36 protein-coding genes (1 of these 36 cut by a window edge) are annotated in these 41065 nt (G+C 71.2%); 19 read left to right on the forward strand and 17 right to left on the reverse strand.

Translation table 11 applies throughout. From position 1 onward, the window contains the following. From EW117_RS21720 to EW117_RS21735, 4 genes are all read right to left on the reverse strand, one after another. Window positions 1–1628, reverse strand: partial view of a pectate lyase family protein gene (locus EW117_RS21720; RefSeq protein ID WP_129788779.1) — the 5' portion only. 4 nt of this gene lie to the left of the window's left edge; only the first 1628 of its 1632 coding nucleotides appear in the window; its start codon is at window positions 1626–1628; the stop codon falls past the left edge of the window. A 118-nt stretch (window positions 1629–1746) separates the two neighbouring features. Then, complete coding sequence (locus tag EW117_RS21725) at window positions 1747–2817, reverse strand: AEC family transporter (protein WP_129788780.1); 1071 nt, start codon at window positions 2815–2817, stop codon at window positions 1747–1749. A gap of 36 nt (window positions 2818–2853) precedes the next feature. Beyond that, window positions 2854–4134: a Gfo/Idh/MocA family protein gene (locus EW117_RS21730; RefSeq protein WP_129788781.1), complete on the reverse strand. Its 1281-nt coding sequence runs from the start codon at window positions 4132–4134 to the stop codon at window positions 2854–2856. Next, entirely contained in the window at window positions 4131–6188 is a 2058-nt protein-coding gene (locus EW117_RS21735; RefSeq protein ID WP_129788782.1) for a DUF6807 family protein, read from the reverse strand. Before EW117_RS21735 ends, EW117_RS21730 begins: the two co-directional genes overlap by 4 nt. 265 nt (window positions 6189–6453) lie before the next feature. On the opposite strand from EW117_RS21735, the gene EW117_RS21740 reads away from it, so the two are divergent. From EW117_RS21740 to EW117_RS21755, 4 genes are all read left to right on the forward strand, one after another. Beyond that, a complete protein-coding gene (locus tag EW117_RS21740) occupies window positions 6454–7377 on the forward strand; it encodes a carbohydrate ABC transporter permease (RefSeq protein ID WP_129788783.1) in 924 nt (307 codons plus the stop codon). After that, window positions 7370–8320: a carbohydrate ABC transporter permease gene (locus EW117_RS21745; protein WP_207211986.1), complete on the forward strand. Its 951-nt coding sequence runs from the start codon at window positions 7370–7372 to the stop codon at window positions 8318–8320. The genes EW117_RS21740 and EW117_RS21745 overlap by 8 nt, the downstream gene beginning before the upstream one ends. A gap of 60 nt (window positions 8321–8380) precedes the next feature. Next, the gene (locus EW117_RS21750; RefSeq protein WP_129788784.1) at window positions 8381–9730 is read left to right on the forward strand and encodes an ABC transporter substrate-binding protein; all 1350 of its coding nucleotides are present in this window, start codon (window positions 8381–8383) and stop codon (window positions 9728–9730) included. 143 nt (window positions 9731–9873) lie between these two features. Further along, window positions 9874–11472, forward strand: coding sequence for a UxaA family hydrolase (locus EW117_RS21755; RefSeq protein WP_422891409.1), 1599 nt, complete (start codon window positions 9874–9876; stop codon window positions 11470–11472). A 112-nt stretch (window positions 11473–11584) separates the two neighbouring features. On the opposite strand, the gene EW117_RS21760 is transcribed toward EW117_RS21755, so the two are convergent. Next, a complete protein-coding gene (locus EW117_RS21760; RefSeq protein WP_129788786.1) occupies window positions 11585–11830 on the reverse strand; it encodes a GyrI-like domain-containing protein in 246 nt (81 codons plus the stop codon). Between the two features lie 190 nt (window positions 11831–12020). Here EW117_RS21760 and EW117_RS21765 point away from each other — a divergent pair, with 190 nt between their 5' ends. From EW117_RS21765 to EW117_RS21775, 3 genes are all read left to right on the forward strand, one after another. Next, on the forward strand, window positions 12021–12935 hold the full coding sequence (locus tag EW117_RS21765; protein WP_129788787.1) for a glycoside hydrolase family 19 protein: 915 nt from the start codon (window positions 12021–12023) through the stop codon (window positions 12933–12935). A gap of 134 nt (window positions 12936–13069) precedes the next feature. Next, window positions 13070–14125, forward strand: a complete 1056-nt coding sequence (locus EW117_RS21770) for an aldo/keto reductase (RefSeq protein ID WP_129788788.1) — start codon at window positions 13070–13072, stop codon at window positions 14123–14125. Window positions 14126–14276: 151 nt separating this feature from the next. Continuing rightward, complete coding sequence (locus tag EW117_RS21775; protein WP_129788789.1) at window positions 14277–15512, forward strand: NAD(P)/FAD-dependent oxidoreductase; 1236 nt, start codon at window positions 14277–14279, stop codon at window positions 15510–15512. A 9-nt stretch (window positions 15513–15521) separates the two neighbouring features. On the opposite strand, the gene EW117_RS21780 is transcribed toward EW117_RS21775, so the two are convergent. Next, on the reverse strand, window positions 15522–16274 hold the full coding sequence (locus tag EW117_RS21780; protein ID WP_165362809.1) for a TetR/AcrR family transcriptional regulator: 753 nt from the start codon (window positions 16272–16274) through the stop codon (window positions 15522–15524). 105 nt (window positions 16275–16379) lie between these two features. Between EW117_RS21780 and EW117_RS21785 the strand changes: the two genes are divergently transcribed. From EW117_RS21785 to EW117_RS21800, 4 genes are read left to right on the forward strand one after another with little or no spacing between them, the layout of a single operon-like run. Continuing rightward, window positions 16380–16874, forward strand: coding sequence for a nitroreductase family deazaflavin-dependent oxidoreductase (locus tag EW117_RS21785; RefSeq protein WP_129788790.1), 495 nt, complete (start codon window positions 16380–16382; stop codon window positions 16872–16874). Next, window positions 16871–17842, forward strand: coding sequence for an NAD(P)-dependent alcohol dehydrogenase (locus tag EW117_RS21790; RefSeq protein ID WP_129788791.1), 972 nt, complete (start codon window positions 16871–16873; stop codon window positions 17840–17842). The genes EW117_RS21785 and EW117_RS21790 overlap by 4 nt, the downstream gene beginning before the upstream one ends. Before the next feature lie 26 nt (window positions 17843–17868). Then, entirely contained in the window at window positions 17869–18537 is a 669-nt protein-coding gene (locus EW117_RS21795; RefSeq protein WP_129788792.1) for a ThuA domain-containing protein, read from the forward strand. Between the two features lie 57 nt (window positions 18538–18594). After that, a complete protein-coding gene (locus tag EW117_RS21800; protein WP_129788793.1) occupies window positions 18595–19338 on the forward strand; it encodes a VOC family protein in 744 nt (247 codons plus the stop codon). Between the two features lie 166 nt (window positions 19339–19504). Here the strand turns inward: EW117_RS21800 and EW117_RS21805 are convergent, their stop codons facing one another. The 3 genes from EW117_RS21805 to EW117_RS21815 form a co-directional block, all read right to left on the reverse strand. Then, the gene (locus tag EW117_RS21805; RefSeq protein WP_129788794.1) at window positions 19505–20764 is read right to left on the reverse strand and encodes an ATP-binding protein; all 1260 of its coding nucleotides are present in this window, start codon (window positions 20762–20764) and stop codon (window positions 19505–19507) included. Between the two features lie 174 nt (window positions 20765–20938). After that, on the reverse strand, window positions 20939–21418 hold the full coding sequence (locus EW117_RS21810) for a tRNA (cytidine(34)-2'-O)-methyltransferase (protein ID WP_242504440.1): 480 nt from the start codon (window positions 21416–21418) through the stop codon (window positions 20939–20941). A 105-nt stretch (window positions 21419–21523) separates the two neighbouring features. Continuing rightward, window positions 21524–22207, reverse strand: coding sequence for a zinc-binding dehydrogenase (locus tag EW117_RS21815; protein ID WP_129788796.1), 684 nt, complete (start codon window positions 22205–22207; stop codon window positions 21524–21526). A 221-nt stretch (window positions 22208–22428) separates the two neighbouring features. Between EW117_RS21815 and trpS the strand changes: the two genes are divergently transcribed. Then, the gene (gene trpS / locus EW117_RS21820; protein ID WP_129788797.1) at window positions 22429–23562 is read left to right on the forward strand and encodes a tryptophan--tRNA ligase; all 1134 of its coding nucleotides are present in this window, start codon (window positions 22429–22431) and stop codon (window positions 23560–23562) included. Between the two features lie 106 nt (window positions 23563–23668). Further along, entirely contained in the window at window positions 23669–24151 is a 483-nt protein-coding gene (locus tag EW117_RS29830) for a hypothetical protein (protein WP_207211987.1), read from the forward strand. 123 nt (window positions 24152–24274) lie between these two features. On the opposite strand, the gene EW117_RS21830 is transcribed toward EW117_RS29830, so the two are convergent. Next, the gene (locus EW117_RS21830) at window positions 24275–26137 is read right to left on the reverse strand and encodes a phosphoenolpyruvate carboxykinase (GTP) (protein ID WP_422891421.1); all 1863 of its coding nucleotides are present in this window, start codon (window positions 26135–26137) and stop codon (window positions 24275–24277) included. Between the two features lie 250 nt (window positions 26138–26387). Between EW117_RS21830 and EW117_RS21835 the strand changes: the two genes are divergently transcribed. Both EW117_RS21835 and EW117_RS21840 read left to right on the forward strand, forming a co-directional pair. After that, window positions 26388–27875, forward strand: coding sequence for an XRE family transcriptional regulator (locus EW117_RS21835; RefSeq protein WP_129788798.1), 1488 nt, complete (start codon window positions 26388–26390; stop codon window positions 27873–27875). A gap of 115 nt (window positions 27876–27990) precedes the next feature. Continuing rightward, window positions 27991–28608 carry a hypothetical protein gene (locus EW117_RS21840; protein WP_129788799.1) on the forward strand — a complete coding sequence of 206 codons (618 nt, stop codon included), beginning with the start codon at window positions 27991–27993 and terminating at the stop codon, window positions 28606–28608. Window positions 28609–28639: 31 nt separating this feature from the next. On the opposite strand, the gene EW117_RS21845 is transcribed toward EW117_RS21840, so the two are convergent. Next, window positions 28640–29938, reverse strand: a complete 1299-nt coding sequence (locus tag EW117_RS21845; protein WP_129788800.1) for an alpha/beta fold hydrolase — start codon at window positions 29936–29938, stop codon at window positions 28640–28642. A gap of 76 nt (window positions 29939–30014) precedes the next feature. On the opposite strand from EW117_RS21845, the gene EW117_RS21850 reads away from it, so the two are divergent. Beyond that, entirely contained in the window at window positions 30015–30725 is a 711-nt protein-coding gene (locus EW117_RS21850) for a YqeB family protein (RefSeq protein WP_129788801.1), read from the forward strand. After that, entirely contained in the window at window positions 30709–31302 is a 594-nt protein-coding gene (locus EW117_RS21855; protein WP_242504435.1) for a TetR/AcrR family transcriptional regulator, read from the forward strand. Before EW117_RS21850 ends, EW117_RS21855 begins: the two co-directional genes overlap by 17 nt. A 53-nt stretch (window positions 31303–31355) precedes the next feature. Here the strand turns inward: EW117_RS21855 and glpK are convergent, their stop codons facing one another. The 3 genes from glpK to EW117_RS21870 form a co-directional block, all read right to left on the reverse strand. Beyond that, complete coding sequence (glpK, locus tag EW117_RS21860; RefSeq protein WP_129788802.1) at window positions 31356–32870, reverse strand: glycerol kinase GlpK; 1515 nt, start codon at window positions 32868–32870, stop codon at window positions 31356–31358. Window positions 32871–32944: 74 nt separating this feature from the next. Beyond that, window positions 32945–33676, reverse strand: a complete 732-nt coding sequence (locus EW117_RS21865) for an MIP/aquaporin family protein (RefSeq protein ID WP_129788803.1) — start codon at window positions 33674–33676, stop codon at window positions 32945–32947. A 105-nt stretch (window positions 33677–33781) separates the two neighbouring features. Further along, complete coding sequence (locus EW117_RS21870; protein ID WP_129788804.1) at window positions 33782–35527, reverse strand: glycerol-3-phosphate dehydrogenase/oxidase; 1746 nt, start codon at window positions 35525–35527, stop codon at window positions 33782–33784. 222 nt (window positions 35528–35749) lie between these two features. Here EW117_RS21870 and EW117_RS21875 point away from each other — a divergent pair, with 222 nt between their 5' ends. Next, window positions 35750–36280, forward strand: a complete 531-nt coding sequence (locus tag EW117_RS21875; protein ID WP_242504436.1) for an amino-acid N-acetyltransferase — start codon at window positions 35750–35752, stop codon at window positions 36278–36280. 73 nt (window positions 36281–36353) lie between these two features. Here EW117_RS21875 and EW117_RS21880 read toward each other — a convergent pair whose 3' ends face one another. Then, window positions 36354–37250 (reverse strand): HhH-GPD family protein, encoded by an 897-nt coding sequence (locus tag EW117_RS21880; protein WP_277986484.1) that lies wholly within the window; start codon window positions 37248–37250, stop codon window positions 36354–36356. A 196-nt stretch (window positions 37251–37446) separates the two neighbouring features. On the opposite strand from EW117_RS21880, the gene EW117_RS21885 reads away from it, so the two are divergent. After that, a complete protein-coding gene (locus EW117_RS21885) occupies window positions 37447–38247 on the forward strand; it encodes a hypothetical protein (RefSeq protein WP_129788805.1) in 801 nt (266 codons plus the stop codon). A gap of 61 nt (window positions 38248–38308) precedes the next feature. On the opposite strand, the gene disA is transcribed toward EW117_RS21885, so the two are convergent. Together disA and radA are read right to left on the reverse strand one after the other, a co-directional pair. After that, window positions 38309–39385 (reverse strand): DNA integrity scanning diadenylate cyclase DisA, encoded by a 1077-nt coding sequence (disA, locus tag EW117_RS21890; RefSeq protein WP_165362813.1) that lies wholly within the window; start codon window positions 39383–39385, stop codon window positions 38309–38311. Window positions 39386–39444: 59 nt separating this feature from the next. Further along, window positions 39445–40878 (reverse strand): DNA repair protein RadA, encoded by a 1434-nt coding sequence (radA, locus tag EW117_RS21895; protein ID WP_129788807.1) that lies wholly within the window; start codon window positions 40876–40878, stop codon window positions 39445–39447. Window positions 40879–41065 lie beyond the last annotated feature (187 nt).

Genomic DNA, 41065 nt, shown 5'->3' on the forward strand with positions numbered 1-41065 from the left:
CTCGGCGGAGTGGAGGGGAGGATGCCTGCGCCCGCGTGGGTGGCGACCACCCACGGGACCGCGATCGTCGGGAGCAGGCGATAGCGGTACGCCTCGGACGGCGTCCAGCGGGCCTCGTCCGCGAGCGGGGTCGACGCCGTGGCGTTGAACGCCGCCAGCAGGTCCGCGCGGCGGCCGTTCAGCGTCGTGCCGGATTCGCTGAGCATCGTGCCGCCGTATGCGCCGACCACGCGGGCCGGATCGGTCCCGCGGGCCAGCGAGACCGCGTTGTTCTCGACCACGAGGCTCGACTCCTTGCCGGCGCCCCAGTAGTACTGGAACGCACCAGCGGCCTGCCGGCGAGTCTGCCGGTAGTAGTTGTTGTACGCGTGCACGTCGCCGAACCGGACCCGGGGTGCGCGCTGGCCGATGTCCTGCCAGTAGTTGTGGTGCAGGGTCACGCGGTGCTGCCCGCGGTCCTGAAGACGCGAGTCGGACGAGCCGATCAGCATCGTCTTGTCGTGGCTCAGGAACCTGTTGTACGACACCGTCACCAGGTCCGAGCCGTGCGTGATGTCGAGCAGGCCGTCGTGCACCTCGAACGGCCGCCCGAAGACGACGGGGAGCGACTCGGTGGGGTGCTCACCGTCGTCGAACGTGGAGTGGTCCACCCACACGCTGGTGGACGTCCACAGCGAGACGTTGTCGTAGGCGGAGTTCCAGTTCCCGGTGGCGCTGTCGCCCGGGTCCCACTGCGGGAAGCAGTCGTAGCCGTCGGAGAACCGCAGGTTCCGGAGGATGACGTTGTGCGCGTCCCGGACCCGGATGTTGGCGCCGGAGATCCGGGCGTCGTCGCCCACGCCGACGATCGTCACGTTCGAGCCGACGTGCTGCTGGGTCTGGGCGGCCTGCAGGCGTGCCGCCGCGACGCGCGCCTCCTCCAGCGGACCGGCCGGATCGGCCCAGCCCCACGGGCCGGACGGGTCGTAGTGCGCGATGTAGTCGTCCATCGAGAACGGCTCGCCCGTGTCGCCGACCGTGACCTGAGCGGCGAAGTCTTCGCAGGTCAGCTGGGTTCCGTCCGCCGCGGTGAAGGCGTCGATGGCGTCCGTGACGTACACGATCCGCGGCGTCTCGTTGTACCGGGCGTCGTTCTGGCTGCCGCCCTCCCGCCCCGCGAGCGCGTCCCGCAGCTCCTGCCACGTGTCGACCTCGTAGATCTCGCCGCGTCCGGCCGCCGCGCCGCCCGTGGTGGGCCCGGCCTGCCGCTCCACGCCCTCCGGGAAGGTGGGGCCTGACCAGGCGGCCCACCCGTCGCCGGGCGCGATGGTCTCGCGGCCAAGGTCCTCGCGGTACCCGCCGTGACCCGACCCGCCCTGACCCGACCCGCCCTTGCCCGAGCCGCCCTGAGCGAACCCGCCCAGAGCTGACCCGCCCTGGGCCGGCTCGACGGCGGCGGTCGCCGCCCCGTCCGCCGCACTCGCCGAGGCCGGCTGCCCGACGGCGGCCAGCGCGCCGGCCGTGCCGATCGCCAGCGCCAGGGGCAGGGCCAGCCGGCGGTTCAGGGGACCGGCGGCCGGCAAAGTGCGGGCGCGTGCCGGCGTCGGGCCGATGGTGCGGCGCAGTCGCGGAGATAGTGGTGTTCGCATGTGACTCCTTCGTCCATGACCCCGGTCCTCCCGATGCTGGGAAACCGGTTTCTCGTACGTACGATGGCAGCCCGGACGCTCCACCACAAGACCCAGCGCGGGGTGACTTACGGGCGGGTCACGCCAGGAGTGCGCCGACCGCCACCAGGACCGGCACGCACAGCGCCGTCGTCCAGACGGTGGCGCGTGCGGCGACGCCGTCGAACACGCCGTAGCGCGTCGCGTACGTGGTGACGTTCACCGCCGTCGGCAGGGCCGCCATCGTGACGACGATCGCAAGGGCCGGCCCGTCGAGGCCCAGTGCGAGCCCCAACCCCCACGCCGCCAGGGGGTGCAGGACGTTGCGCACCAGGACGGAGACCGCGATCACCGAACGCACCAGCGTGCGGCCCTTGCCCTTGCCTGTGCGCGCGCCTTGGCCGCCGTCAACGCCCTCGTCACCGTCGACGCCGCCCGCCGGCGGCAGCGGCACCGCGAGCGTCATGCCGAACGCCAGCAGCCCGAGCGGCGGCGCGGCGGCGCCGATCAGGTCGAAGGGCATCAGGACGACGTCGGGCAGTCGGACGCCGGTCAGCTCGCCCAGCACCGCGACCAGCAGGCCCGCGACCGTGCCGAGCGTGATCGGGTTCCGGAACGCGGCGAGGAACACGTGCCCCATCGAACGCCAGGCCGACGTCGTCGTCGCTCGCCCGTCGGCCGCAACCGACCGGTCGAGCACGGAGAGCGCCAGCGGCGCCAGCACGAGCAGCTGGAAGAGCAGGGTCGGCACCACGGCGAGAGCGTCGTCGAACAGGTAGACCGCGAGCGGGATGCCGATGTTCCCGCCGTTGACGTAGACCGCGGCGAGCGTCGTCACGGCGGCCGGTCCGGACGGCAGCCGGAGGAGCCACCGCGCCACCGCGGCGGTGACCAGGCCGAGCCCAGCGGTCGTGGCCCAGGTGACGGCCGCGCCGCGCGAGAGGACGTGCGCCAGGTCGGTCGAGGCGAGCGTGCTGAACATCAGGGCGGGCGCGCAGATCGTGAAGGACAGCGTCGCGAGGGTCCGCCGTGCGCCCGCACCGCCGTCGGCGTCCCCGGAGCCGCCCCGCGCGACACCGCGCGGGAGGCTACGGCCCGACAGCAGCCCGGTCCGCTGGATCACCCAGCCGAGTGCGACCACGCAGGCCATGGAACCGATGGCAGTCAGCACGGGTAGCACATGTGCACCCTCCCACGGGCCGGCGGGTCAGGTCAGAGCTGTCCACGGAGCGCCCAGCTCCGTGAACGTGCGCTGCTCGCGCGCGGCCCGCTCGCACCACTCGGCGACGTCGCGCACGACCGGGTGCCGGGCGTCGCCCTCGGGATTGCCCTGCGCACCGCTCAAGCCGCCGCCTGGCCTGCCGCCGGCACCGGGACCGGCCCCGCCGCCGGCACCAGGACCCGGCCCCGGACCCCCGTCGACCCACTCCACGAACGCGTCCCGGATCGGCGCCGGGTCCGCCGCCGTCCGCACTGCCTCGAGCACCTGCATGAACGCGCCGGTGTCCCGCACGTCGCACAGCAGCCGCTCCCCGGCGCGGCCCGACGGCGCCCCGTTCGCCGCGCCGGATTCCGGACCGGCCCCCGCATCAACGGCGGCACGCGCCAGCAGCAGGTTCTCCAGCAGCCCTGTCCGTCCGTACTGCTTCTCTGCGACGACCCGCCCGGTGCGCAGCCGGACCAGGTCGCGCTCGTACTCCAGCTCGATCTCGCCGGCGGTGCCCTGCACGATCACGCGCGCGGGGGTGCGCTCCGGCGCGCAGAGCGTGAGCCCGAACCCGTACCGCGTCCCGTCGGTGCCGACGGCCCGCAGCGACGACGTGTCGTCCGCCTCGATCGGGTTGGCGCGCCACAGGTCGGTGTTCACGTAGGCGATGTCGGTGCTGGCCCGGGCGCCGCCCACCCACAGCGCCGTCGCGACGGCGTGTGCGAGCGGGTTGGTGACCACGCCGTCGACCACCGCACGGTCGCCCATCCGGCGGCGTCCCGCCCAGGGCGAGCGCGCCCAGTACGCGGCGGTCCGGACCCAGGTCCCGACGGCGCCGATGCCGGTCACCTGCCCCACCTCCCCGCGCGCGATCATGTCGGCGACGGCGGGCAGCGCGTGCGACCCGAAGGTCTGGAACCCGACCTGGCACAGCCGCCCCGTCCGCTCGGCGACGGCGACGAGCTCGGCGTGCTCCGCGAGGGACGCCGTGGTCGGCTTCTCCAGCAGGACGTCGATGCCCGCCTCCATCGCGGCGCGGGCGAGCGGCAGGTGGGTGTGGATGGGTGTCGCGAGGGCCACGACGTCGGGCAGCGCGTCGGCGTCGGCCGAGAGCAGGTCACCGAGGCTCGCGAACCAGGGCGCCGGGGCGTCCTCGGGCTCCCGGGGGTCGACGACGGCGCTCAGCCGCGCCAGCCCTCTCTCCTCCAGGTCTGCGACGGTCCGCAGGTGGGAGCCGCCGTGGCCGTGGATGCCGACGACCGCAACCTTCACCAGGCTCACCGCCGGCCGCCGTCGGTGAGGTCGGCGGCCAGCGCGGCGGCCGCCGTACCGGTGAGCGCGCTGTCGAGCAGCACGGCGACGAGGTCGAGCTGCACGGAACCGCCGTCGGGCACGAGCAGGGGTGAGTCCCAGGCGAGCGCGGGGCCCGCGCCCGGATACTCGGCACTCCGCAGGAACCACGGCCGGACCTGGCTCGGCTGCACCAGCAGGAGGGTCGTCGACCGGCCGCCCTGCTGCTGCACGAACGCCACCCACGGCGACGTGCTGCCGTGTGCCCGGGTCTCGCCCGTGCCCGCCGCCGACAGGACCTTGGTGCTCTCCGCGATCGGCAGGCGCCAGAACAGGCCGCCGTAGCCGGCGCCCGGGCGGCCGTTGGTGGCGGGCGACCGGATCTCCAGGGGGCCGTGGTCGGCGTGCAGCGTGGAGCGCCAGTCGAGGACCCAGCCGGGTGCGGCCGCTGACCCCGGGATCTGGGGGAGCAGGCGGCCGGTGATGCGGCGCTCCTCGCGGAGCTGCGGGTCGCCGTGCTCGTCGGACCACAGCACGTCCTCGACCAGGGCCTCGTCGGCTCCGGCTCCGGACCGTGGGCTGGCGGGCGTGGCCTCGACGCGGATACCCCGAGAGGTCTGCCGGCCGTGGTTCTTCAGCAGCGTCGGGCCGACGTCCTCGATGAAGGTGCGGCCGCCCCAGTAGCTGGTGCCGTTCACGTCCGGCACGGCGATGCCGACACCGTAGTGGTGCCGATGGTCCACCGGGCTGACGTCGGTGAGCGGCACGCCGCCCAGGGTGTGCACGGGGTGCAGGTAAGGGCGCCGGGCGTGCACCTTCGGCATGCGGTCGCCCGCGTCGCGGCGCACCAGCTCCAGCCCGTCGCCGACGGTCAGCACCACGGCGTCGGCCTCGGGGTCCGCGGGGAGTGACCAGATGGGCGGGGCGGTGGGCGGCACGGTCGGGATCTCCTCCCGCTGGACGACGACGGCGCCGTCGTCGTCCGTGATGTGCACACGTTCCGGCCCCTGCGGTACGGGCCCGGTGCTGCCGCGCACCTCCAGGCTCGGCGTGAATCGGGCAGAGCTTGCGGGGTGGGCGTCGTCGTCGATCACGGCGTGCAGCTCCCTCCAGGCGTGTCGGCCGAGCTCGGCCTGCGGCACCGCGACCGTCGTCAGCGCGGGTGTGGCGTAGCGGGACAGTTCGATGTCGTCGAAACCGGCCACCGAGATGTCGGCGGGCACGGCGACGCCGGCCTCGTTCAGGCCTGCGAGCAGGCCGAACGCGACCAGGTCGTTGAAGGCCACCGCAGCGGTGGCACGAGTCGCCAGGACGGCGGGGGCGGCGGCGTGGCCGGCCTGGATGTCCGGCCCGGCGGGCAGGTCGAGGATCTCCAGGTCCGTGTGCTGCCGCCGGGAGCGGGCGAGGCCTGCGCGGCGCAGCTCGTCGGAGGCGCTGCGCACGGGTCCGCCGAGGTAGACGATGCGGCGGTGGCCGAGGGCGACGAGGTGCTCCACGACCTGCAGCGCGGCGTCCTCGTAGTCCACGACGAGGCTGGGCGCCGCGCCACCGGTCTCCCGGTTGACCAGGACCACGGGCTCGACGTCGGCGATCAGCGCGCTGAGCTCGGCGTCGCCGATGCGCGGGGACACGAGCACGAGGGCGTCGCAGCGCATGCGCGCCTCGAGGGCGATGGCGCCCTCCTGCTGATCGTCCTCGACCGTGTCAGCGACGAGCACGCGGTAGCCGTCCTCGGCGGCGCCGTCCATGACGCCGCGCAGGATCTGCTGGAACACGGGATTTCCCAGGTCGGGTACCACGAGGGCCACCGTCTGGGTGCGGCCGAGCGCCAGGCTGCGCGCGGCGTTGCTGGGCCGGTAGCTCAGTGACGCCGCGGCGTCGCGCACGCGCTCGGCGATCGCGGCGTCGACCGTGCTGCGCCCGTTCATGACGCGGGAGACGGTTGCCCGCGAGACCCCGGCCGCCGTCGCGACATCTCCGATCGTGGCCGTGACACGTCGCTGACCTGCGCGCTGACCTGTGCCCCCTGCGCTGCCGCTGACCATCTGCTCTCCGTCCGTCACATGACCGGCTTGCCTCGGCGATCTCCCGCGTCCTGGCGCGGGCTGGGCCGGTACCGGTTTCCCGATGCGACCGTACACCATGGGAAACCGGTTCCTCGTGTGGTACGTTCCTCCACCAGAGACCGGTTTCTCACCGAGATGACCGGGGATCGACGACGATCCGGAGGACAAACGCGATGCGCCACCCGAACCGCGAGCCCGGACCTTGGCGGTCCGAGCCCCCGCCCGCCACCGCGGGGGTGAACCCATGTCAGTGATCCAAGAGCTCTCCCGCAGCAGACGGAGCGCCAGCCCACGCAAGAAGGGCGACGGGCGCTGGGCGCTGTTCTTCCTCGCGCCGTGGTTCGCGGGGCTCGCGCTCATCACGGCCGGACCCATGGGCGCTTCGCTGTACCTTTCCTTCACGGACTACGACCTGCTCTCGGCGCCCCAGTGGGTGGGCCTCGAGAACTACACGCGGATGTTCGAGGACCCGCGGCTCCTCAAGTCCCTGGGCGTCACGTTCACCTACGTGTTCGTGTCCGTGCCGCTGCAGCTCGCCGCGGCCCTGGGCCTGGCGTTGCTGCTCGACAAGGGCATGCGCGGGCTCGCCCTGTACCGCTCGGTGTACTACCTGCCCTCGCTGCTCGGCGGCTCGGTGGCCATCGCGATCCTGTGGCGTCAGATCTTCGGCGCGGACGGCCTGGTCAACCAGGTCTTGGCGCTCTTCGGCGTACAGGGCCAGGGCTGGGTGTCGCACCCGGACTACGCGCTCGACACCCTCATGGCGCTCAACGTCTGGACGTTCGGCGCGCCGATGGTGATCTTCCTGGCGGGCCTCCGGCAGATCCCGCAGATGTACTACGAGGCGGCCTCGATCGACGGCGCCTCCCGGTGGCGGCAGTTCCGGAGCATCACGGTGCCGCTGCTGACGCCGATCATCTTCTTCAACCTCGTCCTGCAGCTCATCGAGGCGTTCCAGTCCTTCACCAGGGCGTTCGTCGTGAGCGGCGGTAACGGCGGCCCGTCCGACTCGACGCTGCTCTACACGCTGTACCTCTACCTCAAGGGGTTCGGCTCGCTCGACATGGGCTACGCGTCGGCGATGGCCTGGTTCCTGCTGCTGATCATCGGCGGCATGACGGTAGTCAACTTCCTCGCCTCCAAGTACTGGGTCTTCTACGATGACTGACGCCTCCACGCCCACCCGGACCGCGACGTCGACCGCGGTGCTGCCGCCGTCCGGCAGCGACCGGCCGCCGCCCGAGGACCGCCGTCCGATCGTCCGGCCACGCGGCCGGCACCTGCGAGCACGGATCGGCAGCGTGCTGAAGCACGCGGGCCTGATCGCCTTCGGGTTCGTGATGCTGTACCCGCTGCTCTGGATGCTGGCGAGCTCGTTCAAGCCGAACGCGCTGATCTTCCGCGAGCCCGGGCTCATCCCCACCGACATCGACCTGTCCAACTACACGGACGGGTGGAACGCCCTGCTGCACCCGTTCAGCCACTACCTGATCAACTCCGCGCTCGTGGTGCTCGGGTCGCTGCTCGGCAACCTGCTGTCCTGCTCCCTGGCGGCCTACGCGTTCGCGCGGCTGGAGTTCAAGGGCAAGCGGCTGTGGTTCGCGGTCATGCTGATGTCGATCATGCTGCCGATCCACGTGGTGATCGTGCCGCAGTACGTGCTGTTCTCCCAGCTCGAGTGGATCAACACGTTCCTGCCGCTGATCGTGCCGAAGCTGCTGGCCACGGACGCGTTCTTCATCTTCCTGATGGTCCAGTTCTTCCGGGGGATCCCGCGCGAGCTGGACGAGGCCGCGACCCTCGACGGCGCCAACCACCTGCGCATCTACCTGCAGATCATGTTGCCGCTGTCGATGCCGGCCCTCGCCACCACGGCGATCTTCACGTTCATCTGGACGTGGAACGACTTCTTCAGCCAGCTGATCTTCCTCACCCGGCCCGAGATGTACACCGTGCCGATTGCCCTGCGCACGTTCGTCGACTCCACGGGGAACAGCTCGTGGGGATCGCTGTTCGCGATGTCGATCGTGTCGCTGATACCCGTCTTCATCGCCTTCCTGTTCGGACAGAAGTACCTGGTCAAGGGCATTGCGACCACCGGAATCAAGTAGCAGTCCCGGAGCTCTGCCCGAGATGCGACAACGACGTCAACGTCACCGAAGGAGAAACACATGAGCACCACCGGCAACGGAATACCCAGGAGGCGCGGCAAGCGCCTCGCCGCCTCGGCCGCGGGTATCGCGGCCGTGGCGCTGACCCTCGCAGCGTGCGGGGGCGGCGACTCAGGCATCGGCGGGGGTGGCGACGAGCCGCCCCCCGCCGCGGAGGAGTGCCCCTGCGAGATCCGCTTCTCGTGGTGGGGCTCCGACACCCGCCACGCGTCGACGCAGGAGATCATCGAGGCGTTCGAGGCGGAGAACCCGGACATCACCGTGGTCCCCGACTTCACCGACTGGGACGGCTACTGGGACAAGCTCGCGACCTCGGTGGCCGCCGGCGACACCCCCGACGTCATCACCATGGAGGAGCGCTACATCTCCGACTACGCGACCAAGAGCGTGCTCGCCGACCTGGGTTCGCTGGAGATCGACACGTCGAAGGTGGACGACGGCGTCCTGGCCGGTGGCCAGATCGACGGGACGCAGTACGGCATCCCGACCGGCATCAACGCCTACGCGCTCGTCGCCGACCCGGAGCTCTTCGCCGACGCCGGCGTCGACGTGCCGGACGACACCACCTGGACGTGGGAGGACTACGTCGCCACGGCGAACGCCGTCTCGGAGGGTGCGGGCGACGACGTCTGGGGCACGCAGGACTACGGCTTCAACGAGGCCGGCCTCAACGTGATGGCGCGGCAGCGTGGCGAGTCCCTGTTCACGCCCGAGGGTGAGCTCGGGGTCTCCGAGGAGACCATCGCCGACTTCTTCCAGGTCTCGCTCGACCTGATGGAGGGCGGCGGGCAGCCCGACGCCGCACGCACTGTCGAGTACCAGGCGGCCGGTCCCGAGGGCGGTCTGCTCGGCACCAACCAGGGCGCGATGGGCGTCTGGTGGACCAACCAGCTCGGTGCGCTGAGCGAGTCATCCGGCCACGAGCTGGAGCTGCTGCGCCTGCCCGGCGAGACCGAGGGCGAGCGCACCGGCATGTACTACAAGCCGGCCATGTTCTACTCGGCCTCCGCGGACACCGAGTACCCGCAGGCTGCCGCGAAGTTCGTCGACTTCATGCTGAACTCGCAGGAGGCAGCGGAGATCATGCTGACCGACCGCGGTCTGCCGGCGAACACCGAGGTGCGTGAGGCGGTCCTGGGCGACCTGCCGCCCACGGAACAGAAGGTGGCCGAGTTCATGGCGGACATCGAGGACGAGATCGTCGACACGCCGCCGGTCCCGCCGCACGGCTCGGCCGAGCTCGCCGACATCATGGAGCGCATCAACACCGAGGTGCTCTTCGAGCGGATCACACCGGAAGAGGCGGCGACCCAGCTCATCGAAGAGGTCAACGCGGCCATAGCCGGCTGACCCCCCTCAGGTTGCCGAGGTAGAACTGTGGCGAGGTAGAACTGTAGCGAGGTAGAACTCCAGTTCCGCTGGGGTTCTACCTCGCCACAGTTCTACCTCGGCAGATCGGTAGGATGAAACGGTTCATACAGAGAGGTGTCGACGTGTCCCAGGTCGATCTGCTCGTCCTGCGCGAGGGGGACGACGTCGCCGTCGCGACCCGCGACCTGAGCCCGGGCGACGAGGTCTCCGCCTCCGGGACGGCCCCGGTCGCCGTCGGGCAGCCGGTGCCGCGGGGGCACAAGATCGCGCTCAAGGACGTGCCCGCAGGCGCGGAGGTGCACAAGTACGGGCAGGTCATCGGGGTTGCGACCGCGGACATCGCCCGGGGCGATCACGTGCACGCGCACAACCTCGGGTTCGAGGAGGGCGCGCGCGAGGCGCCGCTGGGCGGCACCCACACGGAGCTCCCGGTGCCCGACGGTGCCCGCCCCACGTTTCGTGGTTATCGCCGGGCCGATGGCAGGGTCGGCACCCGCAACTTCGTGGCGATCTTGACCAGCGTGAACTGCTCGGCCTCGACGGCCAAGATGATCGCCGACCAGTTCCGCGGCGCCGTCCTGGACGAGTTCGAGAATGTCGACGGCGTCATCGCGCTCACCCACACCTCGGGCTGCGGCTTGGTCCCGGACTCCGAGGGCGGGCAGATCCTGCTGCGCACTCTGCGCGGGTACGCCGCCCACCCGAACGTGGCCGGCCTTCTGGTGCTGGGGCTGGGCTGCGAGATGGTTCCGGGCGCGGCGTTGTCGGCCCGTTCGGGCCAGGTCGCCGACCTGGGCATGCCCGGGATCGGCGCCCCCGACGACGCGAAGCAAGGGCTGCTGGCCGCCATCCCCGACGACACGGTCGTGCGCTCGCTGACGATCCAGGAGGCCGGCGGCGTACGGGCCTCGGTGCGCGCGGGCGTGGCCGCCGTCCGCGAGATGCTGCCGCTGGTGAACGCCCGCGAGCGGGTCGAGTGCGACGTGTCGGAGCTGGTGCTCGCGCTGAACTGCGGCGGTTCGGACGGCTACTCCGGCATCACGGCCAATCCCGCGCTGGGCTGGGCCTCGGACCGCCTGGTCGCCTACGGCGCGACCTCCGTGCTGGCCGAGACGCCCGAGGTGTACGGCGCGGAGCACCTGCTCACCGCCCGGGCGACGTCGCCGGGCGTCGCCAAGAAACTGCTGGACCGTATCGACTGGTGGCGCGGCTACGTCGCGGCGGGCGGCGGCACGCTGGACAACAACCCGTCGCCGGGCAACAAGGCCGGCGGGCTCACGACCATCCTGGAGAAGTCGCTCGGGGCGGTCGCCAAGGGCGGGCAGGCCGACCTCGGCGCCGTCTACGAGTACGCCGAGGCGATCACGGAGCGCGGGTTCGCCTTCATGGACACCCCGGGCTACGACCCGGTGTCCGTGACGGGCCTGGTCGCGGGCGGCGCGAACGTCGTCGTGTTCACCACCGGGCGCGGCTCGGTCTTCGGGTGCCGCCCGACGCCGTCCATCAAGGTGGCGACCAACACCCCGATGTACTCGGTGATGTCCGAGGACATGGACATCAACGCGGGCGTCGTCGTGGACGGCACCGCCACGGTCGCCGAGGTGGGCCTGCAGATCTTCGACCGGATCCTCGCGGTCGCATCGGGGGAGCAGACGGTGAGCGAGGAGCTGGAGATCGGTGCCGAGGAGTTCATCCCCTGGCACATGGGCGCTGTCACCTGACTCCTTGGTTGTGAGCGCGATCGTTGCGCCTAAACCGGGCACGTAGTCGCAACGATCACGGCCACAACCAAGGGGTTACGCGCGGGTGACCGGCTGCTGGAGCTCGGTGGCCCTAGTCGGCCTGGTCCTCTCGTTCGGCCCGGACATACAGCTCGCGGCCGGCGCCCGACGGCGTGAGCCCGCGCTCCGTCGCCTCGGTCATCAGGGCCATCCAGCTCCGTGAGATGCCCTCCATGGGTCCCAGGTGGACGGCGCATGCGGCGAGCGGCTCGGCGGGCAGCCCGACGATCTCGATACCAGGCAGCGGCTCGCCGTCGTACGCGAATCCGTAGGTGACGGTGACGCCGTCCTCGCCCATGTCGTCTGGGCGATCGGGACCTCCAGCATCCCCCGAAGGCGGCGGGGATCTTCTCCGTGGCGCGACAGGTGACCTGTACGGGTTGTTCGTGTGGGAATCCCTCACTCCCGCTCGGCGACCGCTTGCTAGGTTCCTGAACAAATCGGCCGTCGACCGCGACGGCCAAGGACCCGAAGCGAGGTGGTTCCCCGTGAGATCTCGTCGCGCACCGCTACTGATCGCGGCTCTCGTGGCCGCGCTCCTGACCACAGGCGCCGCCGTCGTCGTGCCCGCGGCCCAGGCCGCGGTGGCCAGCTGCAGCGCGCCCGCCTGGAGCAGCAGCGCCGTCTACGTCGGCGGCAACCAGGTCACCCATGCCGGCGCCGCCTGGCGCGCCAAGTGGTGGACCCAGGGTGAGACGCCCGGCACCACCGGCGAGTGGGGCGTGTGGGAGCGCACCGGCACCTGCGACGGCGGCGATCCGCCGACCGATCCGCCCGGCACCGACGACTTCCCGGTCAGCCAGGCGCAGTTCAACCAGTTCTTCCCGAACCGGAACTCGTTCTACACCTACTCCGGGCTCGTCGCCGCGCTCAGCGCGTACCCCGGCTTCGCCAACAGCGGCAGCGAGACCGTCCAGAAGCGCGAGGCCGCGGCGTTCCTCGCCAACGTCTCGCACGAGACCGGCGGTCTGGTCCACATCGTCGAGCAGAACACCGCGAACTACCCGCACTACTGCGACACGTCCCAGCCCTACGGCTGCCCGGCGGGCAACGACCAGTACTACGGCCGCGGCCCCATCCAGCTCAGCTGGAACTTCAACTACAAGGCCGCGGGGGACGCCCTCGGCATCGACCTGCTGCGCAACCCGCGCCTCGTGCAGACCGACTCGGCGATCGCCTGGAAGACCGGGCTCTGGTACTGGAACACCCAGAACGGGCCGGGCACCATGACGCCGCACGCGGCGATCGTGAACGGCCGCGGCTTCGGCGAGACGATCCGCTCCATCAACGGCAGCATCGAGTGCAACGGCGGCAACCCCGCCCAGGTACAGAGCCGCATCGACACCTACCTCCGCTTCACCAGCGCGCTGAGCGTAGACCCGGGCGGCAACCTCAGCTGCTGACCCACCCCACCGACGTGGGCTGACGTCATCGAGCACAGCACTTGCTGCCAGAGGGCGGCCGATCTGGCAGCAAGTGCTGCGCTCGAATATGGGCTCGGGCGAGGTGAGGGCCGGCGCCGTGCCACCATGGCCGCATGCCTCTCGCACCCCGGTATCTCGCAGCTGAGGACCGCTACGACACCATGACCTACCGCCGCACCGGCCGTTCCGGCCTGGACCTCCCCGCGCTGTCGCTGGGGCTCTGGCACAACTTCGGCGACACCAGCCCGTTCGAGACGCAGCGCGCCATCTTGCGCCGGGCGCTCGACCTGGGTGTGACGCACTTCGACCTGGCGAACAACTACGGCCCGCCGTACGGCTCCGCGGAGGAGAACTTCGGCCGGCACCTCGCGGCCGACCTGAAGCCGTACCGCGACGAGCTGATCCTCTCGACCAAGGCCGGCTACGACATGTGGCCCGGCCCGTACGGCGACCACGGTTCGCGCAAGTACCTCATGGCGTCCCTGAACCAGTCGCTCACCCGGATGGGGGTCGACTACGTCGACGTCTTCTACCACCACCGGCCGGACCCCTCGACGCCGCTCGAGGAGACCATGGGCGCACTCGCGTCGGCGGTCCAGCAGGGCAAGGCCCTGTACGTCGGCGTCTCCAACTACTCGCCCGTGCGCACGCGCCAGGCCGCCATGATTCTCGCCGACCTGGGCGTCCCGCTGCTCATCCACCAGCCGTCCTACTCCATGCTCAACCGGCACATCGAGAACCCGGCTCACGAGGACGCGTACGACGGCGCGCAGACCGAGTCGCTGCTCGACGTCGTCGGTGAGCTCGGTGTGGGGACCATCGTGTTCTCCCCGCTGCAGCAGGGCCTGCTGACCAGCAAGTACCTCACGGGCGCTGCGCCCGAGGGCTCCCGGGCCGCGCGCCCCGACTCGCCGTTCCTCTCGTCCGGCGCGCTCACCGAGGACTACCTCGGCCGCGCCAAGGCGCTGAACGAGATCGCCGTCGGCCGCGGCCAGACGCTCGCGCAGCTCGCGCTCGCCTGGGTGCTGCGGGACGAGCGGGTGACGTCGGCCCTGATCGGTGCGTCGTCGGTGGCGCAGCTCGAGGACAACGTCGCGGCGCTCGCGGCGGGTCCGCTGAGCGACGACGAGGTCGCCGCGATCGAGCCGTTCGCGCAGCCGCTCGGCTGAGCCGGACAACCAGGAAATCCACACCACACGTTCCACCGCACTTCACGGAGCCGTTGCGCCGAATCGACCCGGCGGGCGGACGATAGGAGCATCCACCGCTCGACGGGGAGGGGTACTGGGAGGTACAGCCCTGACGAGAAGGAGCACGAGCGTGCGCGAGACGAAGACCACGATCGTCGTGGGGGCCGGCATGGTCGGCCTCGCGACCGCCTGGCACCTGCAAGAACGTGGCGTGGAAGTGACGGTCCTCGACCGGGACGGCGTCGCGGCCGGCGCGTCCTGGGGCAACGCCGGCTGGCTCACCCCGGGCATGGCGATGCCGCTGGCCGATCCGTCGCTCTGGACCTATGGCCCGAAGGCGATGCTCGATCCCGACGCCACCCTCAGCGTCCCGTTCCGGTTCGACCGGGCGCTCTGGGGCTTCGTCGCCCGGTTCATGACGCACGCGACTCCGGGCGCGTGGCGGCGCGCGATGGCCGACCTCACGCCGATCGACCGGATGGCGCTCGAGGCGTACGACGAGCTCGAGGCCGGCGGCGTGCACGCGACGTCGCACCCCAGCCGTTGGGTGATCGGGTTCGAGCGGGAGCGCGAGTCGGTCCCGTTCGTGCACGAGCTGCGCGGTGTGGCCAAGGCGGGCCAGGAGGTCCGCCTCTCACGGGTGCCCGACGGCGTCCGCGTGCCGCACCTCTCCCACGCCGTCCGGTCGACCTGGACGCTGGAGGGGCAGCGGTACATCGAGCCGGGCCCGTACGTGCAGGCGCTCGCGACGTCGGTCAGCGCGCGCGGTGCGAAGCTGCTGACGGACGCCCGGGTCACGGAGATCCGGCCTGTGCCGGCCGGCGTCGAGGTCACCGTCCATGGCCACGACACGATGACCGCCGACGCCGTGGTGATCGCCACCGGCGCGTGGCTCCCGGGCCTGGCGCGTCAGTTCGGTGTGCGGACCCGGGTGCAGGCGGGGCGGGGCTACTCGTTCAGCGTGCCCGTCCAGGGTCCGCCGATCGACCACCCCGTCTACTTCCCGGCCCGCCGCGTGGCCTGCACGCCCTACCAGGGTCGGCTGCGCGTCGCCGGGACCATGGAGTTCCGCGGGCCGGACGAGCCGTTCCAGCCCGGCCGCATCCGGGCGATCGTGAACTCCGTCCGGGACCTCTTCGAGGACGTTGACCTGGATTCCCGGGAGGACGAGTGGGTAGGCTCCCGGCCGGTGACGCCGGACGGGCTGCCGCTCGTGGGCCGGACCACCGCCCCCGGCGTCTACGTGGCCGGTGGCCACGGCATGTGGGGCATGGTGCTCGGCCCGGCGACCGGCCGCGCGCTGGCGGGCCTGGTCACGACGGGGCTGACGCCGTCGGAGATCCGGCCCTTCGACCCGTTGCGCTGATCCGGGCGATCAGCGCTTCTCTCGCTCGGCCAACCGGTCGAGCCCGTCGAGGAGGATGTCGAGGCCGAACTCGAACTCGGTCTGGTCGTCGCACCAGCCGAGGGTTGATCCCGGTTCCTCGTGGCTGATCTCGGCCAGCATCTCGACCATGTGGGGTACCTCGTCGGCCATCTGCGTGAGCATCGCGGTGGCGGCGTCGTCGGCGCCCTCCTGGGCGGCGCCGCCGGCCGCCGAGCCTGCCGCCGCGCCGTCGGGCTCGAAGAGCTCCTGCGAGAAGCCGAGCGCACGGCTGCCCAGGGCGTGCATGGCGTGGTGGACCAGGTCGTACGAGAGGCCGCCGTGCCGCATCAGCCCGAGGAGCGAGTCGTAGTACCGAACGATGTGCAGGCTGAACGAGGTGCGGGACTCCAGGACGGTCGTCGCCCAGGGATGGCGGAGCAGCACGGAGCGGGCCGTGAGGATCTGCCGGCGCATGGCGGGCTTCCAGGCGGACGGGGGCGCGTCGTCGGCCAGGGGCTCCAGCTCGCCGACGGCCTCCTGGATCTCTGCCGCGACCACGTCGACCACGCCGTCCAGCAGGTCTTCCTTGTTGGCGACGTGGTGGTAGAGCGACATCGCCTCGATTCCGAGCTCGCGGGCCAGGCTGCGCATCGTGAGTGCGCCGAGGCCGTCTCGGTCGGCCAGTGCGACCGCCGATTCGAGCACCCGGGCGCGCGTCAGGGCTGTTCGTGGCGCCGTGCCTGCCGTCCGGGGTGAAGTCATGATGTCGCGATCTTACGTCGGCCAATCGCTTGACGGGTCGAAGCCTCGGCCCTACCTTACGTCGTAAGACTTACGTCGTAAGTCTCCATCGGAAGGCAGGACGTCATGTGGGTCTGGATTCTGTGGGTCGTCGCGGGGCTCTTGGCTCTGGGACTCGTCTGGTTCGTAGCGCTCGTGGTGACCATGCGCACCAAGAACCAGCGCGGGCTTGCCATCATCCGTCGCCTCAACCGGGTCACCAATCGCGCGGCGATGCGTGACGCCGGAGAATCCGGCTCGTCCACTGCGGTGATCAGGCACGTCGGGCGCAGGTCGGGGACGCCGTACGCGACCCCGGTCGGGGTCTATCCGAAGGGCGACGACTTCCTCGTCTACCTCCCGTACGGACCCGGTGTGGACTGGCTGCGGAACGTGCGTGCGGCGGGTTCAGCCGAGTTGCGGGTCGACGGGCGGACGCACCGCGTTGTCCCGCAGATCGTGGGCCCCGACGAGGCGCTGCCCGACCTTTCCGCGCGGGACCGCCTGGTAGCGCGTCTCTTCGGTGTCACCGACTTCCTCGTGCTGGAGCGTGCACCGGTCGTCTCGGGCGGCGCCTCGTGAGGGCTGTCGTGCGGGACGCGTACGGTCCGGTGGACATCCTGCGGGTTGCCACGGTCGAACCGCCGGTTCCTGGTCCGGGCGAGGTGATCGTCCGGGTCAGAGCCGCCTCGCTGAACATGGCGGACCTCGATCACCTGCTGGGCCGCCCCCGCGCCTCCCGCGTCTTTACAGGCTTGTTCCGGCCTACCAACCGTGGGGTCGGGGTCGACGTCGCCGGGACTGTCGAGGCGCTCGGCCCGGACGCGACCGGGTTCCAGCCGGGCGACCGGGTGTGGGCCGACCTGTTCGACTCCGGGCACGGTGCGCTCGCGGACCAGGTGCGCGTCGCGGCGTCGGCCCTGACGCCGCTCCCCGACCGCGTCTCGTTCGACGACGCCGCTACCGCACCGCACTCCGGGACGCTCGCCCTGCAGGGCCTGGGCGCCGTCGGGCCGATCCGGCCGGGCGAGCGCGTACTGATCAACGGGGCGGGCGGCTGCGTGGGGCCGTTCGCGGTGCAGATCGCGAAGGCCCGAGGCGCTGAGGTCACGGCCGTCGACCACGGCGACAAGCTCGACTTCCTCCGGGAGCTGGGCGCGGACCACGTCATCGACTACACCCGCGAGGACGTCACACGACGTGACCGCAGGTTCGACGCCGTCGTCGACATCGCCGACACCCGGTCCGTGCTGGCGTTCCGCCGCTGCCTGGCTCCGGGCGGCCGGTACGTGCCGATCGTGCGGGGGATCGGCTCCCTGGCGGAAAAGGCGCTGCTCGGCCCGCTGATCGGCGGGCTGACCGGGACGAGGATGCGCGCCTTCTTATGGACCCCGAACCAGCGGCGCGACCTGGACGAGCTGGGCGGGTTGATCGTCTCCGGCGCGGTCCGTCCGCGGATCGACCGGCGTTACGGGCTCGGCGACGCGGTAGAGGCGTTCCGCCGGTTGGAGTCCGGTGCGGCCCGCGGAAAGGTGCTGGTGATTCCGTAGCGCGACCGCCGTGGCAGGATCGCACCGTGACGACGACGCGCATCCTCATCCTTGCCGGCCGCGGGCGTTACGAGGACCCCTGGCACGACCACGCGGCGACGTCGCATGTGGTCGCAGGCATCCTTGGTGACCTGGGCGAAGTCGAAGTGCGCGGGCTCTTCCGTGACGCGCTCGACGACCTCGACTCGGTCGGCCTCCTGGTGGTCAACGGCGGCTCGGGCCGCCGCGACCCTGACTTCGATGGTTCCGACGACGACTGGCTCGGCTTCCACGCCCGGCTGGCGGACTGGGCGCGGGCCGGGGGCGCGGTGCTCGGCCTGCACCAGGCCGCGAACACGTTCTACGACGCACCTGACTGGTCCGAGGTGCTCGGCGGCCGCTGGGTGCCGGGCGAGTCCATGCACCCACCGATCGGCCCGGCGCGGTTCGAGCTGGCGCAGAGCCACCCGGTCACGGAGGGCCTCGACGCGGTCGACACCTTCGACGAGAGGTACTGCCGACTGCGGGTGGCGCCCGGCGCGCGGGTCCTCGGCACCACCCTGGACGACGACGGCGCCGCGCAGCCTGTCCTGTGGGTCAACGACGCCCACGGTGGCCGCAGCGTGTACTCGGCGCTGGGCCACGACGTCCGCTCGTTCGCCTCGGAGGGGCACCAGGAGCTGCTGCGTCGATCGGCGTCCTGGCTGCTGTCGTAACGCGTCGTCAACGCCGGTCTTGACCTCAACTGTCGTTGAGGTTGTTGGCTGGGCCGCATGGAGATCATGAGCGTCGACACCGTGACCCGCTCGACGGCGGAGACCGCCGCGTACTACGAGACCGTCCTCGGGCTCTCGGTGCGCAAGGAGATCGGGGCCGTCGAGGTCACGGTCGGCCGGTCGGTCATCCGATTCCGGGAGGACCCGGACACGACGGGCGACCAGCACTGCGCCTTCCTCATCGACGACGACCGGTTCGACGCCGCTCGCGCCTTTCTCGAGGCGGGCCCCGGACTGCTGGGCGACGGCGACCGCACCGAGTTCGAGGCGCAGGCCGCCTGGAACGCCCGGTCGCTGTACTTCCCGGGGCCGGACCGATCGGTCCTGGAAGTGATCGCGCGCCGTGATCTCCCCCGAAACCTGGGTGCCGGGCACGTGACGGGGGCGAAGGCCTCAAGCCCGCACGTGCCCGGCACCCAGCTCGTCCCGTTCGGTCCTGGCGACCTGCTCTCCGTGAGCGAGGTCGGCATCGCGGTGCCCGACGTCGTCGCCACCGCCGACCGCCTCACCGAAGCCGGCATCGGCCGCTATCCGGCCGGGTCCGCGACGTTCAGCCCGACCGGGCACATCGACGGCATGCTCATCCTGGTCAGCCCGGGCCGCACGTGGTTCCCGACGTCGGACCGTGTGGTGGGCGAGCCGCCCGTCACGGTGATCGCGCAGGCTGGCGCGGCGAGCCGCGGCGTCGTGCCCGGGCAATACGAGCTCGCGCCGGGCCGCATAATCGTCGTCCGGCCGTAGTTCACACCGGTAGGAATATGGTTGTGACCATGTCGGTGACACAAGAGGCGGAACAGGCGATCGCTGAGTGGTGCGACTCAGGAGACGCCGAAGTCTGGGACCTCGCCGAGGCTGTTGGGCTTGAGGCTGACGAGGCTCTGTCGACGTAACTCGGGGCGGACTCCTGTCAGGCTGCGCCGAGATGACCGAGAGCTACCACGTGGATGCCGTCGGGGCGGGTGTAGCTGGTGTTGCCGGCAGTGAGGATGTTAAGTGAGGCGAGTTGGTCCGCGCGCTTCTCGGAGACCTTGGCTGCGAGAGCGGTCAGATTGTGAGCGGCGAGCTCGATGTTCTTGGAGCCGCCCATCTTCACCTCGAATGCGGCCCAGCGACCGTCGTCGAGCTCGACTATCGCGTCGACCTCCAGACCAACCTCGTCGCGGTAGTGGTACACGGAGCCATCGAGCTGCTGCGCGTAGACCCGCAGGTCGCGGATGCAAAGGGATTCGAACAACAAGCCCAGAGTATTGAGGTCGTTGAGGAGCGCTCCTCGGCTCGCCCTCATAGCGGCGGCCGCGAGCGACGGGTCGACAAAGTGCCACTTGGGGTGGGTGCGTAGCCGAACTTTGGAGCGCAGGTGTGTTGCCCAAGCTGGTTGTTCCTCGACGACGAAGACCCTCGTCAGGGCGTCGAGGTACTTGCGGACCGTCGGGGCAGAGACCTCCGTGTCCGGCTCTCCGATCTCGGACTCCTTGCTGAGTTTCGCCGCGGATATCTCTGTTGAAACGTTGCGCGCCAATGCGCGGATGAGGGCCCGCATGCGCATCGGATCGGCTCGAAGATCGGCATTGGGCAGGTCGACACGAGCGACATCGTCCAGATAACTTCTGAGGTACTCCTGGGCCGAACGATTGGGCTGTGCAACGAGGGCGGGCCAGCCGCCGCGCACCAGAAGGTCGGTGTAGTCCTCGACGGTGGGGCCGCCGATCCCGCCGATCGTTGTGCTACTGAACAGGTCCGCGAGAGTGAGGGTTTCCGTGCTCTCGCCGCTCTCAGCCAACGTCATGGGGCGGAGAGTTACACGGCGGAATCGACCGGCGCCGCTGTGGCGCGTGATGTCATCGGCTGGCGTAGCAGAGCCGGTCAGGATGAACTGACCCGGGATTGCGCGCTCGTCGACCTCGTGGCGGACGGCGTTCCAGAGCGTTGGTGCGAGCTGCCACTCGTCAAGCAGCCGTGGGGTCTTGCCCGTGAGGACAGTGCTAGGTGACGTCTCGGCCAGAGCGGCAAGCTCAGGAGTCGAGTCTAGGCGGATGCTGCTGGCGGACATCTGCAGACCCGTCGTGGTCTTGCCTGCTGCACGTGGGCCCTGGATGATGACGGCGCCAAAGGTGTCCAGGGCGCCTTGGACGATCTGGTCGACGATTCGCCCTCTGTAGCCGTTCACCGGACCACGTTATCACTTTTGCGAGAATCTCAACATCACTTTTGCGATCGTTTCGACAGCACTTTTGCGATGATCTCAGTGTCGCTTCTGCGAGCGAACCACGTCACTGGGCGGCTGTGGCTCTCGACTGGCGTCGGTCGATCTGATCGGCCTGGCAGCGACACGAGCGTCGCGTCACGCCCCCTCGGCAAACCCCGCCTGGCGCCACACCTCGTACACCGCTATCGACGCCGCGTTCGTCAGGTTGAGCGACCGGCGCCCGGGCAGCATCGGGATTCGCAGCTCGTCGGTGACCCTCGGGTGCGCGAGCGCCTCTGGCGGCAGGCCGGTGGGCTCGGGCCCGAACAGCAGGATGTCGCCCGGCCGGTACGCGACGTCGGTGTAGCGGGTGGTGGCCCGGGTGGTGAACGCGAAGACGCGGGCCTCCGGCAGGGCGTCGAGGACCGCGTCGAGCGAGGGGTGCACGTCCATCACGGCGAGGTCGTGGTAGTCGAGGCCCGCGCGCTTGAGCTTGGCCTCCGACAGGTCGAAGCCCAGCGGCTCCACCAGGTGCAGCCGCGCGCCCGTGACGGCCGCGAGCCGGATCGCAGAGCCGGTGTTCCCGGGGATGCGGGGCTCGAAGTACACGACGTGGGCGAGCGGGGAATCGGGCAGCGTGGGGACGTCAGGCTGGTGCGGCACGGGTCCATTCTCGCTGCCCGACGGCGGAGCGTGGTCCCGCCGTCGGGCAGCCGGCATCGGCCTGCGGCGGAGCCGCCGTCAGACCAGCAGCAGCGACTTGCCCACGGTGGCGCGCTCGGCGAGCGAGGCGTGGGCAGCCGCGGCGTCGGCCAGAGGGAACGTCGCCCCGATCGCCGGGCGGATCCGCCCCGCCGCCCCGAGGCCCAGCACCCGTTCGAGCAGCGTCCGGACGAGCTCGGGGTCGGGTGTCCCGTCTGCCAGCTCGTTGATCACCTCGATCTGCCGCTGCTCGGCGACCTCCGGGTCGATCTCGGTGAACCGCCCGCCCGAGGTGCCGTAGGTGACGAAGCGCCCGCCGTCGGCCACCGTCTCGAAGACCTGTTCCCCCAGCGCGGCGCCCGCCCCGTCCAGCGCCAGCTCGACGCCGTTCCCGCCGGTGGCCTCGCGTACCCGGTCGACCCAGCCCTCCTCGGAATAGTCGACGGCGACCTCCGCACCCAGCTCGCGTACGAGGCGCAGCTTGGGCTCGCCTCGGGCGGCCGCGATGACGCGAGCGCCGGCGTCGCGCAGGATCTGGACCGCCAATGACCCGGCTCCGCCCGCGGCGGCCGCCACCAGGACCCACGGCCGCCCATCGCCCGCTGGCGCGTGCCGGGCCGGCCGCAGTGCGGTGACGCCGTCGGTCACGAGTGCCGCGGCCTCGCGCAGGCCCAGTCCGTCCGGCACCGGGACCGGCCCATGCGGCCGGCGTCCTTCGGCCACGTTAGAACCTCAACCAAAGTTGAGGGCAAGACGTCTTGCCCACCACCGTGCGTCCGCATAGCCTGGGCGCCATGACACACGGGCTGAACTGGTGGCGGCTGCACTCGCAGCCGTGACCTGACGCGCCCACCCGCACAGAAGTCCCGAGCTGCTCGCCGCAGCCCGGGACTTCTTTGTGCCCGACGTCGTGCGCGGGCGGCTCCCTGACCAAGGAGACCCACATGTCCGTCACCACCACGCCCGAGGCGACCACCCCGCCGTCGTCCACCCCTCGGCAGGTGCGCAGCACCACCCGCTCCGTCGCCGCGGCCCGCGAACGCACCGCGGTCCTGGAGGACCTGATCGCCCGGAACCCGGGGGAGTACCGCGTCCTGACCGGAGACCGCCCCACGGGGGCGCTGCACCTCGGCCACCTGCTCGGGACGGTCGCCAACCGCGTGCGCCTGCAGGACCTGGGCGTCGAGGTGTTCCTGATCGTCGCCGACTACCAGGTCATCACCGACCGGGACGACACCGGCGACCTGCCCGCCACCGTCCGCGAGGTGCTGCTCGACTACCTCGCGGCCGGCCTGGACCCCGAGCGCAGCACCGTGTTCACGCACTCGGCGGTGCCCGCGCTGAACCAGCTCCTGCTGCCGTTCCTCTCGCTGGTCACCGTCGCCGAGCTGGAGCGCAACCCGACCGTGAAGGCCGAGGCGGAGGCTGCCCTGCTGCGGCAGGAGCGCGGCATCTCCGGCCTCCTGTTCACCTACCCGGTGCACCAGGCCGCCGACATCCTGTTCTGCCACGGCAACCTCGTGCCGGTGGGCGTGGACCAGCTGCCGCACCTGGAGATCACCCGCACCGTGGCCCGGCGGTTCAACCAGCGGTACGCGGCCGCGCAGCCGTACTTCCCCGAGCCGGACGCGCTCATCGCGCCCTCGACCACCGTCCTCGGCGACGACGGCCGCCGGATGTCCAAGTCGCGGGGCAACGCGCTCGAGCTGCGCGCCTCCGAGGACGAGACCGCGGCGTTCTTCAAGCGGGCCAGGACCGACGCCGACCGCGTGATCACCTACGAGCCCGAACGGCGGCCCGAGATCGCGAACCTGCTCCAGATCGGCGCGTACTTCACCGGGACGTCGCCGGAGGCGCTCGCCGACGAGGTGGGCGCCGCCGGCGCGGGCCGGCTCAAGGCGGTGGTTACCGAGGCGGTCGTGGAGGGCCTGCGCCCCCTCCGTGCCCGACGGCGGGAGCTCGCCTCCGCCGGGCCCCAGCACCTCGCGGAGGTGCTCGCCCGGGGCAACGCCCGGGCGAACGAGATAGCGGACCGCACCCTGGACGACGTCCGCGGGCTGATGGGGATGCGGTACTGAGCGCTCGGAAGGTGCCGGGTGGCCGTACCCGGGAGGGGTCCCGGGTGGCCGTACCTACCGTGAGCCCGCGTGCAGACGGCACGCGTGTCGATCGAGGAGGCCAGACATGATCACCGCACTTCGGAGGCCCTGGGGCAAGCGCGCCATGGCGTTGGTCACGGCAGTCACCCTGGCGCTGCCCGTCGCCGGTGCCGCGGCGGTTCCGGCGACCGCGGCACCGGCGCCGACCGTGGCGGCCGCGCCGGAAGCGCCAGCCGCGCCGACGGGAATCGGCTGTGGCGAGCGCATAGTCCACAAGGGCATCCACGCGGGCGGCCGCAGGGTCGCCTGGCTGGACGTCTACTACAACCGCAGCACCGACGCCAAGTGCGCGGTGACGGTGCACACCGGCCCGAGCTGGGGAGTGACTGCCAACACGGCGGTGCGCATGACAAGCGGCCGCCTCATGTCCGGGACGAGCGGTACCTATGCCTACCGGACTGACAGGGTGGTGTTCAGCAACGTCGACGGAGTGTGTGTCGCGGCGCAGGGCGGCATCTACTGGCGGGGTGACTGGCGCACGACCACTGTCCGGGGCCTCTGCGGCTGATCGGGCAAGGAGAATCCCCGGCCGGGATGCCTCAATAACCCGGCCGGGGAAGGAAACCTGTTCGGACGGCCGACGGCGCGACGGGTAGCCACCCGATTCAGTCGCGCCGTCCGCCGCCCGAAGTCAGCGGGCCAGGCGCTCCTTGAGAGCGTCCAGCTGGGCGCGCAGCGCGGCCGGCGTGTGGTCACCGAACCGCGCGAAGAACTCCTCGGTCAGTTCTGCCTCGGCCAGCCACGGCTTGGCAGGGACGTCGAAGAGGGCCGCCAGGTCGGCGTCCGACACCTCGATGCCGTCCAGGTTGAGGCTGCCCGGCGCGGGCAGGCTGCCCACCGGGGAGACCACGGAGGCGTCGGGCCGCAGGCCGCGCCCGGCCTCGACCTGGCCGACGATCCACTCGATGACGCGCGAGTTCTCGCCGAAGCCCGGCCACAGGAAGCGGCCGTCCTCACCCTTGCGGAACCAGTTGACCTGGAAGATCCGCGGGCGCTTCGACTCCTCGATGCCCGCGCCGACCTCCAGCCAGTGCGCCCAGTGGTCGGCCATGTTGTAGCCGCAGAACGGGAGCATCGCGAACGGGTCGCGGCGCAGCTCGCCGAGCGCGCCCTCGGCGGCGGCCGTGCGCTCCGAGGAGATGGTGGCGCCCATGAACACGCCGTGCTCCCAGCCGAGCGACTGCGCCACGAGCGGCACGTTCGTGGCGCGGCGGCCGCCGAACACGATGGCGTCGACGGGCACGCCGGCCGGGTCCTCCCAGGTGTCCGCGATGGTGGGGCACTGGGCGGCGGACACCGTGAAGCGGGAGTTCGGGTGGGCCGCCGGCCGCTCGTCGGCGTCGGCGGGCGTCCAGTCGTTGCCCTGCCAGTCGATCAGGTGCTCCGGTGCCTCGGGCGTCAGGCCCTCCCACCACACGTCGCCGTCGTCCGTCAGGGCGACGTTCGTGAAGATGGTGTCGCGGTCGAAGGTCGCCACGGCGGTCGGGTTGGTGTCGATGCCGGTGCCCGGCGCGACGCCGAAGAAGCCCGCCTCGGGGTTGATCGCGCGCAGCGTGCCGTCGGGACCGGGGCGCATCCACACGATGTCGTCACCCAGGGTCTCCACCTTCCAGCCCGGGATGGTGGGCTGGAGCATCGCGAGGTTCGTCTTGCCGCAGGCGCTTGGGAAGGCGGCGGCCAGGTGATACTGGCGCTGCTCGGGCGACGTGATGCGGATGAGCAGCATGTGCTCGGCGAGCCAGCCCTCGTCGCGCGCCATCGCCGAGGCGATCCGCAGCGCGAAGCACTTCTTGCCCAGCAGGGCGTTGCCGCCGTAGCCGGAACCGTACGACCAGATCTCGCGGGTCTCCGGGAACTGCACGATGTACTTGGTGTCGCTGCACGGCCAGGCGACGTCGGACTCGCCCTCGGCGAGGGGTGCGCCCACCGAGTGCACGGCGGGGACCCACTGCTGCCCGGCGCGGATCAGCTTCAGGATCTCGCCCGAGACGCGCGTCATGACGTGCATCGAGACGACGACGTACGGCGAGTCGGTGATCTCGATGCCCACCTGCGAGATCGGGCCGCCGACCGGGCCCATCGAGAACGGCACCACGTACATGGTGCGGCCCTTCATCGAGCCCTGGAAGACGCCCTTCAGCTCGGTGCGCATCTCGTCCGGCGCCACCCAGTTGTTGGTGGGGCCGGCGTCGTCCTCGTCCTGCGAGCAGATGAAGGTGCGCGACTCGACGCGGGCGACGTCGGCCGGGTTGGAGCGGGCCAGGTACGAGCCCGGGCGCTTCTCCTGGTTCAGCTCGACGAGCGTGCCGGCGGCCAGCATCTGGTCGATGAGGCCCTGCTTCTCCTCCGCGGAGCCGTCGCACCAGACGATCTCGTCGGGCTGCGTGAGCTCGGCGACGCTCGCCACCCAGGCGTGCACGTCCTGCTCGCCGACCGGAGGCAGGGTGTGCGCCGCCGCCTCGGACGAGGAGGCGGAGCCCTGGTCGGTCGTCATGTCGGAGACGAGCTCGGCGACGAGCCGGGTTCGGCGGGGGTTCGCGAGGACGGACATGTGCGCTCCGATCGTCATGCGGCTGGCCACGGTGGCGGGCTTGTTTCCACTCTTGTGTGCGGATCCGCGCGAATTCCAGTCTTCGGGCTGTCAAGAATCACCGATCTTCACGTAGTGTGAAGGAGCGGAATCCTGTTGGTCTGTCCCGGGTGTCTCCGGGTGACCGCCATCACACGACTGGACGGAGAACGACGTGCCGAGCTCGGGCGAGACGACAGCCGGCGGCGAGACCGACCTCATCACACTGGGTCGTCGCATCCGGCATCTGCGCACCGCGCAGGGGCTCACGCTGGACGCGCTCGGCGAGAAGGTGGGCTCGGCCCCGAGCCTGCTGTCGCTGGTGGAGAACGGCCGCCGCGAACCGCGGCTCAAGCTCCTGCGGTCGGTCGCGGAGGCGCTCGGCGTGCCGATGAGCGAGCTGCTCAGCGCGGAGCCGCCGTCGCGCCGCGCGGCCCTGGAGATCGCGCTCGAGCGGGCGCAGCGCGGGCCGCTGTTCACGACCCTGGGCGTGCCGTCGGTCAAGCCCAGCCAGAAGCTGCCGATGCCCGTGCTGGAGCAGCTCGTGGGCCTGCACGACGAGCTGGCCCGGCGCGAGCAGCTGGCCATCGCGACACCCGAGGAGGCCCGGCGCGCGAACACCGACCTGCGCCTCGAGCGGGAGGCCCGCGACAACCACTACCCGCAGTTCGAGGCACTGGCCGAGCAGATGGTCAAGGCCGCGGGGTACACCGGCGGCGCCCTGACGCACCGCACCGTGGCGCGGATGGCGGAGCAGATGGGCTTCACCCTGCTGCACGTGGACGACCTGCCGCGGTCCGCCCGTTCGGTGACCGACCTGCGCAACGGACGCATCTACCTGCCCCCGGCGTCGACCCCAGGGGGTCACGGGCTGCGGTCGCTGGCGCTGCAGGCGCTCGCCCATCGGGTGCTCGAGCACGACCGGCCGCGTTCCTACGGGGAGTTCCTGCGGCAGCGCGTCGAGATCACGTACTTCGCCGCCGCGTGCCTGGCGCCGCAGTTCGTCGCGGTGCCGTTCCTGGAGGCGCGCAAGCGTGAGCGCGACCTCGCGGTCGAGGACTTCCGTGACGCCTTCGGGATCACGCACGAGGCCGCCGCCATGCGGCTCACCAACCTCGCGACGCACCACCTCGGCATCCCGCTGCACTTCCTGCGCGTCGGGGCGGACGGCGCCCTGTTCCGCGGCTACGCGAACGACGGCCTGCCGTTCCCGCAGGACGTCACGGGCGCCATCGAGGGGCAGCTGATCTGCCGCAGGTGGGCGGCCCGCGAGGCGTTCGAGCGCCGCGACCGGGCCACCGAGTTCTACCAGTACACCGACACCCCGGCCGGGACGTTCTGGTGCTCCACCCAGACGGGATCCATGTCGCCGGCCGGCGGGCCTGACGGCGGGTCGGGCGCGTTCTCCATCACGGTCGGCGTGCCCTACGCGCACGCCAAGTGGTTCCGCGGGCGCGACACCCAGGTGCGGCGCGTGTCCACGTGCCCCGACCCCGCCTGCTGCCAGCGCCCCGCGCCGGAGCTCACCGAGCGCTGGTCCGGCGAGGCCTGGCCCTCCGGGCGTATGCACCAGCAGATCCTCGCGGCCCTGCCGCGCGGCGCCTTCCCCGGGGTGGACGACGCCGAGGTGTACGCGTTCCTGGACAAGCACGCTCCCGAATGACGGGTTCACGGTGTATCGCGCGATCCGGGTGGGTGCCGGGTTAGCGTAGGCGACCGTGGCATCGAATCTGGCTTGTATCGGACTGGACGTCTGGCGACGTAGCGACTTTCGCGACATGGTGGCGGTTGCCCGCGCCGAAGCGGAGACCATTGCCAAGGACGGCGAGGTCGGCGTCCATATCTGGACCGATGCGTCCGGTGCCCGCCTGATCATCACCACCGAGGGTGACCTGGTCCGGGTGGTCACGCCCACGTTCTACGCCGCGCCGGGCGCGATCATGTCGGAGCCGCAGGCGGTCGACGGCGGGCTCGTGCTCGCCGAGCTCGTGAACGACCAGGACGAGGTCTTCACCGAGATCGCCTGCCAGCTCGAGGAGCTCGCCCTGCTCGGTGGGGCGACACCGCCGGTCGAGGGGCCGGTGTCCGTCGTCGTGCTGGGCAACTCCGTGCGGGTCACCGGGCGGGTCGATGGCGGCGTGCCCGGTCTGGTCTTCAAGCCCACCGGGGCGTACGCGGCGTCGACCGACGCCGTCGCGCACCTGACCGGCGTCGTGCTGGCGGTCGAGGAGCGGGCCGTGGCTCGGACGGGCCAGGCGTTCACCGCCGCGCGCGTGCAGACCGACGGCTTCCAGGTGACGCTCTGCGTCCCGGCGGGCGACCCGTCGCTGGCCCCGGGCGACGTGGTCGAGGTGGACGGCTACGTGGTGGCGTCGATCCCGTCCCTGCGCGCCTGACCGTCGGGCTCGGCCCGGGTCGAGCGCCGCGTCAGTCGCGGAGCGGGCCGCCCCTCGCGTCCAGGCGGTCCAGGAGGCGGGACAGGACGTCGCCCAGGCGCAGGCCGTCGTGCTCGAACTCGTTGGTGACCCAGGGCGCGACGTTGCCCACCTGAGCCGCCGTCTCCAGCGAGAGCGACGAGTCGACGAACATGTCGTCGAAGTACACGGCGGCCTCGACCGGCACTTCGTTCTCCGCGAGGCGGTGCAGGTCGTACAGGTCGCGCCAGCCCTGCCGCTCCGCAAGGGCGTTCGCCGCGGCCTCGAACGGCCGCAGGGCCTTGATCTCGGAGAACATCCAGGGATAGATCATCTCGCCGGTCATCAGGAGCGGGCGCGCGTCCTCGCCGAACGCCCGGTCGGCTTCGCGCACGGACTGGGCGGCCCACGCCGTCGGGCCGGTGTGGGACTGCGCGTAGATCGACTCGTGCAGCACCGCGTACAGCGGGTTCGTCGCGAACGACGTCTCGGCCGCGACCGTGGCGAGGAACGTGTCGCTCAGCGGACCGCCGTGCGGGGAGTCGAACGCCTCGTCGACGATCCAGTGCACCCGGTCGAATCCGGGCTGCATGCCGAAGTCCATGCCGAGCGTCTGGAACCTGCGGGCCGTGAGCGTGTCGCCGCCCGGCTCGGTCACCTGGCCGGTCGAGAGTCGGTCGGCGATGCGCCCGAGAGCCTTCACGGCGTGCGGGTAGCGCGCCCGGAACCGCTCGTTCTTGGCAACCACGCGTGGCTGGGTGCGCTCGTAGACCTCGCGGGCCGACGCCGTCAGGCCGGGCAGGCCGCCGGTGACGAGGCTCGCGTTGAGGCCCTCGGGAGCGAACGACAGGTATGTCATCGTGATGAAGCCGCCGTACGACTGGCCCAGCGAGGTCCAGCGGCGGCCGTCGAAGAGGGTCGTCCGCACGTGTTCGGCGTCGCGCACTATGTTGTCGGCGCGGAAGTGCGCGAGGTACTCCGCCTGCTCCTCGGGCGTGCCGACGGCGTTGAGCGCCGCGGCCCGGACCGCGCTCGACCGCCCGGTGCCGCGCTGGTCGAGCAGCACGACACGGAAGCGCTTCAGCGCGGTGCCGACCCAGCCCTCCGGGCCGGTCGGGCGCGGGCCCTTGCCGCCGGGGCCGCCCTGCAGGAACACGAGGAGCGGCAGGTCCTCGGTACGGCGCGCGGGATCGACGAGCTCGCGGGCGAACACGGAGATCGTGGGGGATCCGTCGGGCTGGGACCAGTCGAGCGGGACGTCGACGGAGTGGTCGGTGATGTGGACGCCGGGAAGGGTGTAGCTGATAGGCACTGGGTCACGCTATCGGTGGGCAGCGCCGGACCGCCTATCGTTGCATTAATGGAGTCGCTGCTCTAATAATTGAGCCATGACGACCACAGAGGTGCGCCAGCCCCCGGCACTCCCCGTCCTGATCGGCCTCGGCGTGCTCGCCCTTGGCCTCGTCCTCGGCTGGTTCGCCTCCCCGCTGGCCGGTGGACTCGCCGGGCTGATCGAGGCGTCTCCGCTGCCGGTACCCAAGCCGCTCCAGCTCGTCGAGACTCTGCCGCTGGCGTGGACCCTCGGCATCCTGGGTGGCCTCGGCCTGCTCGGCGGCGGGTTCCTCGCGTTCATGACGGTCGGGGAGGCGCCCCAGCTCACCGTCGCCGACGACCACCTCGAGCACCGGCAGGAGGAGCGCGAGGTGTGGATCGAGCGCTCCGACGTCGGCGCCGCGTTCCGCGACACGAGGTACCTCGTGCTTTTGCGGCCGGACGGCGGCCTCCGCGCCCGGCTCGACGCCGACACCCTGTCCTCGGACAGGATCCGGGCCGCGCTGGAGCAGCACCGCTGGCCGTGGCGGGACACGGATCCTTATGAGGAGAGGTTCGAGCGCTGGCTCGACGGCCGCCCCGGGTTCACCGCTGCTGAAAACGAGGCGCTCCGCCGTCGGCTCGAGGAGCGCAAGGATGCGTCCGCCCTCCGCAAGGCGGACGAGGACCTGGCCGCGCTGGGCCTGGTGGCCCGTGTCCGGGACGACCGGATCCAGGTGCGCCGGACGACGTCGGCCGACGAAGGCGCGCGTGGCACGGACCGTTGATCCGGCGCGCCACGAGGCGCGCCGGCTCGTGATCATCGATGTCGCCCTGACCGTCTTCGCGGAGCGTGGGTACGACGGCGCCACCACAGCGGCGATCTGCCGGCGTGCGGGCATCGGCTCGGGCACGTTCTTCCACTACTTCCCGACCAAGCTGGACCTGCTGCTGGCGATCCTGACGCTGGGCATACAGGAGGTCCGCGAGGCGGGGGAGGTCTTCGCGGACCGGACGGACCCGCTCGGCGTCCTCCTCGACATCGTCAAGCAGGGCGCGGACGACGCGGCGGACCCGCGGATGCCGGGGTTCGTCCGCGCGGTGGGCGGCATCATGCACCAGCCGGACGTCGCCGCCAAGCTCGACGAGGATGCCCAGGCCCAGCGCGACCTGCTCCGGCCCTGGGTGGAGAAGGCGCAGCAGGCGGGTGAGATCAGGACCGACCTCACCCCGGAGCGGATCACCTCGTGGCTCTACCTGCTGACCGACGGCTTCCTGGGTCGCACAGCGGACGAGGAGAACTTCACGGCCGAGGGCGAGAAGGCCACCCTGGTCGACACGGCGAGGCGCTTCCTGGCCCCGTGACGTGTCAGACGCTCAGGGCACCGGAGTGACCTGAACGTCTGACACGTGAGTGGTCAGTGCACGTCGGAGTCGACCCAGTCGAACGTCTTCGTGACTGCCTTCTTCCAGCTCCGGTACAGCCGCTCCCGCTCGACCTCCTCGGCGACCGGCTCCCACCGCCGGTCCTCCGCCCAGTTCGCGGTCACGTCCGACTCGCCCTTCCAGAAGCCGACGGCGATACCCGCCGCGTAGGCAGCACCGAGCGCCGTCGTCTCGGCGACGACCGGCCGGACGACGGGGACCCCGAGCTGGTCGGCCTGGAACTGCATCAGCAGCTCGTTGGCCACCATGCCGCCGTCGACCTTGAGCTCGGTGAGCTCCACGCCGGAGTCGGCCTTCATCGCGTCCATGACCTCGCGGGTCTGGTAGGCCGTGGCCTCCAGCGCGGCCCGAGCGATGTGGTTGCGGTTGACGTACCTGGTCAGGCCGACGAGCGCGCCGCGTGCGTCGGGCCGCCAGTACGGCGCGAACAGGCCGGAGAATGCCGGCACGAAGTAGGCTCCGCCGTTGTCGTCGACCTTGCGGGCGAGCCATTCGACGTCGGGCGAGTCGTGGAACAGGCCCAGGTTGTCGCGGAGCCACTGGATCAGTGACCCGGTCACGGCGATCGAGCCCTCGAGCGCGTAGATCGGGGCGGCGTCGCCGATCTTGTAGCAGACCGTGGTGAGCAGGCCGTTCTCGGACGGGACCTTCTCCGTGCCGGTGTTGAGCAGCATGAAGTTGCCGGTGCCGTACGTGTTCTTGGCCGTACCGACCTCGAAGCACGCCTGCCCGAAGGTCGCAGCCTGCTGGTCGCCGAGGATTCCGGCGATCGGCACGCCGGGCACCATGCCGCGGGGGCGGCCCTTTCCGTACACCTCGGAAGAGGAGCGGATCTCGGGGAGCATCGAGAGCGGGATGCCCATGTCGGCGGCGATGTCCTCGCGCCAGGACAGCGTGTCGAGGTCCATCAGCATGGTCCGCGACGCATTCGTGACGTCGGTGACGTGCACGCCGCCGTCGGGCCCGCCGGTCATGTTCCACAGGACCCACGCGTCCGTGTTGCCGAACAGGAGGTCACCGCGCTCGGCCGCCTCACGGGCACCCTCGACGTTGTCGAGGATCCACTTCACCTTGGGGCCGGAGAAGTAGGTCGCGAGCGGCAGGCCCACTATCGACTTGTACTTGTCCCCGCCCTCGGACCCGCTGAGCTCGTCGACGATGGCCTGCGTGCGGGTGTCCTGCCACACGATGGCGTTGTAGACCGGCTTGCCGGTCGTCTTGTCCCACACCACGGTGGTCTCGCGCTGGTTGGTGATGCCCACGGCGGCGAGGTCGGTGTGGTTGATATTCGCCTTGGTCAGCGCGAGCCCGACGACCTGGCGGGTGTTGTCCCAGATCTGGTCGGGCTTGTGCTCCACCCAGCCGGCCTTGGGGAAGATCTGGTCGTGCTCGAGCTGGCCGGTGGACACGATGGTCCCGCCGTGGTTGAAGACGATCGCCCGGGTGCTCGTGGTGCCCTGGTCGATCGCGAGTACGTAGTCAGCCATCGGTGTTGACTCCCTTGTCTGTGTCTCAGTCCGTGTTGAGGTTGCGGCCGCGGCTCCCGCGGCGGGGCCGCGGCTCAGGCGAGCGTGGTGGCCAGGAGGCCGCCCAGCGCGCCGCCGACCAGCGGCCCGACCACCGGCACCCAGGAGTAGGCCCAGTCGCTCGAGCCCTTGCCCGGGATGGGCAGGACGAAGTGGGCGATGCGCGGGCCGAAGTCACGGGCCGGGTTGATGGCGTACCCCGTGGGGCCACCGAGGCTCGCGCCGATGCCGACAACGAGGAGGGCGGCGGCCAGCGGCCCGAGGTCGCCCGGCCAGTTGGCGAACGACAGGATCACGAAGACCAGCATGAACGTGGCGATGACCTCGGTGACGAAGTTCCACGTGTACGAGCGGATCTCCGGGCCGGTCGAGAAGACGCCGAGCTTCACTGCTGGTTCGGCTTCCTGGTCGAAGTGCTGCTTGTGCGCCAGATACGCGAGTACGGCGCCGACGAAGGCACCGGCCAGCTGCGAGACCCAGTACAGGAGCAGGTTGACGAAGTTCGCCGGCACGCCGTCGGCGAACTCCTCGGCACCGCTCGAGAGGATGCCCAGCGTGACGGCGGGGTTGATGTGCCCGCCGGACTTGAAAGCGACGAACACGCCGGCGAAGACCGCGAGGCCCCAGCCGAAGTTGATCAGCAGCCAGCCGCCGCCGAACCCCTTGGTCCTGGGGAGGATGGCGTTGGCCACGACGCCGGCACCGCCGAGGATGAGGATCAGGGTGCCGAAGAACTCCGGCACCATGATGTCCGTGAATGCGTTCATCGCTGACTCGCTTTCTGCCGACCGCTCTGTCGGCGTACGGGGGTGAACCCGGCGGCTCCTCAGGGGTAGCTCGTCGGCGGTCTCGTTGTCGTGTCCTTGGTGTCCTCAGGTTCGAAGCGGCTGCATGGCAGCCACGTCCGGGGTGGCCAGGCGTGCCCGTTCGGCAGCCTCGTCGTCGGGTGATTCCTCTGCGTGCCGTTCCGCCTCGATCCGCTGCTGCCAGGCGCGGACCTCGCGCTCCGTGTCGGACGCGTCCCAGTCCAGCAGAGGCCCGATGACGGACGCGACCTCCTCGGCCGCCTCGGTGCCGCGGTCCGCGACCTCGTAGACGAGCCGCGTGCGGTGCGCCAGCACGTCCTCCAGGTGGAGGGCGCCCTCGTGGCTCACCGCGTAGTGCACCTCGGCGCGCAAGTAGGCGGGCGCGTGCTGGAGCGGCTCGGCGAGGGTCGGATCGGCGTCGCACAGCTCGACGATCTCGGCGAGATTGGCCCCGTACCGGTGCAGCAGGTGGTCCAGCAGCGGGGGAGTCCAGCCGAACCGCTTGCCCCACGTACGCGCCTGACGCTGCACGGCGCGGAGCCCGACGGCGCCCGTGAGCGGGATCTGGTGCGTGATCGAGGGGAGAGCGGCTGAACGCTGCCCGATCGCGAAGTCGACGGCGTCCTTGGCCATGATCCGGTAGGTGGTCAGCTTGCCGCCGGCGATGACGGTGAGGCCCGGCGTCGGCGAGGCGACGGTGTGCTCGCGGCTGACCTTCGCGCTGCTCGTGCCCGCCTTGGTGCCCGGCTGCAGCAGGGGGCGCAGGCCCGCGTAGGTGCCGATGATGTCTTCCCTGGTCAGGGGATGTGCCAGGACGGCGTTCGCATGGTCCAGCACGTAGTCGACGTCGGCGCTCGTGGCGACCGGGTGCGTCGGGTCGAGGTTCCACGGGGTGTCCGTGGTGCCGATGATCCAGTACCGGCTCCACGGGATGACGAACAGCACCGACTTCTCGGTCTGCAGGATCAGCCCCGCGTGGCCGCGGATGCGCTCGCGCGGCACGACGATGTGCACCCCCTTGCTGGCGAGCACCCGCAGCCCGCCCTCCGAGCCCGCGAGGGCCTCGGTCTCCTCGGTCCAGACGCCGGTCGCGTTGATGACCGCCCGCGCCCGGACGGTGATCTCCTGGCCCGTCTCCAGGTCCACGATGACCGCGCCGTTCACGGCGCCTGTCGCGCCCTGTGTCAGGCTCACCACCTGGGTGCGGCTGGCGGCGTGCGCCCCGTAGCTGGCCGCGGTGCGGATCAGGGTGGCGACCAGGCGGGCGTCGTCGACCGACGCGTCCCAGTACTGGACGGCGCCGACGGCGGCGTCGTGCGCCAGGTCCGGGAACTTGGCCTCCATCTGGTTCTTGCTCAGGTGCCGGTGGAACGGCATCGGACGGCGGCCCGGGGTCAGCGTCGCCAGGACGTCGTACATGGCGATGCCCGCACCCACGTAGGCGCGCTCCCAGACCCGGTGCTCCAGGGGATACAAGAACGGGACCGGTCGCACCAGGTGCGGTGCGAGGTCCCGGAGCAGCAGGTCGCGTTCGGTGAGGGCCTCGTGGACCAGCTCGAAGTCGAGCATCTGCAGGTAGCGCAGTCCGCCGTGGACCAGCTTGCTGCTGCGGCTCGAGGTTCCTTGCGCCCAGTCCTGCGCCTCGACGACGGCGGTGGACAACCCGCGCGTGACCGCGTCCAGCGCTATTCCAGCGCCGGTGACGCCGCCCCCGATCACCAGTACGTCGAGTTCGGCCGAGGGGCTGACGCTGGCTTCGAGAGCGGCCAGCGCCTGCGTCCTCGCGTCTGCGGTCAGGCGTGTGGATGCCATGCGCCAAACTCACCACGCATTCCCTCACTTGGCAAGACCTTTGCCCTGTGTGGCCGGGTATGTGGGGAGGTTCTCTTGCTCACTTTCTGGTTCGGCATGCGATTCGCCTGATCTGCGTCGAGTGGCGTGCCGGGGTGCTGGGGTGGTCCGCGTGGCGTGCCGGGGTGTCCGCCTGGCGTGCGCGCCGGGCGCGGTGCGGTGCAGCAGCCGTACTGTGTCGCCGTGACGACACCCGAGGCGCGGGTCGCGCCCGTGATCCGCCCCGCCCTCCCCGCCGACGTGCGCACGATCCGTGACCTCGTCGAGCCGCTCAGCCAGGAGCGCATCCTCCGGCCGTACGAGATGGTCGGGTACTACGAGGCGGTCCAGGAGTTCCTGGTGGCGACCGACCGTACTGCTCCTGACGACCCCGCCGTCGGCTGCGGAGCGCTCCATGTGATGTGGGACGACCTCGCCGAGGTGCGCACGCTCGCCGTGCACCGCGACTGGCGCGGCCGCCGGGTGGGACACGCGCTGCTCGAGGCGCTGGTCGAGCGCGCCCGTGCGCTGGGGCTGCGCCGCGTGTTCTGCCTGACCTTCGAGGTCGACTTCTTCGCCGCACACGGGTTCCGCGAGATCGACGGCACGCCCGTGACGCCCGAGGTGTACGCGGAGCTGCTGCGGTCGTACGACGAGGGCGTCGCCGAGTTCCTGGACCTGGCCCGCGTCAAGCCCAACACCCTGGGCAACTCCCGCATGCTCCTGGAACTCTGACGCTCTTGGTTGTGGGCGTGATCGTTGCGACTACGCGCCCGTTCTAGGCGCAACGATCACGCCCACAACCAAGCTAGTTCGGGAGGTGGAGGCGGTTTGCGTCATCCTGTTCCGCCAGGCCGTCCTCGACCAGGCCGGCGATCGCGCGGTCGAGCTGCCGCGGGTCGTGCCACAGTCTCGCGAGCAGGGCACGGTCCACCGGCTCGGTCGCCCGCCGGAGCTCCGCCATGACCCGGCCGCGCGCCTGCCGGTCGGTGCCCGCCCAGGCCTGGGTGCGGCGTCGGCCCGCGTGGGCGTCCGGAGGCGAGCCCGCCGAGCGCCATGCACACAGCCCGGCGACCGGGCAGGCGCCGCACTTCGGTGCCTTCGCCGTGCAGACCAGAGCCCCCAGCTCCATCGAAGCGGCGGCCCAGCGCGCGGCCTCGGCGTCGCCGTCCGGGGTGAGGGCGGTCGCCAGTGCGCGCTCGGCGGCGGTGTACGACGGCGCGGGCAGCGCCGTCCCGGCGACAACCCGTGCCAGCACCCGGCGCACGTTGGTGTCGACCACCACCGACCGCTTCCCGTAGGCGAACGCCAGCACCGCGGCGGCGGTGTACTCGCCGATGCCGGGCAGGGCCCGCAGCTGGGCATCGGTTCGGGGGACGACGCCGTCGTGCCGTTCGACGATCGCCTTGGCGCACTCCTGCAGCCGCAGCGCCCGGCGCGGGTAACCAAGCCGGCCCCAGGCGCGGAGCACGTCGGCGGTCGGCGCCTGCGCCAGGTCGGCGGGTGTCGGCCACTGCTCCAGCCACGCACGCCAGGCGGGCTCGACCCGCACCACGGGGGTCTGCTGCAGCATGATCTCGCTGACGAGCACGCCCCAGGGCGTCCGGTCCGGCGCGCGCCAGGGCAGGTCGCGCGCGGAGTCATCGAACCATCGCACGACGCCGGAGCGCACCTCCGTGCGTCGTGTCGCCTCTCGTACTGTCACGAGAACTCATCCTGCCGCACCGCCCGTGCTCCCCCGCCCGTATGGGGAGGCGGGGCGCAAAACTCGTGAAGTAGGACACGTGACCGACTCGGCGGCGCGGCTGCCGTGCGGGCGGTGTGCGGCGTCGTATTTTGGTGGCGCAGGATGTCACCGCACGTCAGACCAGGTAGCAGTAGTTCAGCAGGGGGTTCAGCAGGTGGTGAGTGCACCGGAGCGAGCCGAGCGGCCCCCGGGCCCGGACGCGGATCGGGAACCCGACGGCAGGCGCCCGCGTGGCCGCGGCCGCCTGATCGCGGTGCTGGTCGTGCTGGCCCTCGGCGGGATCGGGGTGGCGGTGACCTGGCCCGAGGCGGAGCCGTCCATCGTGTCCGACAAGACCGACCCGCCGGCGCCTGTGGACCCGAATGCCGCCGCGTCGCCGTGCACGGCCGAGGACCTCGACATCGGCCTCGCCGCCGACCGCCTCGCGGTCACGCCCGGGGTGCCGGTCAAGTTCACGGTCTCGCTGCAGAACGAGGGCGAGGTGCAGTGCCTCGTCGAGGGACCCCGGCACAGCCTCGCCGTCACCGTGTACCAGGGCGAGGTGGGCGAGCCGACGGCGGAACGCGTCTGGTCGTCGGCGGACTGCGCCGACCCGGACGAGGAGCGGCTGCTGCTTCTCGGGCCAGGCGACGTCGACATCACGGATGCGAACTGGTCCGACGCCCGATCGGCGCCCGGGTGCGAACCGGGCCAGCCGAAGCTGACCGCAGGGGAGTACACCGCGCAGGCCACACTCGCCGACGTCGAGGGTGTGGCCAGCGACGTCGTGCGGCTGACGTACACGGTGCCGGAACCGAGCAGGTCGCCGTCGGGGAATCCGTCCGGGAATCCGTCGGGAAGCTCGTCTGAAGGCCCGTCCGAAAGCGCGTCGGGAAGTCCGTCCGGACGTCCGTCGGCAAACCCGTCCGAAAACGCGTCGTCCCACCCGAGCAAGAAGCCAGGAACACATCGTTGAGTGCTGGATATTCGCCTCGTCTCGAGCTCTGACGGGGCGAATATCCAGCACTCAACGGGTGTCAGACGTAGCGTTCCAGGATGCTCGACTCCGCTAGGCGGGACAGGCCCTCGCGGATGGTGCGGGCGCGCTGCTCGCCGACGCCCTCGACCGACATGAGGTCGTCGACGCTCGCCGCGAGGAGCTTCTGCAGGCTGCTGAAGTGTCCAACGAGCTGTTCGATGGTGATGTTCGGCAGTCGCGGCACCTTCGACAGCAGCCGGTAGCCGTGCGGCGCGACGGCGGCATCGAGGGCGTCCCCGCCGCCGGGCAGGTCCAGGATCCGGCCGATCTGGCTCATGTCGAGCAGCTGCTGCGACGTGAGCGCGGAGAGCTCGGCCTGGACCTCGGCGAGTGTGCGGTCCTTGCGGCTCAGCACGTAGTCGCGGATCACGAACTCACGGTCCGCGCCGACGTCGCCGATCAGCTCGTCGAGCTGCAGGGCCAGCAGTCGGCCGTCCACACCGAGCTCGATCACGTAGCCGGCGATCTCGTCGGAGATCCGGCCGACCATTTCGAGCCGCTGCACCACCGAGCACACGTCGCGCACCGTGACCAGGTCCTCGATCTCCAGTGCGGACAGTGTGCCGGACACCTCGTCGAGCCGGGCGCGGTACCGCTCGAGCGTCGCGAGTGCCTGGTTGGCGCGGCCGAGGATCGTGTCCGAGTCCTCCAGCACATGCCGTTGCCCGCCCACGTAGAGGGCGACGATCCGCATGGACTGGCTCACGGAGATGACCGGGAATCCGGTCTGCTTGGCGACACGCTCCGCGGTGCGGTGGCGCGTGCCGGACTCGGTCGTCTCGATGGTCGGGTCGGGCAGGAGCTGCACCGCCGCCTTCCGGATCCGGGTGGCGCCCCGGTCGAGCACCACCGCGCCGTCCATCTTGGACAGCTCGCGCAGGCGCGTGGCCGAGAAGTCGACGTCGAGCGAGAAGCCGCCGGAGCAGATCTGTTCCACGGTCGGATCAAGGCCGAGCACGATCAGTGCACCGGTACGGCCGCGCAGGATGCGCTCGAGTCCGTCACGGAGTTCGGTCCCGGGCGCGACGGCGGCCAGGGTCTCCCGGAGCAGCTCGTCAGGGTGCGAGGAGGTCATGGCCACGAAGAAATCCTACGCTGTGCGCTGGGTCACAAGCAGTTCGTTTCACGAACCGGTCACTGGCTGTCCATCTGGCCGCCAGCTCCCCGGCCCGCGGACTGCGCCCATTCCACGGCATCTCGGATATGAGCCGCCTCCACCAGCTGGAGCCCGTCGGGCGCTTTGACACCGGTTCCGTGCGGTACGACGGCGTGCGCGAACCCCAGGCGCGCGGCCTCGCCCAGGCGTCGGTCCAGCCCTGCGACCGGGCGCAGGTCCCCGGCCAGACCCACCTCCCCGACGGCCATCGTGGCCCCGGGCAGGGGGCGCCCGGTGCGCGCGGACACGAGCGCGAGCGCCGCCGCGAGGTCCGACGCCGGTTCGGTGATCCGGGCGCCGCCCACCGTCGACGCGTAGACGTCCTGGTCGGCGAGGCGCAGCCCGCCGTGCCGCTGCAGGACGGCGAGGATCATGGCGAGCCGGCTGGAGTCGACGCCGCTGGTCGCCCGGCGCGGGTTGTTCAGCGGGCTCGGCGCCACGAGACCCTGCACCTCGACGGCGAGCGGACGCCGTCCCTCCAGGGTCACCGTGATGCACGACCCGGCGACCCCCGAGCCGGCGTGCGACAGGAACAGGCCGGACGGGTCCGGCAGCCCGACGATCCCGGCCTCCGAAAGGTCGAAGCAGCCCACCTCGTCAGTGGGGCCGTACCGGTTCTTCACCGCGCGGATCATGCGCAGACGCGAGTGCCGGTCGCCCTCGAACTGGCACACCACGTCCACCAGGTGCTCCAGCGTGCGCGGGCCGGCAACGGAGCCATCCTTGGTCACGTGGCCCACGAGGATCGTGGGGATCTGCCGCTCCTTGGCCACCGCGATGAGCGCCGCGGCGACCTCCCGCACCTGCGACACGCCGCCCGGCGCGCCGTCCACCTGGCCGGACGCGATGGTCTGGACCGAGTCCACGATGAGCATGTCCGGCTGGTTCGCCTCCAGGTGGCCGAGCACCGTGCCCAGGTCTGTCTCGGCGGCGAGCAACAGGGTGGGCGACAACGCCCCGATGCGCTCGGCCCGCAGCCGAACCTGACCGGCGGACTCCTCGCCCGTCACGTACAACACCGTGCGGGGCGACTCGAACCCGTCGGGCCCCAGGGCGCCGTCGGCCACATTGCTCGCGACGGCGAGCAGCAGCGTCGACTTGCCCACGCCCGGCTCGCCTGCGAGCAGGATCACGGCCCCCGGAACCAGCCCGCCGCCGAGCACCCGGTCGAACTCGCCGACGCCGGTCGGGTTGGCGCGCGCCGCCTCCACGTCGATGTCGGCGATGGGCCGGGCGGGCTCACGCGCGGGGGAGACGACGGCCGTGCGCGGGCCCGACACCGCAGGCCCGTCCTCGCTCACGGTGCCCCACGCCTGGCACTCCCCGCAGCGGCCGACCCACTTGACGGTGGTCCAGCCGCATTCGGTACAGCGGTACGCGGGCCGGGCCCGCTTGGAGGTCGATGAGGTCACGGGCGCCACCGTACGTGCCACCACTGACAACCAGCGAAGATCACCCGCGCCGGTCGGCCCGGATCGGCGCGACGAACAGGCGGGACCAGGTATTTTGCGATCATGCTGGCCTCCGACGGGCGCATGGCGCACCACGCCGGATCGCGTACCAGCCCCGCCCCCTGTCCCTTATACCCATCTGACGCTG

Source organism: Promicromonospora panici (assembly GCF_900608595.1).
In the GTDB taxonomy this organism is placed as follows: Bacteria; Actinomycetota; Actinomycetes; order Actinomycetales; family Cellulomonadaceae; genus Promicromonospora; species Promicromonospora panici.

Coding starts and splice junctions, on each gene's coding strand:
- EW117_RS21865 (WP_129788803.1), bottom strand. CDS start 33,676: ATGAACGCATTCACGGACATCATGGTGCCGGAGTTCTTCGGCACCCTG.
- EW117_RS21850 (WP_129788801.1), top strand. CDS start 30,015: ATGACGACCACAGAGGTGCGCCAGCCCCCGGCACTCCCCGTCCTGATC.
- EW117_RS21745 (WP_207211986.1), top strand. CDS start 7,370: ATGACTGACGCCTCCACGCCCACCCGGACCGCGACGTCGACCGCGGTG.
- EW117_RS21785 (WP_129788790.1), top strand. CDS start 16,380: ATGTGGGTCTGGATTCTGTGGGTCGTCGCGGGGCTCTTGGCTCTGGGA.
- EW117_RS21800 (WP_129788793.1), top strand. CDS start 18,595: ATGGAGATCATGAGCGTCGACACCGTGACCCGCTCGACGGCGGAGACC.
- EW117_RS21770 (WP_129788788.1), top strand. CDS start 13,070: ATGCCTCTCGCACCCCGGTATCTCGCAGCTGAGGACCGCTACGACACC.
- disA (WP_165362813.1), bottom strand. CDS start 39,385: ATGACCTCCTCGCACCCTGACGAGCTGCTCCGGGAGACCCTGGCCGCC.
- EW117_RS21750 (WP_129788784.1), top strand. CDS start 8,381: ATGAGCACCACCGGCAACGGAATACCCAGGAGGCGCGGCAAGCGCCTC.
- trpS (WP_129788797.1), top strand. CDS start 22,429: ATGTCCGTCACCACCACGCCCGAGGCGACCACCCCGCCGTCGTCCACC.
- EW117_RS21760 (WP_129788786.1), bottom strand. CDS start 11,830: ATGGGCGAGGACGGCGTCACCGTCACCTACGGATTCGCGTACGACGGC.
- EW117_RS21840 (WP_129788799.1), top strand. CDS start 27,991: ATGGTGGCGGTTGCCCGCGCCGAAGCGGAGACCATTGCCAAGGACGGC.
- EW117_RS21830 (WP_422891421.1), bottom strand. CDS start 26,137: ATGACGACCGACCAGGGCTCCGCCTCCTCGTCCGAGGCGGCGGCGCAC.
- glpK (WP_129788802.1), bottom strand. CDS start 32,870: ATGGCTGACTACGTACTCGCGATCGACCAGGGCACCACGAGCACCCGG.
- EW117_RS21735 (WP_129788782.1), bottom strand. CDS start 6,188: ATGGTCAGCGGCAGCGCAGGGGGCACAGGTCAGCGCGCAGGTCAGCGA.
- EW117_RS29830 (WP_207211987.1), top strand. CDS start 23,669: ATGATCACCGCACTTCGGAGGCCCTGGGGCAAGCGCGCCATGGCGTTG.
- EW117_RS21780 (WP_165362809.1), bottom strand. CDS start 16,274: ATGACTTCACCCCGGACGGCAGGCACGGCGCCACGAACAGCCCTGACG.
- EW117_RS21740 (WP_129788783.1), top strand. CDS start 6,454: ATGTCAGTGATCCAAGAGCTCTCCCGCAGCAGACGGAGCGCCAGCCCA.
- EW117_RS21870 (WP_129788804.1), bottom strand. CDS start 35,527: ATGGCATCCACACGCCTGACCGCAGACGCGAGGACGCAGGCGCTGGCC.